Source organism: Mycoplasma iguanae (assembly GCF_024722375.1).
Lineage (GTDB): Bacteria > Bacillota_I > Bacilli_A > Mycoplasmatales > Metamycoplasmataceae > Mycoplasma_M > Mycoplasma_M iguanae.
Map to the genome: position 1 here is coordinate 346028 of NZ_CP102734.1, position 57671 is coordinate 403698.

Genomic DNA, 57671 nt, shown 5'->3' on the forward strand with positions numbered 1-57671 from the left:
TTTCTTTCACCAATAAAACAAATTCCGGTCGAATCTTTTTTATTAGCAGTAATCAAATTTTGCTCCTGAGCAATTTTTCTTACTTCTTCTTTAGTTATATCACTTAAAGGAAAAAGTACTTTAGAAAGTTGAGCTGTATTTAATTGTGATAAAAAATAAGTTTGGTCTTTATTTTGGTCTAAAGCACGATATAAATGACCATTTATTACTTTAGCATAATGGCCCATTGCAATATAATCTGCTTTTAATTGATCTAATGCATAATTTAAAAACTTATCAAATTTAATGTATTTATTACATAAAATGTCAGGATTGGGCGTATTTCCTTTTTTATATTCGCTAATAAAATGTTCAAAAACATCATTTCAGTATTCTTTAACAAAATCCACTCTTTTAATTTCGATACCAATTTTTTTAGCTACTTCTTGTGCATCTGCTCAATCTTTTTCTTGAGGACATTGATCTTGAGGAATAGGATTACCTAAAATATCATTATTTAAATAAGAATCTCAATTTCGCATAAAAAGACCAACTACTTCATGTCCTTGTTCTTTTAATAAATAAGCTGCTACTGATGAGTCAACTCCCCCTGATAAACCTACTACCACTTTCGCCATGAGATTGATTATATCAAATATTTTTTTTGTTTTATTTTTTTACATTTATATAGTGAAAGGAGGAAGAAATGGAACTCAAAAATTTTACTAAGTTAGATAAAGTTGCAAAACAGGAAATTGCAGCAGCAGGTTTTGGTCTTATTTTTGCATCAATAATTTCAGCTTTGCCAGTAATTGTTTCAGCAATTTCTAGTTTAGCAGGATCTTTTCGTATCATGAGTAGTGATTCAGGTGAGATTAAATCAAAAGATGGTACTGTACAAAAATGAGACAAAAGCAACACAAATGAAACTAGATCAAATGTTAGATCTGGTGCATCTACTGTCTTACCTACTTACTTCATTTATTAGAAGTATATAAAAACAAAATAGATTTTTACTATTTTGTTTTTATTTTAAAGCTGAAGTGGATTTTTATTAATTTCTACTTTTTTAATATGACCATTTTCAATGTAAATTACTTTATCAGCAATTTGAGCAATATGGGGATCATGTGACACCATAACAACTGTAGTTTTATATTTACGATTAATTTCTTGTAATAATTTTAAAACAATTTTTGATGTAGCTTCATCTAAAGCACCTGTGGGCTCATCGGCAAAAATGATATCTGAATTTTTAATTAAAGCACGCAAAATAGAAATTCTTTGTTGTTGTCCTCCAGACATTTGCGAAGGATATTTATCTTTAATGGCTTCAATTTCAAAATCTTTAAATAGTTGATCAATATCCAAAATTTTTGATTTATCTTTTTGAAGATATGAACCTGTTAAAACATTGTCATAACCTGTTAAATTTTGTAACAAATTGTAACTTTGGAAAATAAAACTTACATGTTTTCTTCTAAATAAAGTTAATTTACTATCAGAAAGACAGCTTAAATTATTATTAGCTACAATAATATGTCCTTTAGAAACACGATCAAGACCTGAAATCAAGTTTAAAAGGGTAGATTTACCACTACCTGATTTACCATATAAAATAGCTAATTCACCTTCTTTAATTTCAAGATTAATTTCTTTTAGAACTAAAGTTGAAACTGATCCAGAAAGATAATATTTTTTAACATCGCGCACTTCAATGATATTGCCTGGACTATTTTTCAAACTACAAACTTCTTTATTTTTAATATAGCTTTTATCTTTTTTTCTAATTTCACGAAGTTCTTTTTTAGTCATTTCTTTAGCATTAGAACTAATTACTTGTTGAGTTTGATGATTTTCTGGTTGCTTGTTTTTATTAGAAAGTTTTTTAAACATATTATTTTCCTTTTAGTAAATGAACTGCTTTAATTTTATTTAGTGAAATTCATGAAAATACCGAAGTTAATGTAAATAATGTAAATGTTGTAGCAATTGAAATAAGCACATGTCATCATTTTACAACTAGAGGAATTACAATTGCAGATGATGATATTAAGAAGCTATTAAATAATGCAATAAATCCAATAACAATTGGTATTGCAATTATCGTTGCAACAATAATAACGGGTACATAAATGGTAAAGAATAAAATAATTTTTTCTCTAGTTGTATAACCTAAAATTGCAAAAATTGCAATATTACGTTCATTTTCGGCGATGATAATTGATGAAACTAAAATTAGAATTACAATCGAAATTATAAAGAAGATAATAATCAATGCAGTAGATATTGAGTTAATTGTTGTGGAAATATTTTGAATAAATCCAATTTCAATATCTTTTGAAGCGATGTCAGTAGAAATAGGAACATAGTTGTTAGTTCCATAAACTTCCATGAATTTATCTAAAGCATTTCTAATGATTGTGGCATTATTAATTGCGTAATTAGGATCTTGCATTGTCTCTGAACTTAAATCAATGTTTTGTGATTGCTCACCTATAAATGATTTAATTTGATCGATGGTTAAACCACTTTGCATTAATAAGCCATTTTCACCGTAAATCTCTTTGAAGTATTGAAGATTTTGTGCTGCCGTATTTAGTGATGAATCAAAAGTTTCACTTACCATTCAGTTCCCGGAAGGTGAATAAATTCCAATACTATCTAGCAATTGAGTAGGAACTATATCATTTGAAAGAATACCATTAAATTGTTGGCTGGTTGCAAATTCATTTAGACCTGTAATTTTATTAATTACTTCTTGAGTTGAACTAAATTCCTCATTTAGGTAGGATGCATTAATTGCTAGAACTTTAAAGGTTACTCAATATTCTTTTTTAGGACTTGTAAATTGATCAATGAAACGATTTACATTATTTGTAACTTTAAATTTAACAATTGAATCTTTACCTAAATTATGACGTTTAGCAGCAACACTATTAATAATTAATGGATAAACATCATCATTGATTTCATATGAATTTAATATATGAGATAAATTATTATCTGATTCATCATATAAGCTGACAAATTTACTTTCTTTGCTATATCCATTAATAATAATCTTTTGATTATTTAAATCACCTGAAGCATATGAATATTTTTCATTTGTTTCACTATTAAATAGTAATCCACCAAAAGAAATATAAAAATCATTTTTTTCAATTTTATTATATGCATCAATTATAAATTTTCTGTATTCATCACGGTGATTTGAAGTAGTAATTAATTCTCTTGCATATTGATCAGTTTGTAAATCATATCTCATGTAGACAAAACGATCATTTGCTTCTTCAAATTTAAAATAATCAATTTTTTTACCATTGTCTTCAACGAATTCTTGACCATTTTCAATTTTAATATTTTGAGTTTTCTCAATTAAATTTGTTAACTCATTAGCCTTTTCTAAAACCCGTGCTTTTTGAGAATCAGGCATTGAATTTAAAACAAGTTCTCATGGATCTACTGAAATTCCACCTTTATTAATCAAAATACTTAATGAAGGTTTTGTAATTACTACTGGATTTAGTGTTCCATTTGCTAATGTTTTTGGCACATTTGCAGTTTGTACAATTGCAGCACCTGGTTTAAAGTAATTATATCTGTATGTCTGAGATTCAAACGTTTCACCTAAAGGAACATACAAACTATCTACTAAATCAGCTTTATTATAAATTGAATAAGCACCACCTTCTTTGGTTGGTGAATATAAATTCATTTTATATTTATAGTTTCTATGAGCATAAGTTTTATTCACTGCTCTTTCTAATACACCATTTGATGAAGTACTAAAAATCATTGCAAATGATGTTAAAGTTGTTGAAATTAACAATGAAAATAATTTTCAGAATGAGTTAATTCCTAAAGCAGCAATAAATTTAGTTTTAATTCCACTTTTTTTGAATGGACGAGCCATAGCTCTAGAAATATTCCCGACATTAACATCAACAATACCAGACATTAAATTAATTGGTTTTTGACGTAGTGCAAATAATGTGGTTCCAATAATAACTAGAGACATTAATATAAAAGGAACCAAAATTGTTAATAACATTACCCATCAAACAAAAGGAGAAGGACTGATCGGTAAAGTTCAGTACGTGCTAAATGCATTTATTAAAAAGCTTTGAACTAAAATACCAGAAATATATCCAATTGAGGAACCTATTATAGTTGGGATGATAGAAAAGATTGTAAATGATAAAGCAATTTCTGATGATTTATAACCCTGTGCTCTTAAAATGCCTAAAACTTTGTTTCTTGTAGAAATGTATCTTTGAATAACAAATAATAAAGTTAATGAAACTAAAATCGCTAGCAATAATACAATTCAGAAGTTGAATTTATTAATCGAATAAATAAATCCATCCATTACAGAAACACGTAGTGATCTTTCTGGATTAAGCGGATCTAGTTGATTAACTGTAAAGGCTTTTTTCACTTGAGTTGATGAAAAATTTTCTGAAATATATTCATTTATTTCATCAACAAATTGTTCTGATTTTTCAGAATCTTGCATTTTTACAAGCGCATATTCTTTGACTGCACTAGATCTAAATGATGATTTTATTCTGTCAAACCCTTGTTTGTTAACAAAAACCATTGCTTGATCAGCTGTATTTACTTGTATATTAATTTCATCAATAACAGGATAAATATAATCGATTACAGAGTCAAATCCAACAATTAAATATTTTACTCCTGCAACATTTAAAACATATTTTTCATCTAATGTTTCAATTAAATTTTCTGTAGCAATTGAATGTGATGGAATTTCTCCTGTGTAAATTTCTTTACCATTTTGTGTTGCATAGGCTTCAGAAATTTTTGCTACATAAGCACGATTATCGTTAATGACTACTAATCTTGTTTGATAAGCTTTAGTTAAGATTGAATAAATACCACCAAAAATAAGTGCATTTAAATCTAAATCAAATACTGTAACATTAGAATTATCTTCATTTTTTAAGTAAAGATTTTCAATTCACTTTAATCAACTTACATTGAACACTAAATCTTGTTCTTCATTATCATTGAATTGATTAACTTTATCAAAATATTGGCGATTATCATTTTTTTCTAAAATATCGACAATATCATTTAAAGGAATTTTAGAGAAATTGTATATTCTATCTCTGATGATATAAGCTAAATTACCTGAACCTTCAATAGTTTTATTATTAGGGTTTGTTGTTATTCATAAAGCAACTTCGGGGAAAGCTCCTGTTAAATAAGTTGAAGCTAAAATTTTGGGCAATCCTAAAATTTCTAAGAATGTAGTTGAACTGGCAGCAGATTTGGCCATGTTATAAAGAATTTCTAACTCTTTATCATTAAAAGATGTTTGTGCATTTGTTGTAAATGCAAGTTCTCATACTGCTTTAGTGGTTTCTCTAAATCCATTATTATTTTTTACACCAGATGCAATTAAAGATAATAAATAAGTTAATTCTTCTTTATTATTAATTATTCATGTCTTAATATTATCATCTAATGCATTATTATTAAATAATGCATTTATTTGGGCTAACTTAAATTGTTGTTCATTATTAATAATTTGTGCTTCCCAAACTTTTTCAGCTGTTTCCTTTGCAAATACTTGACCAACTGTAACCTGTAAATCTTCAATTGATGAATTATCTAATAGATTTTGAGTATACATTTTGGTTAGCAAATTTTTGTTATTCAAAATGTTAAATATTTCAGTATTATCATTGACTAAATTCAACAATTCATTAAATATGATATTCAATCTTTGTCTTGATAAATGTCTATTTTCATATGCCATTTTTCATAAAATAGCGTATATTCCGATTGCTTCTGAAGTGGGTTTATCAACCGAATTACTATTTTGCAATAATGAACTAGAAACTTTCTTAACAATATTTAAAATGGAATTTTCACCATTACCAATTGATCTATTATTAAATTCTAATAATAGATCTCCTATTGTTTTATTTCTGCCTTCGTTAATGTTTAATGAAAGTGTTCATTGTGAAGGATCTGGATTTAAATTATTTAAATATGCAAAGGGATTAATTTTCTGATATAGTGTTTCAAAATTATTAATAAAATCTTGAATATATGTCCTGTTATTTAATTCTTCATTAGTAATTGATGGTAAATAACTTTTAATAAATTCTAAATCTTCTATAGTTAAAATTTCTTCATCTTCAAATCTTTGTTTTAAAGATGCAAAACGTAACATAAAATGAACCGGATGACCTTTAGATAAAGAATTGAATAGATTTAAAGCGTTAATATCGATTTTTTCATTATCATTTGCAGGAGAAATAAGAATAAAGTTGTTAATAACTTTTCCAGATAAATTAAATGTAGTAATTAATGTTTCTTTAATTTCGTTTAATCTTTCAGGGTTATCACCACCTGTAACAGCTTTAATTAAAATAGCTAAATATTTACTTTCTTTAATTAAATTTGCTGTAAAAGTAACACTTTTTGTTAGTCCTGATTCAAATGTTTTTAAATTTTCAAATTGGTATGATTCAACACTATTTTGCAGATTTTTAGCGAAATAATTAAAATCTAACAAGTCAACTATTTTTTTTAATCCCTCAGGAATGTTAGAATAAGGAACTGAGTTATTTGGGCTATTTAATTTTCTGAAAAAATCTTTTAGATTTTGTTTAATAGCTTCACTTTGGCCTTCACTTAACGAATTATATAAAGAAACAGGATTTGCAGGATTTAACATTGCATTAAAGTCAATTGAATCAATGATAGTTTTTATTCCGTTTTTAAAAGTGTCATAGTTAATACTGTTAAAAAACTGAATTAAGATATCAGAAGTTGAAATATAATAGTAATTTCCTTTTTCGTCTTGTAAATTTCACTTAGTTTGATATCAATCATTAATATTTTTAAAGAAATTAAATGCATTGAATGATTCTAATATTTCAATTAATCCATCAAGGGTTTTCCCTGGGTTACTAAAATATTCTACTAAATTATCACTTGAAAAAGTCTCACCTAAAATATTTGCTAAATCAAAATTAAAAATATTTTTAATTAATTTGAAAACTGTTCTTAATTGTTCAGAAAAATAAGCTTTTTTTTCATCTTCTGTTCTTAGATTATTTTCTTCGTCATATTCGATTTTCTTTTTAATATTAGCTAATAATTTTGTAAAAATATTTTTCACAAAATCTTGCCCATATTCAATATTAGCTAAATTTAAGCCTTCAAAAATAATTTTTTGAATTGTTGAAGGAATAAATTTACCTTGATTGAAAACTGCCTGAAAATTATTATTTTCCATTGCAATTCTAATAGAATCTAGTAATTTTGTAATGTCTTCTTCTGAGAAAAAATTTTCTTTAACAATTGATGAATTTACAAAGAAATTTTTTACATTTTTAAATAATTCTTCTAAAGAGTTATTTTCTTCAACATCACGAATAATTGAAGCTTTAGGAAGATAATACTCTAGAGGTAAATAAAAGATATTTTGATTATTTGAATCTTGTTCTAATCAACTTTCTTGAATTTTGCCATCCAAAGTAATGTTATTTTTAATTATTCAATCATTTAATTCTTCTAAAGTTATTCATTCCTTACCATTTAAATCATAAAATTCTCAATTATCAATAACTGAATTATCTGGTCTTTTTAAAAGTCTAAATTTATTTTCTTTCCCTGTAACTGCAAAATTATTAAATTGTGAAATAATAGATTTTAAAACAACAATTTGCGAATTTTTAATGGTTTGGGGAATTTTTGTTTGGCTGGTGTAATATGTGTAATCAACATATCTTATATTAGCTTTTAAGTAATTTTCATCAGAAATAAATCCTCTTGAAAACATTTCAATAATTTTCGAAACATAAATTGGCTCTATAATATTGAAATTAATGTCATTATTTTCAATAAATAACCTAGAATTTGCAGTTTTATTATTTGTTTCTTCGAATAATTTACCAACTTTTTGTTCAACACCATTAATTTGTTGTTTTTCATCACCAGCATTAATAAAATGAAAAATTTGTGATTTTCCTGTTTCACGATCAATTGATTGAGCAGTTAAGGTTTGACGAATACCAATATTTTCTACACCATATTTTGGTTTTAATATTTCATTAACAACTTCATCTTTAGCAATTTCTGCAGCTGCGGCACGAATTTTTAAAAATGTATCATCTTTAATGTTGGGGTTACTTATGTCTTTTAATCTTTCTTGCTGTTCAAAAGGATTATTACTAATATTTTCTACAAGTGCAATAGATGTTTGATTTCCATTTTCTAAAGCAATAGGTTCTTTTAAATCTTCGATAGTTAAAATACGTCTTGTTTTAGTTGTAAAATTTCTATTATTTTTTGATTCTTCAATTTTTTCTCAAAATGAAATATTTTGGATTTTTTTAAATTCTGCAGGATTATCTTTCTGTAAATTTTCAATATATTGTTTGAAAGCTCCTGTTCAGTTATTTTGATCAGCATCAAAATTTAATTTATATTCTGTTCTTACATAATATGTAGAAACTGTTTCTCTGATTGATCAAGATTCTGGAAATAAATATCTGATATTTCTCTGGAATGTAAATTGTGAATCTGCTTCTTTATTGATGATTGAACCAAAATCAATATTTGAAATTGATGAACTAATTGTTTGGGCATTTTCATTAAAAATAATTTTATTATATGAACTTAAACTTCAAATAGAATTGGGATCTGTTGCAGTATTTGTAGAAATAACAAAAAGTTTATTATCTACTGCTTTTTCATTTTTAAAATAAAATCTTCCTGGAATTTCTTTATTTTCTTCAACATTTAAAAACTGAGCAACTTTTTTAGAATCTAAAGTTAATAAAAGACCATTAGCAGCTCAATATTCACTTTTTGTAACATCAAAAGTGGCTTCTTTAGTTTTAACATTTATAAATAAAGATGAAATATTAGTTAAATAATCATCTGTAATTTGTGATCCTAATCTTTGATCACCACGATTAATATTAGCAATTTCTTTTAAAGAGTATGCTCGATCTAAAGTTACTGTTTCATTTCTTATAAAAATATAATTTTGTTTAATTGGTGCATATTGACCTGAAATATTTTTAGTATAAATAGGAAAACTAATACCTTCCAAAACACGAGGTATAAAAAAATTATTTTCTAAGTCAAAAACAGTAGATGTAGAACTTGCAATTCCTAATCTTAAAAAACGATTATACTCATTTAATAAATCTGCAGATTTAATAAATGTATTAGCACTAGTTGAATTAAAAATTCCCAATTCAAATAAAGAAACATATTCTTTTGATTGAGGAATAAGAAATTTTTGAACTATTTTTGTTGCATCATTAGCCGGATAATATGTTCTTTTTGCTAAATCTTCTTCATCTTGAATATCGTATCCATTATTGTTAGCTTTACCTAAAAAATTTAAACTTAAATCAACAGTTGCATCTTGTAAAACAGACACATTTTTATAATTCTCATATTGTGTACTGTAGTTTTGATTAACTGTAGATAAAAGGGTAAAAATACCTGACGAAAGAAAAGTTAAAATTGCTAATCCAATCATAACAACTTTATTCTTCGAAAGAGATTTAAAGACTTCTTTTAATAAACGTAGCATATTAAAATTCCTATCTAAATATTTTAGTAATTATGGATTATAGATATAAAAAAACTTATATTCTTAAATCTTTAATCAAAAAAAATAAAATTCTTTACAATTATAAACTAAAAAATAAAATCAAAAAATTATTAAATTTTTAAGCATTTTATTATTTTTAATGCATATAAAGGTTGAAAAACATTTCTAAGTTAAGTTAAAATAATGGCAAATAGTTGACTAATTTTGCTATATGGTAAAATTAATTTTTAATGACTAAACTCAAAACATTAAGTACAGTAAAAAAATTTTTTCCTGAAAATAAACAAAAATGACTAATTTATATGAAATATTCTCTTCCTGTCATTTTTTCTGCGTTGCTTTTTTCATTAAATGGCTTTGTAGATAATTTTATGGTCACACACATAGCAAATGGTGTGACTTCTTTATCTTATGCAAATGCATGGAGTGGTATCATAGCTGGAATAGTTGGAGGAATTAATTTTGTTGGTTATGTAATTACAGGTCAATATATTGGAGCCAATAAAATTAATCGAGTTAAAGAAATCGTCCGTTTAAGATTTTTAATTAGTTTCGCTTCCACTTTAATTTTTGTTTTTTTTGGTATTTTTATGTCTAGACAACTAGTAATGCTTTTTGCCGCTGAACCTGAGACAGGAAATTTAACAGGAATTGCTTTAGAACAAATTCAAAATGAGTTCAAACAAACTATTGACAATTCTGTTAAATATTTAAGATTAATTACAATTGCATGAATTATTCTTTCGTGAACTTCACCATTGAGTTCACTTTTAAATGAAACAGGTAATGGGAAATGAGGAATGTACTCTTCAATAGTTTCATTATTAACTAACATATTTTTAAATATCATATTAATGCGTGTTTTAAACATGGGAGTTGAAGGCGCTGCATATGCTTCAATTGCTGCTCGAATAGTTGCTGTTTTTGGTGATACTTACTTTGTTTATAAAAGAATCCCTAATTTTTTAATTAATCCTTTGACATCGTACAAAATTAGTAGAAAAATTTGAAAACACTTCTTAAAAAGATCATATGCATCACTAATGGTTTCATCTTTAACTATTATGATTATTTTTAGAGCTAAATTTTTTAATACAGCTTATCCACAAGGATCTATGGGTGATCCTCAATGAGCCTTAAGTGCTGCGTTAGTTTTAGGTTTAACAAGCTCAATTAGTGAAATATTTACTACAACTTTTTTTGCTATTGGTTCTAATGTTACTCTTTTTGTTGGTCAACTATTAGGTAAAAGAGAATTTGATCAAGCTAAAAAGAATGCAAATGAATTAAAAGGATTTCACACAATGGTTGCTTTTTTATTTTCATTACTATTAATAATCCTTATTTTTATCATCCCTCATATTTCAGGAATTGATCAGGCTGTTGGTGAACATTTAAAAATCACAGAACAACTAAAAGCTAAAGCATTTTATAGGTTTGAATTACAGATGACTTTAGTAACTATTGTTATTTTAAATCCTTTTTGAATGTGATTTGTAACTTCCTCACGTCTAATTTCTTCTGGAGGAAAAGCTAATTTATCTTCAACAATGGAAATAATCTGTGAAATTATTGTTATTTGTTGAGCTGCAATTGTCTGTTTATTAATAGTTCCAGCAACAAATATACCTTTATATCAAGCTTATTTTTTATTCTTTTTAGGTGATTTTGTAAAATTAATTATTTATGAATCAGTTTACTTCAGAGTTGATTGAGCTCGCCACATTGATGATTATAAATATAATCGTAGTAAAATGAAACCTGAATAATAAAAAAACTAGCAAATGCCATGCTAGTTTTATAAATTAAGTTCTAATTTATTGGTTTTTTTAGATTATTTATATTAAATATAAGAAATTAAACAATTTTAACAAGTTCTTGTTTACTTTGGTGAATACCATCTGTTTTATTTCTTTTGAAATGAATAATTTCGATTTGTTCGTTATCTCTTGTGTGTTCTTGATATTTGCGACCACGTTTAAATCGAACGATTTTTTTCTCGATTTCTTCGACTGAATGACCTTCAGCTATTACTTCTTTAGTTGATTTTAACATAGCTTTGTATTGATACATATAAGGCCTCCTTAAATTTAAGTTCTTATACTTAAATTATATAACTTTTTAATTTAAATAAAAAAATGATTTTAGGATATAAAATCATTTTTTTACTGTTTTTAATCAGAAATTAAATTTCTATTTGAACTTTAGAAGCTTTTACTTGCCTCATTTTAATATTAGATTTATTAAAAAGATATTTACTGATTTTGTTATCTTCTGTTTCTGCATAAAAATCATCTTGATAAACAACTTCTTTAATTCCTGATTGAATAATTATTTTTGCACAGTTTGAACAAGGGAATAAAGATGTATAAATAACAGCATTTTTAATTTGCTGTGTAGTGTTTAAGATTGCGTTTATTTCTGCATGTACAACATAAGGATATTTAGTGTCACTTTCATTTTCTGCTTCGCGATTTCATGGAAAATCTTGATCATTACCTAATGGCATTCCGTTGTAGCCTAAAGCAATAACTCTTTTTTCTTGATTAACAATACATGCACCAACTTGTGTATTTGGATCCTTGCTTCTTAAAGCACTAATTTTTGATAAAGTTATAAAGTATTGGTCTCAATTTAAAATAACTTTTTTAGACATTTTATTGCTCCAATTTTACTAATTTTTTTAATCAATAAATTTCTTTGGCATTTAATTTTCTGTATTGTCCTCTGGAAAGTTTTCCTACATGAGTTAGGCCTGCAAATTCAATTCTGGTTAAATTTTTTACATCTTTGTTAACTAATTCAAAAAGCTTTTTAACATGATGATAACTACCCACTTTTAAACTTATTACATAAGTTTTATTTTCAATTTTTTCAACAGTTTGGATACTTTGATGATTATCTAAAAAAACTTTTGAACTGTTTAAAAAAGCTAATTCTTCATTTGATAAAACTTCATTTAAACGAGCACGGTAAACACGAATAATTTCATAGGAAGGATGCGTTAAACGATTTGCTAATTCTCCATCATTTGTTAATAAAAGAGTTCCTGTAGTGTTGTAATCTAATCTTCCTACTGGGAAAATCATTCTCGGTTCATCAATATAATCAACAATTAGAGTTCTATTCTGTGGATCTTTTAAAGAACATATCGTTTTTTCAGGTTTGTTAATAATATAATAAACTTTTTCTGCTTTTTGAATAGCTTGATTATTAACAGTTATTAAATCATTAAAAGTTGCTTTATCACCAAGCTTTGCAATTCTATTATTAACTTTTACTATTCCTTTTTCAATCATTTTTTCAGCTTCTCTTCTGGAAGAAATTCCTGCTTGAGATAAAATTTTTTGAAGTCTTTCTTCTTTAACATTATTCATAAAATAATATTGTAACTTATTTATTCTTTATAAACAAATAAGCTACAAATTTTTAAAATAAAAATTTAATGAATAAATGCTTTTTATTAAAAAATACACTTAAACGAAATAAGTGTATTTTTTAAATTTATACAATATTGATAATTATTTTTAAATTACCTTTTAAGATAAATTCATTATTTTTAGAAGTTATAATTAAACTATCATATTTTTTTAATGATTGATCATCAATTGATCCTTCGCCTTCTAAAACGAAAAATTCAATTCAATTTTCATTTAAAAAATTATATTTTTTTTCACCTTCATGATTAATTATATTTAAGTTAAAAAGATGATTTTTTACTAAATTATTATTTGGTTGTTTTTTAATAAAATAATTTTCAGGTTCATTCAAAACATCTAATGATTCTTTAATATGCAAAAGTCTTTTTTCACCATTTAAATCTAATCGATCATAGTCATATAATCGATAAGTTATATCACTGGATTGTTGCATTTCAAAAACAGTAGCATGTGCAGGAATTGCATGAATTTGTCCCACAGGAACATATAAAAAATCACCTTGATTAACTTCTTGTTTTTTTAAAAGTTGATCTCACTTTTTATTTAAAATTAATTCTTTTGCTTCTTGCGAGTTTTTAGCATTATATCCTAGTATAAAAGGATGATCATAATTTACTCTTAAAACATATCAGCATTCTTCTTTACCTAATGAATTAAATTTTTGAGCATATTCATTATCTGGATGAACTTGAACACTCAACGGAAAATCAGTGTCAATAATTTTTGATAAATTAGGATATGTTTTTTTAAAATTAAATAAATGAGGATTTTTTTGAAAAATTTCTCTTAAATTTTTATTTTTAAAATTATCACTTATGCAAATAGATTCATTATTTTCGATCGCAGAAAGTAGTCATGCTTCTCCGATGTTATTTTTAGTTTTAAAAACTTCTTTTAAATTTTTTCCAGCTCAAATAGTTTCTTTTAAAAAAGGTTTAAAAAAAATAATTTTGTGATTTTGCATAAATTTATTTTGATTTTTTAATTGAGTAACCTAAAAAGGATGATGCAATAGCTAATAATAATCCTAGAACCAAAAATACATAACCATAAATTGTAAATCCAGGGATACCTGTTTCAATTTCTTTGCTATTATTATGTGCTTCTATAAATAGATTATAGTCGGCTTGACCTTTAACAATAAATGCAATTGCAATTAATAAAAATATTAATGAAACTATAATTAAAATAAGTAGTAAAAATTTTTGTTGAATAGGCTGCAGCTTAAATTTAATTTTTTTCATTTTTATAGTCCTTCACTTTTTGATAATTTTACTTCTTTTTTATTATCTTTTCAATACTTTTTTAATAAACCATAAGTTATAGTAGTTACAGCTGTACCAATAATTATTGCTAAAAAGAAGAAGGCTATTCCAAGTCCGATTCCAAATTTATCTGAACCAACAGCTCCTAATAACGCAACAATTGGTCCACCATGCGCTGCATGGTTAGTTACTGACAATCCAGCTGCTATAGCTCCCGCTACTGCAGAACCTAAAACGTTAGAAATAATAGCTCTTTTAGGGTCGGCTACAGCAAAAGGAATTGCTCCTTCACTTATTCCAATAAATCCCATAATTAAAGCACTAATTCCAGTAGATTTTTCTGTTAAAGTAAAATATTTTCTGAAAACTAAGGTTGCAAATCCCATTCCTAAGGGCGCAACAGGAATGGCTGCTGCCATGATTCCCATAGGAGCATAAACTTGTTGACTAATTAGGGCACTTGCACTTAAAAAAGCAACCTTATTAATAGGACCTCCCATATCAAATCCAGCCATACCGCCAATTAAAGCACCTAGCAATATAGAAACTATTAATAAGTTTTCATTTTCAAAAGAACTTTTTAGTCCATTTATGAATTTATCCATTACTCATGAAATTGGAGCACCGATGAAGAAAATGGTAATTAATGCATAGAATAAAGTTACACCTAAAGGTATAACAAAAATCGGGATAATTGCACTAACTGATCGCCCAACTTTTCATGTATTAATCCATTTAACAGTATAACCAATTAAAATACCAAATACAATAGAACCGATAAATCCCATCGGTGTTACTGGTACTATTCCTCCTATCGGATAAAGAATATTGGCCGTATTGGCAATTGTAGACACAATAAAGGCTGGTGCAATACCTGCACGCCCTGCTATTCCATAAGCAATGAAAGCACCTAATGCACCAATCATTAATCCAAAAGCAATTTCTCCTGTTTTAAGTAAATATCATAGAAAATCGCCTTCTGGAGCGGAAGAATTATTTCCATAAATAATTTTTCCAATTCCCAATGATAGAGCAATCATGATTCCACCAAAAATAACATAAGGAATCATGTATGAAATTCCTGTTAAAATATGTTTAATAATTCCTGTTTTTTTGTTAGAACTATTTGGATCTTGAACACTTTCATCTTTAAGTGCTGCCACAGTATACACTTTTGCTTCATTCAAAGCTTTTTCCACAATTTCTTCAGAATGATGAATTGCATTTTTTGTAGAAGTAAAATAAACTTTTTTACCTTCAAATTTATCAAGTGGAACTTCAATATCTGCTGCAACGATAATAACTTCAGCTTTATCAATTTCCTCTTTAGTTAAATTATTTTGAATACCTGCAGATCCGTTCGTTTGAATTTTTGCAGAAAACCCTTTTTCTTTAATTGCAGAAGTTAATTTTTCTGCAGATAAATAAGTGTGAGCAATTCCCACTGGGCAAGCTGTTAGTCCCAAAATCAATTTTTCATTACCTAAAGCTTTTTCTAAATTATCATTTTTGCTAGAAACATTAGAAATTTTGTTATTAATTAAATTAAATAATTGAACTTTTGAATTTGTTTCTTTTATCTCTGAAGTAAATTTTTGATCCATTAAAGCAACAGAAATTTTAGATAAAGTTTCTAAGTGCAAATTATTTGCATTATTTTTAGGAATTAAAATTGCAAAAATAAATTGAGTTAATTGACCATCAAGTGAATTTCAGTCTAAACCCTTTTCCAATTTTAAAAAAAATAGTGTGGGATGTTTTACTGTATCACTTTGAGCGTGAGGTATAGCAAAACCATTTTCAAACCCAGTAGAAAATTCTTTTTCTCTTTTTTCTAAGTCAATTAATAACTGTGTTTTACTTGATGCAATCTTTAGTTCTTTAGCTTTTTGAGCTATATATTCTAAAACATGTTTTTTATCAGCTAAATTTTTAGGTTTAAAAACATATTCTGATTTAAAGATATCCATATAATCCTTTCTTAAGTTATTGATTAATTTGCATTAAGATGCATTAAAATTATAAAACATAAAAAATATTTAAATAATAAAAAGCTCAATAAAATAAACTTAAAAATTCTAATTTATTTACAAAAAATTGAATAAAAAGAAGATTTTAAATTTACTTGTGTTTATTATAAAAAAGAAAAAACATAAAGCAATCAAAAGCTTTATGTTTTACATTTTTCTTAATATTCCTGCAAAAGAAATTTTATCTAAATTCTCATGTTCAGACAAGTTATATGTTTCTCTTGAAAAATTATTTTTAAAAGCGTCTAAAACTTTTTCTCTATCATATCTTCGATCAAAATTGTAGAAATAAACATAATGTTCATCAAGGAATTTAGTAATGGTTTTCTTCTTAAAATTATTAGAATTAATTTCTAAGCCAATTATTCTATTTTTGTGCTGTTTAAATAATCTATACTTTTCTTCCAGATCTGAATTTAACTCTGGAAGTTTAAATAAGAAATCAGAAATGATTATAATATCTGAATAAGTAAAATTTTCATCAGCTGTAGTTTTTCTTAAAACAGTTTCTAAAGGATTGGTTAAATCAGTACCACCATAAAATGAATAGTTTAAAAACTGATGCACTTTTTGCATGATAGTTGTAAATGATTGATTATAGCTAATTTCCATAAAAAGATCATCCATACCAAAATTAGTTAATAATAGATTTCTTTTTTTGAGCCATTAATGTTTCTGTAATTAAAATAGCAATGTATTTTGCTATGATTTCTGAAGTTCCAAGCATAGAACCAGATGTATCAATCATAACAATTAGTGCACCTTTATGTCTTTCATCATCATTTGGATTTAGAATATTAGGAATCTGAATGAAATCGTCTTTTTTTAATAAATAAGTGATAAGGTTTTTATCAATTACTTTTTTTAAGAAAATGATTTCTAATTCTTTTTCTGTTAAATTTATTAATTCTAAATAAAAAATATTTCTTAAATCATCTGATTGAATCAAAGAAAAAAACTCTTCTGGAACATTTAAAAGATTAGAAATCTCAAATTCAAAATTAGTGTCTCCTTTATTTTGAATTTGTAAAGTCCCTCCTAGAGAATTGATAAAATCTAAAATAGTTTTATCTTTTTTTAGAGTCTCTAAAAATAATTGATAATTTTTTAAATTGTAATTAGATTTAACTTGTTCTTCATTAACTAAGTCTCAAAGGATATTATTTCCTAGTTTCTTAGTAGGAATTAGTTTTTCCTCTTTTATTAAATTTCTAAGAGCACTTAAAGCGTATTTTTTTTCACCTGAAATAGTTAAATTATCACTTGTTTCAAGTAATTTTTCAGTTTTAAATAATTCTAATACAGGAAAAAATTGATAATATTTTTTTAATTTTCCTAATTTTATATTAGTTAAAATCTTAAGACGATAATTTTTAACAGTGTTTGCAAAATGCACAACAGATATCTGTTTATTTTCTAATTTGTTATATATCTTGATTACAATAGCGTCGTTATTTTTAACAATTTCTGTGATTATATTAATAACTGTTTGTTTAGATACTTGCATTTTTTATTCCTTTTTATCTAAAGAAAATAAAGTATCTATATTAGTTAATGTAAAACCAAATTTTAGTCTATTTTTTTCTTCATCAAATGCATTAACTTTGGTTTTTAGTTCTCTCAATTTATCTTGTGCTTTTGTTGCTGAATTTAATTCATCTTCAATAATTGAACGGTCTCAAAAAATATTAACCTCTTCAGCTTCAACTGTTTTTTTGTATTTTTCAATTTGCTTGATCTCTTTTTCAATTGATGTCAGAAATTTATTCTTATCAATTTCCCATTCTTCAAGTGCTAAATCAGAAATTCTGATTAATTCATACTCATTGTATTTCTCTTTCACAAATTCTGTTATGATTTCGATCATTCGTTCTGATTCATCATTGTTTTCATAAATATAAAAACTTGAATTGCTATATTTTACTAAAAATTTCTTAGTTGGAATTTTTGATAAATTAAATTCTTCTTCTGTAACATATGAAATTAGTCAGTCAATTTTTAAATCTGCTTTTGTAGATATTGAATCCATATCTTCTTTTAAAAGATAGTAAATATTTTTATTTTCATCAACAAATCTATTGAATTGTAAACCTTTTTCATTTTCAACAGCTTTAATTACAACTCTTTCTTTTTCGGTTACTCTAGTGGTAAATTTAATTAATTTTTCTCGTAACTGACTAAGCTCTGCAAATTTAGTATCAAAGATTTTTTTATATTTAAATTCATACAATTTATTTCCGATGAATTTTTTATAAAAATCAAATTGTTCTAAATTATTTCATAATGTGTAATAAATAATATTTAAATCGGTTAGATTTACACTTTCTCTTTCGTTTAAATAAGCAGATGCTTTTAATAAATTAACATTTTTCTTTCATTTTCTATCTGAAACATAAAATTGGTCAAATCCATCAGCAAAAGGATTTTGTTTTAAAACTTTATCATTTTGTTTTTTAATCTCTTTTTTAGTTTCCAAAATAAAATTTAAAACATCTTCATCCACTTTAATGGTTTTTAATTCGTTATATACTTCGTTTACAATTTTAAAATCAATGATATCTTTATCACTTATTGTTTTATGAGCTAAAACATCTTCTTGATTTGTGATCATATTAACAAAATTTTTCTCATCTTGAATTGGTTCAATATTAAATTTCATTAAAAATCTATCTCACAAGGCTTCCAAATTTTGCTTTCTTTCTGGAAGTTCGTTAGATGCAGCTATTAAGAAATATAAATCGACTTTTTCTATTTCACCATCATTAACAAAGATTTTTTCATTAATAATTGTTAACAAAGTATTTTGAATTGAAGAAGAAGCTTTTCAAATTTCATCTAAAAAAGCAATGTTAGCATCTGGTAAATAGCCATCAATTTTTCTTTTAAAACGCCCTTCTTTAAGAGCCAGAATATCAATTGGACCAAAAATTTCATCAGTTAAGGTAAATTTATTCATTAAAACTTCAAATTGCTTTGAATTTTTAAAAACAGATGAAATTTTTCTTGAAATTAATGATTTAGCAATCCCGGGTGGTCCTAGTAAAAATACTGATTCTTTTGAAAAAATTCCTAAAATACACAATTTAACAATTGCATCTCTTTCAACAATAACTTGAGAAATTGAATTACTAATTTGGTTAATTTTATTTTTTAATTTATGTTTCATAATTCGTTCCTTTTTAATTTACTTATTTTTTTTACTTTCAATTCTTTTTAATAAAAATTGGATTTGTTGATCTACATAATTTTTAGTTGCAGCATCACTTAAAATTTTAGGATCTGCTAAATTAGTGATTTTTTTATAATTTGCATCAATAAATACAGAATTAGGTGTTTTTTCATCAATATTATATTGTTTTTCAAAAACTTCAATTTCTTGGACCATTGAACTTACATCATTAAAATTTTCTAACATAAAAATATTGATTAAATCTGTTAATTTTAAGAATGTTTTTTCATTAACTTCTAAAGCTTTTTTAGCATTAGGAACATCAATTCCTAAAGCAATCATTTTGTTAATTTTATTTTTTAAATCTAATAATCTACGATGTTCCTCAATGAATGCATATTTGATTGATTCAGGATCAATTTCAGATAAATTTTCTAAACTATTTTTTATATTAGCATTAATTTCTGCTCAAGTTATAGTAAAGATATTGGGACTAACAAGAACTTCATTCTGTAATCTTGTAATTCTTTTTTCTTCTTTTTCTTTATAATCAAAAACTGCCTTTGCAGCAATTTCATAAATATATCTAAATTTTTCATCATTTTTAGAATTTAATAATTTTAATAATGATTTTCGATAAATGCTTATTTCATTTTTTGAAGGATTATCAACTGTTTTATTAATCATATGATAAATATCAGTAATAACTTCATCACTATCTTGAATAACATTTTTAACTAAATTTACATTTTTTTCATCATAATGCTCATTAACAAAATCTGCTTTGGTTTTTTGTTTTTTTAAAATTGAAAATGCCATTTTATCGTTTCCTTGCTATATTAAAGTAAATGTAAAATATACTTAATTTCTTCTATATTTTTGTTTTTAGTAATTAAAAAAAGATAAAAAATCTTATAGTAAGATTAAATATTAAATCAATTAAGTATACCAAAATTACCCTGAATTAATTATATAAAAAATTAATAATATAATGAATTATTTAAAGGTTAATTGTTTTTTAAAAATTAATAGTTATTTTATAAAAATAAAAAAAATAGCATAATGCTATTTTTAAAATTATATAAATTATTCAGCTTTTTTTTCTTTATCTTTTTTAGCTGGATATTTTCTTCTAAAAGTTGGTTTAGCATTAGGATCAGATTTTAGAAAACGACATTTAGGAAATCCTGAACAAGCAATAAATCTCTGACCATTTTTTTTATTATGACGGTAAACTAATTCTGAACCATCTTCTGGACAAATTTCTCCAACACTTTCTAAAGGGATAACTTTTTTTTCTATTTTATCTAAACTATCTTCAATTGATTTATTAAATTTATCTCAAAAATTATCCATCACATTTTTATAGTTAATTTCACCCTCTGAAATTTGGTCTAATTCACTTTCTAATTGTGATGTATATTTTTCATTAATAATTGTAGGGAAATTTGTAATTAGTATGTCAAGTACTAATCTTCCAAATTCTGTAGGTTTTAGTGCTCTACCTTCTAGTTCGGCATAAGCACGATCTTTAATAATTTTTACTGTCGAAGAAAAAGTTGAAGGTCTACCAACTTTAATCTCATCTAAAGCTTCAATTAAAGACCCATCATTATATCTAGCTGGTGGTTTTGTCTCATGTCCTTCTGAAACATATTGTTTAACAGTAATTTCATCCCCAACTTTATGTACTGGTAATTCTTCATTTTTACTGTCATTTCCTGTAAAAATATAATACCCATCAAAAATAACTTTTGAGTAGTGCATTCTAAATTCATGGCCATTATTATTTAATTTATAATGCAAAAATTCTTTGACAGGAGGTTCCATTACAGCTTGTATTGTATTATTATAAATTAATGTATAAACTTTTAATTCTGTTGCTGACATTGGAAAATGCTTTGCAGCATCTTCAGGTGTCAGAGTAATATCTGTAGGGCGAATTGCCTCATGAGCATTTTGATCACCAGCAAATCCTTTGATTGACTTTGAGACATATTCTTCACCAAATTTTTTGGCAACATAAGCTTTAGCTTGTGCAATAAAAGTTTCGGAAAGTCTTGTTGAATCTGTTCTTGGATATGAAATTAATCCACCATCATCATAACCTTCATAAAGTTTTTGCATTGCAGATTGAACTGTTGAAGAAGAAAGAGCTGCTCTTTTATATAAAACAGATTGTTTAAATGGAGTTGCACGCATTTCTGTTCTTTTACTTTTTTTAATTTCATTAATTATTAAATTACCTTGAAGTTCTTTCATGATTTCTTCAGCTTCTGCTTGTGAAACTCAAGTATTTTCTCAGTCTTTTTTATCATTTTTTTTATAAAGAGTTGCAGAGGTTGAAGCATTAATTTTAGCTTCAATTATAAAATAATTAATAGGTACAAATGCTTCAATTTCTTTCTCGCGATCAACAATCAATTTTAGAGCAATTGATTGCACTCTTCCAGCACTTGGATTGATTGGTGAATTAACAATTTTCGAACTAATTAATTTTGATAAACGAAATCCTATAATTCTATCTAACATACGACGAGATTTTTGTGCTTTTACAAGATTTTCATCAATTAATAGAGGATTTTTAATTGCATTCAAAATTGCTTCTTTAGTAATTTCATTATATTTAATTCTTTTATATTTTTCATTAATAGCTAAAAATGAAACTAAATTATCCCCAATTGCTTCACCCTCACGGTCGGGGTCAGTTGCAATTAAAACTTGTGAAGCTTTTTTTGCAGCTCTTTTTAAATTCTTGACTATTTCTTTTTTAGTCGGGTCAATTGAATATTGTGGCTCTCAAGTTTCAAAATTAATACCTAATCCCATTTTTCCAGTAGTTTTCATTTTTGCAATATGACCTACTGAAGACATGACTTCATATTTATCACCTAAATATTTTTGAATCGTTTTTTCTTTACTTGGAGACTCCACTATCACTAAAATATTATTCATATAAAATACTAATATACTATAAAAGCAAAAAATATTTTAAAAAAAGGGGATTTTTGCACTTATTTATAATATATTAAAAACTTTCGTTATAAAAATGGCTTAAAATTTCATTTTTAACACAAAAAAACAAAATTATATAAATGCAAAAATATAAAAAATAATAATGTTTAATAATATATAATTAGCATATTAAATACTAACTTGTAATTGATAATTTTAAATGCTTTAAAAATTTAAAAAATTATTTAAAATTAAATAGATTAATCAATCAAGAAATTTCAAGTTTTAAATTGAAAGGAATTTATGAAAAAAATAGCAATTAATGGTTTTGGTAGAATCGGAAGACTAGTTTTCAGAGTTTTATCTAAATCATCAGATGTTGAAGTTGTTGCGATTAACGACTTAACAAACCCAAAAACACTAGCACATTTATTAAAATACGACACAGCACATGGACGTTTTGAAGGGACTGTTGAAACTTCAGAAGATGGTCTGATTGTTAATGGAAAAACAATTAAAATCTTTGCTGAAAGAGACCCACAAAACTTACCTTGAAAAGAATTAGGTGTAGATGTAGTTGTTGAATCAACAGGATTCTTCACTTCAAAAGACGGAGCTGCAAAACACATTGAAGCCGGTGCTAAAAAAGTTCTTATTTCTGCACCAGCAACAGGTGGTGTTAAAACAGTTGTTTACAATGTTAACCATGAAAAATTATCAGCAGAAGACACAATCGTTTCAGCTGCTTCATGTACAACTAATGCTTTAGCACCTGTTGTTCACTTTCTAGATAAAGAATACAAAATTGTTAAAGGATACATGTCAACAATTCATGCTTATACAGCTGATCAAAGATTGCAAGATGCACCTCACTCAGATCTAAGAAGAGCTAGAGCTGCTGGTGCAAACATTGTGCCTTCATCAACAGGAGCTGCAAAAGCAATTGGTTTAGTTGTACCTTCATTAGAAGGAAAAATGGATGGAATCGCTGTTAGAGTTCCGGTTATTACAGGTTCATTTGTTGACTTAGTTGTCGAATTAGAAAAAACACCATCAGTTGAAGAAATTAATGCTTTAATGAAGAAAAATGCTTCAGATTCATTCGCTTACTGCGATGAACCAATCGTTTCAAGTGATATTGTTAGAGAAACACATGGTTCAATTTTCGATGCTACTTTAACAAAATCAATGACAGTAGATGGTAAAACAATTTATAAATTGTATACATGATACGACAACGAATCTTCATATGTTAACCAATATGTAAGAGTTCTAAAACACTTAGCAAAATTATCATAATTTAATTCCGGTAAATATTTTTAAATTCCCAGAGTTATTTATTTAAAATAAAAAATTATAATAATGCACTAATCTCTCTTAGAGCAAGAGAGATTTTTTTATTTTAAAATTAATTTAAGTGGGCTTTTTGAAATAATATATAAAAAAATCACATCAATAAAAAATGTGATTTTTTTATATATTATTCTTCTAAAACTGAAAGGTTTATATTATGAAAAACTTCTTGAACATCTTCATCGTCTTCCATTTTTTCTATATGATTTAGTAATTTTTCAGTAGATTCTTTTGATAAATCAACTTCCATTTCTGGAATATAAGTTACTTCAGCTGTTATGTATTCTAAACTAAATTCTTTATCTAAAGCTTCTTTTAATGTCATAAAATCTGAGGGGTTTGAATAAATTTCATAATTTTCTACATCTTCTGAAATAAAATCCTCAGCACCATTATCTAATGCAAACATCATTAAGGTTTCTTCATCAACTGCGTCTTTTTTTATTTCAATTAATCCTCTTTGTTTAAAAACATAAGGAATTGTCCCTTGTTTTCCAATTTGTCCACCAGCTTTTTTAAAATATGCTTGTATATTTGAAGTTATCCGGTTTGTATTATCTGTTAAACCTAAAACTAGCACTTGTACTCCGCCCGGTAACGATCCTGAATAAATGATTTCTTTAAAATCTATTCCTTCTTTAGAAGAACCTGTAGCTTTGGCGATTGCTTTTTCAATATTTGCTTTAGGCATTGATTTTGTTCTTGCTTTTGAAACAATTAAACGCAAGGCCGCATTACTTTCAATATCGCCACCGCCACGTGCTGCAGCTACCATAATCTCTTTTGAAAATTTGGCAAATATTTTTCCCCTTAAAGCGTCTTGTGCACCTTTTCGGTGTTTAATATTAGCTCATTTTGAATGTCCAGCCATTTTTTTATTACCTCGATATAAATGTTTTTATTTTAAAAATTTTTCCGGTTGAGGAATTGATTTTCTTTTATGTTCTGTAATTTGATGTTGTAGTTCAATTTTTTTTATAGTTTCTCTATCTAAACTAGATTTATTATAAACATAATTATCAAAATCTTCATAACTAAATCCTAGTTCTTGTTCATCTTCTTGATTTTCTCATAAACCTGCTGAAGGTTTCTTTTCAATAATTTGTTGAGGAATACCTATTAATTTTGCCAGCTCAAAAACCTCCATTTTAGTTAAATGTACAATAGGCAAAAGATCAACTCCACCATCACCGTATTTAGTGAAATAACCTAAAAACATTTCCGCCATATTGTCAGTTCCTAAAACTAAATATTTTTTTTCTTGAGCAAAAGCATATAAAGTAGTCATTCTTAGTCTTGGCTTGATATTGGCAATTGCTAATTTATTTACTACAGGTAAATGTGAAGTCATTACTTTAAAAGTTTCATTTAAATCAACAATTTCAAATGATAAATCTAATTTTTGTACCACAGAAATGGCATCTTTTAAATCTTGATCACTGGATTCAATTGGCATAATTAAACCTAGTGAATTGTTAGGAAAAGCATCTTTGGCAATTGCTGCTACAACTGAAGAATCAATCCCTCCAGAAAGCCCTACAATTACTCCATCGCACTTAGCATTTTTGACTGATTCTTGAACTCATTTAACAAGATAATTATAATAATCGAGTAATTTCATAATTTATAATTTTTTATGTTCATAAAACTAGATAATTTTATATTTTAATAAAATTTGTTTTTCATAAAAAAATTGACATTTTTAAGTCAATTTTCTTTGTTGAAAATTAAAATTTTATCAGTTATTTTTTTATTTAACTTATTTTAAAATGTGCTAAAATTTTTCTATTAGCCATCATAGCTCAGTAGGCAGAGCACATCCATGGTAAGGATGGGGTCGCAGGTTCGATTCCTGTTGTTGGCACCATATCACGAAAGTGTCTAGAAATGTAACAAACAATGTTACATTTTTTATTTAGTTTAAATAAAAAATGCTTCTAATTTAAATATCAGTTTTATAAAACCTGTATTATTTAGCAGTTTTAACAACTGGTCTTCTAAGTTCTTTAAGTCTTGCTGATTTACCTTTACGATCACGCATGTAGTAAAGTTTTGCACGACGAATTTTGTTTGATCTAACAACTTCAATTGTAGAAATTAGTGGTGAGTTAACAGGAAAAGTTCTTTCAACACCTACACCATATGAAATTTTTCTAACTGTAAAAGTTTCTTTGGTTCCTTGATGTTTTTTAGCAATAACTAATCCTTCAAAAATCTGAATTCTTTCTTTACTACCTTCTTTAATTCTTACATGAACTTTTAGGTTATCTCCAACTCTAAAATCAGGTAAATCATTTCTAATTTGTGAATTTTCAACTAAATCAATTAATCTATTTTGCATTTTTAATCCTTTCAATAATATCAGGCCTATTTTTTTGCGTTTTTTTTCATTGTTGTTCTTTTCTTCAGACTTCAATTTCTTTGTGATTACCATTGAAAAGAACTTCAGGAACTTTCATTCCGTTAAAATCTCTAGGTCTTGTATACTGAGGGTAATCGAGTAAGCCTTCGTTTTGAAAAGAATCAAATTGATATGATTCTTTTTTAATTACACCTTCTACTAAACGAATAATGGCATCAGCTACAACCATAGCGGGTAATTCTCCGCCAGTTAATACATAATCACCTATAGAAATTTCTTCGTCTATCAAATGATCAATAATTCTTTCATCAAAACCTTCATAGCGTCCAGCTATTAAAGTAATTTCTGCTTCTTTTGATAAACGATTTGCATCACTTTGTGTAAAAGTTTTTCCTTGCGGTGATAAAACAATTTTTTTTCCTTGAAGCTTTTTTAAAGCTAAAAAAATTGGTTCAATTGTCATCAAAAGTCCATGACCACCACCATAAATTTCATCATCAACTTTTCTGTGTTTATTTTGACTAAAATCACGAATATTTATAACATTTATTTCAATTATTTTTTTTTCAATTGCTTTAGCAATAATTGATTCATTTTTAAAAGCTTCAAAATAATTTGGAAATAATGTTAAAAAATTAATTTTCATCATTAGGAATTAAAAATTTAAAATTGTTTTTGATTATTTAGTTCTAACAAATGTTTCAATTAATGATTCTTTTCTTAAAAGTTTTTTAGCTGAATCGGTTGGAACTGCACCATCTCCAAGTCATTTTAGAATTAATTCTTTTTCAAGTTTTAATTCTTTACTTTTAGGATTGTAATATCCTAGCATTTCAATAAATCTTCCGTCTCTAGGTGAACGGGCATCTGCAGCTACTAATTTATAAAATGGATTATATTTACTTCCAAGACGTTTTAATCTAATTTTGACCATTAAAATTTCTCCTTAAAATAATTGATAAATTGATAATAAAATTTAAAGTATAAAAATTTTATCAAAAAAACTAAATTATTTAAGTAATTTATCAATAAATTCCATATATTCAATTTCACTTAGTGTTTTTATGCTTAATTCATTAGCTTTAGCTAGTTTTGATCCTGGATTTAGTCCATAAATTAGATAATTTGTATTTTTAGAAATTGTAGAACTAATTTTAGCTCCATGAGATTCTAAAAACTCTTGAATTGTTTTACGAGTTTGTTGCAAAGTTCCTGTAATTACAAAAGTAATACCAGTTAATTTTTGAGAATTATTTTTGATATATTCTTCAAAATTTCAATCAATTTCTTGTATTTTTAGTCATATTTTTTTATTTACTTCATTTGTAAAAAAATCTTTTAATCCTGTAATAGTTTTAGGACCAATATCTTTTTCATTGATTAAATTATTAAAGTCAAAAGTTAAATAATCAGCTAATTTTGGGATTTTATTTGCCAGAAATTTTGCTGTTCTAGCACCAATATATTTAATTCCTAAAGCAGATAATAATGAAGATAATTTTGTTGTTTTAGCTTTTTGAATTGCCTCTAAAATATTATTAACCGATTTTTTTTGAAATCCTTCTAATTTTAAAATATCTTTTTTGTATTTTTCTAAATTAAAAATATCTATTGGATTTTGTAAAAAATTATGTTTAAAAAATAATCTAACTTGTTTTTCACCGATACCTTCAATATTTAGCCCTGATTTTGAAATAAAATGAATGATTTTTTTGATATTTACTTCAGGGCATTCTGAATTAGTACAAAATTGATCGATGTGTGTTTCACTTAAAATTAATTGAGAATTACAAGAAGGACAAAAATCAATTCTTTGGTATGTTGTTTGATCTCGTGATGCTAATGAAGCGACAACTTTAGGAATGATTTCACCTGCTTTTTTAATTTTTACAATATCATTAATAGAAATTTTTAATTTTTCAATGTAAGTATAATTATGCAAAGTCGCAGCCGATACAATTGTTCCATTAATAAATACTGGTTCTAATTTTGCATTATATGTAATAATTCCTGTTCGACCCACAGTTGGAAAAATATTTAGCAATTTTGTTTGTGCAATTTCATCGTCATATTTAAAAGCAATTGCACTATGAGGAAATTTACTTGTAAAACCTAACTCATCATAGTAGTTAAACTGTTCTAACTTTACAACTATTCCATCAACATCATAATTCCAAGTATTTTTTTGAGTTTCTATATTTTTAATAAACTGATAACATTCATGAATTGTTTGAAATTGTTTTCCTTCATTATTGACAGGAAAATTATTATTTTTTAAAAAAAATATTGCATCAGAATAAGTTAGTAAATTATGTTTTAAAGGTTCAACAACATAATAAATAAAAGCATTCAAATTTCTTTCATAAACAATTTCAGAATTTAATTGGCGCATTGTTCCTGATGCTAAATTTCTAGCATTTGCATATGTTTGTTTACATTCTTTTAAAAGTTTTGCATTGATTTTTTCAAATTCCTTTTTTGATAAGTAAATTTCACCGCGAACTTCTAGTTCTTCTTGATACTTAATTTTTTGAGGAATATCCTTAATTTGTAAAACATTATGCGTTACATCTTCACCTTCAACTCCATTACCTCGTGTTAAAGCTAAAACGAGCTTTCCTTTTTTATAATGTAGTGAAATTGATAAACCATCAATTTTAGGTTCACAATAAAAATTAAAATTATTAAATTGCTTAGCAATTCTTTCTGAGAATTTTTCTAAATCTTGCAAAGAATAAGCTTTATTTAAGGAAAGCATTGGTACTTTATGAATATGTTTTGAAAAACGATTATCAATGTTTGCACCAATATTTTGTGAAGGTGAATTCGCTAGTTCTTCATCATTTAAATTTAATATATTCAATTCTTTTTCTAGCTTTTCTAGTAAATATAAATTAGCATCATAAACTTGATCAGACACAGAAGGTTTTTGTAAATCAAAATATTCATGATTTCACTGCTGAATCTTTTTTCTTAATTCTTTTATTTTGTTAAGTGATTCAACTTTTTTCATTTTTTCACCCGTTTTAATGTTATTTAAAAATTAAAAAATCAGTTAAACTGATTTTTCTAAATATTACTAAATTTTAATATTAGTATACTGGAATCATGCAGGTAAATGTTCCATCATACCCGCAACATTTGTTTCAAATAGTGCGATAAATATAATAATTCCAATTGCAGTTAAAGCTACTAAAAGATCTGATCATTTTCATTTTAATGATCGATATTTGGTTCTTTTTGCATAAGGATCATACCCTCTTACTTCCATAGCGTTAGCCAAATCATTAGCACGACCAAAGGCGATAACAAATAAAGGAACAGTTAAAGTCACCATTGATTTAACTTTTTCTGAAACTTTACCGTTTTTAAAATCTACCCCTCTTGAGGCTTGAGCTTTCATAATTCTGTTTGCTTCATCTAATAAGGTAGGAATAAATCTTAAAGCAATTGAAATAATCATAGCAATGATATTTACAGGAATTTTGATTAATTTAAAAGGAAAAAGTAAATCTTCAATTGCTTTAGTGAATAAAACAGGCTTAGTTGATAAGGTTAGGATTGTTGTTACCAAAATCATTGAATAAATTCTAAAAGCAATTAAAAAAGATTTTAGAACAATTGCATAACTAATATTTCAACTTTGTGTTTGATTAATATTTCATGTTTTTCAAATGGTTGTAAAAAAATCTCGCACTTCAGGATTTAAATAAGGTATAGATTCTACTGATCTACGAATTTCTGGTTCTTTAATAACGAAAGTATTTATAAGTAAAATTACTATAAAAACAATAAAAGGCATTTTAATCATTTTTATTAAATTTCAAGGTTTTTTTGAAGCTATAATAAACCCAACTACAGCAATAGCAAATAAAAACATTAAAGTAATAAAATGGCTTACAATAAAAAACAAAATGATGTAAGCTAAATTGATTAAAATCTTTAACCTTGGATCCATTTTGTGTAAAAATGTATCCATAGGGATATATTTACCGATTACTATATTCATTAGATTCCTTATTTTTTATTTTTAATTTTTGTTTTTAAATATCCTGTAATTTTGTTTGCCATTTCACTAATAGATTTAACCTTTCCAAGATCTATTCCTTTTTGTTTTAAGGTATCTCTAAAAGCTAAAATTTTTGGCGGCTTCATATTATTTTTTGCTAGAAAATCTACGTCTTCTAAAACATCATATGTTGGACCATCTTTAATAATTTTACCCTTTTTAAAAACAATTACTCTTTTTGTTCATTCTAAAACATTATCTAAATCATGGGTTACCATAATAATGGTTTTTCCTAACTTGTGAATTTTATCAAAAGTTTCTAATGTTTGATGAATCCCAAAAGGATCTAAACCAGCAGTGGGTTCGTCAAAAATCAGGATGTCAGGTTCCATTGATAAAATACCGGCGATAGCCACTCTTCTTTTTTGTCCACCTGACAAATTTAAAGGATTTTTCTTTAAAAAATCTTCACTTAAGCCAACTAATTCAATGTATTTTTTAGCTCGTTCTTGAGCTTCTTCTTTTGATACTCCCATTGACAAAGGACCAAACATAATATCCTTTTCAACAGTTGATTCAAAAAGTTGATATTCAGCAAATTGAAAAACAATTCCTACACGGCGACGAATTTCTTTGATTTTTTTTATTTTTTGAAAAAATTTCTTTTTGACAATTTTATATACATTAATTTCTTCTTTAGTTTTTTTATCTAAATCACGATAAAAATATTCCACTTGTCCTTTATCAGGAACTAATAGTGAATTTAAATGTTCAATAAAAGTAGTTTTTCCACTACCAGTTTGACCGATGATTGCAATAAATTCGCCTTGTTTAATTTCAGCAGTAACATCATCAATAGCATTGAATTCAGTTTTTAAACCTTTATCATAAACTTTTACAATATTTTTAGTATTTATTTGCATATTTGTGCCACCAGTTCATCTTCATTATAAGTGGGATCAATTCCGTTAATTTGTTCAGAAAGTTTATAAATAAAAGGCGAATCAATTTTTGCAATGTCGATAATTTTTTTATCTTTTAAAATATCTTTTGGTGAACCAAAAGCTACTAATTTCCCATTTGCTAAAACAAGTACTTGATCAGCTAGAATGGCTTCATCCATATCATGAGTAATAGAAATTAATGTTTTATCTCTTTTTTGTTGTATTTCTTTAATAATAGAAATAACATCAGCTTTACCTTGAGGATCTAACATCGAAGTTACTTCATCGAAAATTATAATTTTAGGATCTAAAGCTAAAGTAGACGCGATTGCAATTCGCTGTTTTTGACCACCAGAAAGGTTATAAGGTTCACGATCTAAGTGTTCGAGCATTCCAACTTTTTTTGCAAGTTGTTGAACTTTTTCATGCATTTCTGCTTGACTCATATTTTTATTTTCTAGACCAAAAGCAATGTCATCTTCAACTGTTGATCCTACGAATTGATTATCAGGATTTTGAAAAATAATTCCAATTCTTTTCCGAATTTCAATCATATTCTTTTGATTCATAATAATTCCGTCAATTTCAATCTCACCTTCGGTAGGCGTTAAAATGCCTACAAGTAGTTTTGATAATGTACTTTTACCTGAACCATTATGTCCCAAAATTGCAATGTATGAAGAAGGCTTAAAATGAATATTTAAATTATCTAATGCTTTATAATCAGATTCGCCGGAATATTTAAATGTAAGATTTTTAACTTTGATCATAATGGTTTTTATTATACTTTATTTTATTTAGTTTAATATTAAAACTTAAACAAATAAAAAATAGCCATTACAAAATTTAAGATATTTTGTTTGCTATTTTTTATTTTAAATAATTCGAAAATTAGTATTTTAAACCTAAGGCATTTAGTGCTGATGTAATAATAAAATTAAATGGTTTATTGTAGTGTGGTAAGAAATAATAATCCATTAAAGCTAAATCAGGAAGGGTCAATTTTTGTTGAATTGCCAATGATAAAGCATACATTACTTCAGTGTGGCTTACGCCTTCTGAACCGATTTGAGCCCCTAAAATTCTTAATGTGTTTTTATCATAAGTTAATTTGAATCATACACGATATTTTTCCTGCATAAATTCATTTCTATCTCAGTCTTCTACATATGAAGCAGCTTCTACATTTTGAAGTTCTGGGTTTTGTTGACAACCATGAACTGAAAAACCAGTTGAAGCATAATTAAATCCGAATACGTGGATGGCGTTTGTTCCTTGGACTCCTGGAAATGGTAATTCTTTTCCTGAAACATGAAATGCAGTAACAATACCTGTTTTAACAGCATTGGTTGCAAGTGCAACGTGTGCGTAATCTTCAATTGAGTTATGTCTTAAAGCTGCTGAATCACCGATTGCATAAACATCTTTATCAGTTAGTGTTCTTTGAAATTGATCAACTTTAACAGCTCCGTTTTTTAGTTTGTCAAATCCTTCTAATAATTCTGTATTTGGTTTAAAGCCAATTGCTAAAATTACTAATTGTGCTTTGTATTCGCCTTTATCAGTTACAACAGAAGAAACGTGTTCACCATCTTCAGAATTAAATTTAACAACTTTTTCTCCTAGCTGTAATTTAATTCCTTCTTGAACCATTTTTTGTTCTACTTTTGTTGTGAATTCTTCATCAAAATAATTAGGAATAATTCTTTCTTGCATATCCACTAAAGTTACTTTTTTGTTGTATTTATGAAAAGCTTCAACTAATTCAATTCCGATATATCCAGCTCCAATAACAACAACTTCTTTCACTTCTGGGTTTAATGCTTGCTTTTTAATTTCTTTTGCATGTGTAAAAGTTTTTGAAAGTAAAATATTTTTTAATTGTACACCTTCAAATGGTGGCACAATTGGTCATGTTCCACCTGCAAAAACTAGTTTGTCATATTTATCTTGAAATTCTTCACCAGTTACAAGATTTTTTACTACAACAGTTTTATTTTTATGGTCTAATGAAATTACTTTGTGTTGTAATTTAACATCAATACCTAGTGATTTTAATTCTTCAACATTTGAGTAGAATAAGCCTGATGGCTCTTCGAATTCTCCACCTACTCATAAAGCAATACCACATCCTAAAAATGAAATGTCTGTATTGCTATCATATGCAACAATTTCATGTTCTTTCGATAACTTTGAAAGTGTCCTCAGAAATGAAGTACCAGCATGGTTTGCACCAATTGAAATAATTCTCATATTTTTCCTTTGTTAAAATTAAATTATTAATTTGCATTAATATTTGTTTTATTTTTGAAATAAGCAAAATTGCTTAAAATATAAATCATCATAATTTTACTATTTTTTAAATAAAAAATGTTTTTTTCATTAAAATAAAAATATTTAAATTACTTGATACTTTATGTTTTAAAAAAAGTTTTTTTAGAAAGATAAATTTATTAAAAAAGAGGCAAAAATGAAAATTTATTTAAGTAAAACACACACACCATATTTTAATTTAGTTTTAGAAGAAATTATTCTAAAGGATCCAGATTTAGATGAAGATGTTATTATGCTTTACCAACATTCAAATGCAGTAATTATTGGAAGAAATCAAAATACTCATCAAGAAGTAAAAATAGATGCAGTTAAAAGAGACAATGTAGAAATTGCAAGACGTCTTTCAGGTGGCGGAGCAGTTTATCATGATTTAGGAAACATTAATTTTTCATTTATTACCAACAAAAATGACCATGGATATGAAAAATTTTTAGGACCTATAATTGAATTTTTAAAAACTTTAGGGTTAGATGCAAGATTCAAAGGAAGAAATGACTTAGAAGTTAACGGAGCTAAAGTTTCAGGAAATGCACAGTATATTTACAAAAATCGAATGTTTCATCATGGCACAATTTTGTTTAATGCTAATTTAGCAAAATTGGGTGAATATTTAGTTCCCTCAAAGCTAAAAATTGTATCAAAGGGAATTGAAAGTATTCGCCAAAGAGTAACTAATATTATTGATGAATTAGAAACTAAAATTACTAGTGAAGAATTTTTAAATAAATTAGTCGATTTTTTAATACAGAAATATAATGCTCAATATTTAGAAATTAAAGATGATTATTTAAAACAAATTCCTATAATTGCTGAACTGCGCCAAAGTGAAGCATGAATTTATGGATCTAATCCACCTTTTAACTTTAGTAATATTGCAAAATTTGATAAAGGCATTTTACAAGTAAAAGTTGAAGTAGAAAAAAATGTGATTAAAAATATCAATTTTGAAGGAGATTTCTTATCAAGAAAAGATACTTCAGAAATTGTTGATTTATTTATAGGTGTAGCATATGATAAAGATAAAATTAGTTCTATTTTGGACAAAATTAATTTAGATGATTATTTTGGCGGAATTGACAAAGAAGAAATTTTAAAATTATTATTTGAGTAGGATAAGTATGATAAATCAAAAAATAGATATTCTAGGCGAAAAAATAAATTATATTTTTGAAGATAACAAAAGACCGAAAATTTTATTTTTACATGGCTTTTTCTCAAATTACAAATTTGCTAATGAAATTTATAATAATGTAAATAGAAATTTTGATATTGTAGCTTTTGACTTTCCAGGTTGCGGCTCAAGTAGTTATAACAATGATTTAACAATTGATTTTTATCAAAAAATTGCTTTAGCTTTTGTTGAACATTTTCAATTAAAAAATTTTTATATAGTAGCTCACTCTTTAGGAGCAGCTAGTGCTGTTTATGTAGCTTCAAAAGTTTCTGTAAAAAAAATATTTTTAGGAGCACCAATCAATTATAACTTGATTAATCACAGTGCAGAGCATGCGGCAAATATTAAAAAATGGTTATTACCAACAAACATTGAAGAAGCTATTGAAAGCACAAAAAAATTAGTTAAAAATAAAAATAATTTTTTTGAACAAAATATTGCAAATACAGCAAAACATTTCCTAAAATTAGTTAATTTAAGGAGAAATATCTTTCAAAAAATGTTAGATAAAGAAATTATCTCACAAGAATACTTAGAAAAAAATTTAAAGCCTTTGTATGAAAAAGTAATTGATAAATGTATTTTTGCTAATGGTTTAGAAGATAATTTTGTCCAATTTGATGCAGTTTATAGTATTGCTAAAGAATTTAATGCTCCACTTTATCCAATAGAAAATTGTGGTCACGCAATTTTCTATGAACAAAATGAAAAAATATACAATCTAATACAAAAAATGGTTGATGAAAAAATTTAAATCAAAAAAAATAATATTAAATTTTGTATAATTAGGCATTAAAAATATTAAATTTAAATAGAGGATTTTGATTTAAAAATAATTTAAAAAATTAAAAGAAAGGCAAAAATGATCACACTTCTAACGGCCATAATGGTGTTTCTTGCAGTTATTATTATCATTATTTCTTTTTTGATGGCTCCTGACTCAAACAGTTTTTCAGGTGCTTTAGTAGGATCTAGTGATTTAGATTTATTCAAAGTTTCAAAAGAACAAGGGTATAAAAAAGTTTTAAAAATTTTAATGTTTACAGCAGGAATTTTTCTTTTTGTGTTTGCTATAGTTATTAGATTATTTTATTAATTTAAATGTCAAAAAATTTTAATCAAGATGAAGTTATTAAATATATTTCTTCAAAATCAGAAAAACCTTCTAGTTTTATAGATATTGTAAAATTCTTGAAAATACTACCTCAAAATAACCGTGATTTTAGCTTATTTTTGAGTAATTTAGTTTCACAGGGTTTATTAATTAAAACAAAAGAAGGGGAATATATAGTTCCTAAAATCCTTGCATCTGTGGAAGGAATTTTGTCCGTTAACTTAAAAGGTTTTGGTTTTGTCAAAAGCAGTGAAGATAGTGAAAAAAACATTTTTATTCCAAAATCAGGAATTAATGGTGCATTTAATGGCGATTTAGTCAAAATTAATGTTATTGAAAACTTTAAAAATAATGAAGAATTTAACTACGGAATTGTTACAAAAATTTTACAAAGAAATACTAAATATCTTGTAGGAACAATTATTAAAAATGGTGCTTTTTTAGATTTTGAACCTATTAATGAAATTTATAAAGCAAGATATCATTTTGTAGAAAATACTAAAATTGAAGAAAATGATGTGGTGAAAGTTGAAATTCAAAAACATGAAAATAATATAATTTTTATTAAATTACTTAAAATTCTTGGAAAATACAATGAAGCTTTCATTGATATTCAGGCTGAAATTGAAATATCAAATTTACCTTATGAATTCAAAGCCGAAACTATCGCTGAAGCTTATAATATTCCTAAAACTATCGATAATGATCCCTCTATTCATTATAGAATTGATTTAAGAAAAAAAATTATTTACACAATTGATGGCGATGATACAAAAGATTTTGATGATGCTATTAGTGTAGAAAAATTGAAAAATGGTAATTATTTATTAGGTGTACATATTGCTGATGTTACTCATTACGTTAAAGAAGGTTCTGCTCTAGATCTGGAAGCTGCTGAACGTGGAACTTCAATTTATTTACCTAATACAGTTATTCCCATGTTACCTGAATCATTATCAAATGGAATTTGTTCTCTAAATCCTCAGGTGGATCGTTTTACATTAACAATGGAAAGTGAAATTAATTCTTCTGGTGAAAATGTAAATGTAAAAATTTATCCTTCTATTATTAATTCTTATCAAAGACTAACTTATAAAGATGTTAATAAATTTTTTCAAAAAGAATTGAATTTTGATGACAAATTATCACAATCATTAAACTTAGCTGATGAATTGGCTCAAATTTTAAGAAAATATAAAAGCAAAGAAGGTTATATTGATTTTGAAATTGAAGAATCTAAAATAATTTTAGATGAAAATGGTAAAACAATTGATATTAAACCTACTCAACGCGGTAAATCAGAAATTTTAATAGAAGATTTTATGGTTCGTGCTAATGAGATTATTTCTAAATTTATGACTGAAAAAGGTTATCCCTTTATTTACAGAATCCACGATGCACCAGAAATTGAAAAATTAGAACAACTTCAAGCAATTCTGAAAATGATTGATGTAGATATTACAATCCCTTTATCAAAAGATCCTAAAGATTTTGCAAATGCAATTGCTAAAGTAAAGAAAATTCGCTTTGATGAATTTATTAAAATTCTTTTATTAAGAACAATGCAAAAAGCTATTTATTCTCCGCAAAACATTGGGCATTTTGGATTGGCTTCAAAATTTTACTCACATTTTACTTCTCCGATTAGAAGATATCCCGATTTAATTGCACATAGAATGATTAGAAGATTTTTGTTTGAAAAACACGATGAAGAAATTGAACACTTTAAACAAATTCTACCTTCAATTGCAAAATTAAATAGTGAATCTGAACAAAGAGCAGTTGAATTAGAAAGAAAAGTTTCTGGAATAAAAAAAGCTGAATTTTATGAATCTAAAATTGGTCATACTTTAAACGGACAAATTATGTCAATTTCAAAATTCGGAATTTTTGTAGAATTTGCAGATAAGGTTGATGCTTTAATAAGTAAATTTAATATTTTTGCAAATTCTTATGTTCCTTCTAATGAAGGATTAAAGGTTCAAGTGGATGACCATATTTACAAAATGGGTGATGTAGTTGAAGTTATAATTATAGGAATAAATAAAGCACAAGCTAGAATTGATGCAATCTTTTCTAAAGATCTAAAACGATTTGAAAAACATCAGATAGAAGTTCAAAAAGAACGTGAATTGAGGAAAAATAATGTACAAAAAAATAGAATTGAAAGATCAAGCAGTTCAAAAAGCGATTAATAATGAATTATTACGTCAAGAAGAACATATTGAATTAATTGCATCAGAAAATTATGTTTCTGAAGATGTTTTAAAGGCAACTGGTAGTATTTTAACTAATAAATATGGTGAAGGTTATCCGGGGAAAAGATATTATGATGGTTGTGAAAATGTTGATATTATTGAAAATTTAGCAATTGATAGATTAAAAAAAATGTTCAATGTTAAATATGTTAACGTACAACCTTATTCAGGTTCTGTTGCTAATGCTGCAGCTTTTGCAACAGTTTTAAAACCAGGGGAACGAGTTTTAGGAATGTCTCTTTCTTCAGGGGGGCATTTAACTCATGGATATAAAATTAGTTTTTCTGGAACTTTTTATGAATCTCACTCATACGATGTAAATGAAAAAGGATTTATTGACTATGATCAAGTTTTAAAAATTGCCAAAGAAATAAAACCTAAATTAATTATTTGTGGCTACTCAGCTTATTCCCAAGAAGTAGATTTTAAAAAATTCCGCGAAATTGCTGATGAAGTTGGTGCTTATTTAATGGCCGATATTGCTCATATTGCAGGATTAATTGTTGGTGGACAACATCAATCACCTGTAGGTTATGCACACATTATCACTTCAACTACGCACAAAACATTACGCGGTGCTCGTGGTGCAATTATCATGACAGATGATGAAGAAATCGCTAAGAAAATGAATCGTTGAGTTTTCCCAGGTTATCAAGGTGGTCCACTATTTCATGCAATTGCAGGAAAAGCCGTTGCTTTTAATGAAGCTTTAAGTTCTCAATTCAAAGAATACACAAAACAAATTGTTTTAAATTCTAAAGCTTTTGCCAATGAATTTATCAAGTTAGGGTCACAAGTTATTTCTGGTGGAACTGTAAATCACTTGTTTATAATTAACGTAAAATTTAAATATGGACTAACCGGAAAAGCTGCAGCGGAAATTTTATCAAAAATCAATATCACATGTAATAAAAATACTATTCCCCATGATTCAGAATCACCAATGGTGACTTCAGGAATTCGTTTAGGGACTGCTGCTATGACTTCTAGAAATTTTAAAGAAGAACAATTTATTCAACTAGCAAAAATAATCGACAAAGCTTTATTAGGTTATCAAAATGAAAACTTAATTAAACAATTAAAATCGGAAGTTCTAGAATTAACTAAAAAATTTCCAATTCAAAGGAACTATATTTAGTTTATGTCAAAAACTATCATTATTATTAAAAATAATATCCGGATTTTTGTTTCAGATTTCACAGAAATTGCACAAAAAGCAATTAATATTCATTCTAAAAATTATTTACCATCTTTGATTTTGGCAAAAGCAATTGCCGTATTTGGTGTACTTTCATTTATGACTCAGAAAAAAAATGGAAAAACAATTGCCAGTATAACATCTGATGGACCAATCAAAAATATTATTGTAGAATCAAATAATCAGGGCAATATCCGTGCTTTAATCGGTAATGATAATATCGAAACAGAAAAAGATGATGAGATAAATGCTCAAATTCCTTTAATTCTAGGAATAGGACAAACAGGAAAACTAAAAGTTGTACATCTATATAATGGTCAACAATTTGGTAGTGAAGTAATTTTAGCTGGTGCAGATATAATTACAGATTTAGCTTATTATTTTGATTTATCTGAACAAATAAAAACCGCAATTCGTGATAGTGTACAATTTGAATCAAAAAATAAAATAAAAAGAGCTTATTCAGCTATTTTTCAACTTCTTCCAGGACACACTGATGAAGATATTTCCTACATTTATGATTTTATTAAAACTTATGATATTAATAAAATGAGTTTAGAAGAATATATTGAGGCAATTGATGGAAATGTTTTAGAAGAAAAACAAGCACAATGGAAATGTTCTTGTTCTAGAGAAAAAACATTAGAAGCTGCAAAACTTTTGCCAATGGAAGAAATCCATGAAATTATTGAAAAATATCATAATGTTTCTGTTGAATGTCATTTTTGTAAAAAAAGTTATAAATTTAATTTAGAAGATTTTAAATAATAGAATATTATTTCATATTCAATAATTTTGAACAATACTAATTTATTTTTATAATTGTTATTGAATTTTAAAAATATTTTTTGGATGGAAATTAAAATGACTAAAACAAAAACTTTTGCTTCTGTTGAATCTTTCACAGGAGGCGGATTCTCCTATAAAATTACAAGAGAACCAGGTGCATCTCAATATTTTAAAGGCTCAATAGTTACATATTCGAATGATATCAAAGAAAAAATGGGAATTAATACATCTCAAGGAGTAATAAATTCTCAAACAGCAAAAGAAATGGCGTTACAAGGTAAAAAATATTTTAATGTTGATTATTGTTTTAGCTTTACAGGAAATGCGGGTCCTACTGTTTTAGATAACGAGCCAGTTGGATTAGTTTATATCGCTATTAATGATCAAGTTTTTAAGAAACAATATAAAGGTAATAGAAAAGAAATTCAAACGAAAGCAATTAATTTTGCTTATAAAAAATTTTTAGAATTAAGTAATAAATAACTATTTTCAAAACTAAAAAAATTAATCATATTAGATTAACCTTTTTAGTTTTGAAAATTTATCTTTTATTTTTCTTTTGTCAGTATTTATATAAAACGAAAGATATAATACTAAACAAAATAAATCCAATTCCAGCACTTAAAATAGCTATTAATGTGTTGTTATTATTTTCTTTTTGTTCTTCTTTCACAATTTCTATTTGATCTAAAGTGTTAGGGGATTCTAAAACCTCAACTTTATCATTTTTAGGATTAAAATTTCTTAACGGTTTATTTTTTTCAATTTCTATAGGAACTACTTTTGGAATTTCTTTAAATTTAAAATTAAATTTTCTAGATTTTAAAATACTATTAAATTCATTATCTTTTCAAACATATTTATCATTAATTTTAATTATAAAAACTAGTTTACCATTTTCCTGTTTTACAGATATTTCATCTAAAATTTTATCTATAGAAGTTCCATCAATTTCTCAAATTAACATTTCTAATATTTCTTCTTCAGTAATATTGTTTAAAATATCATCTAATTTTTGAGACGTATAAATATTATTTGAATCAATAAAATTTTTAATTTTAACATTATTAATTTTGGGAGTTTCAGCTAATTTAACCTGATTAATTTTAATTTCCTTATAATTTTCTTCGCTATTTTCTTTTTTAATACTAATGCTTATATTTTTATCAAATGAATTTTTTCAAACAAAATTTTTAAATAAAATAGCTTCAATATTTAAAATAAAATCTGTTTTATTTTCTAAATAATTAATTTTTATTTTTTCAATTGGTTGGAGTGTTGCATCTTTAATATCTATTTTAAAATAAATGATTTGTTCTTCTAAACTGAGATCATTGAATCCTTTGATAAAAGATGTTAAATCTTTTGTATTTTTTTCGTTAATAATTTTTTCAAATTTTTGATCAATTTGAAAACTATCAACTGGATAAAGATTTCGTTCTACTTTTATATTTATAAAACTTATATTTTTATCCCATGAAAACTCAGGTTTTGTTTCAAAATTAATTGTTAAAATATTTTTTGTTATTTTAAAATTTATATCTCTAATTTTTTCTAAATCATCTTCATAATTAAACAAAAGTTTTTTACTATCTAAAGATAATTCATTTAACTCTTTAGCTATATCTTTTAAGTTTTTATTTTTTTCATTTTTACTATCTCATCCATATCATAAATATTCATCAAAGATTTCTTCATTTATTTCAGGTAATTGAATTTTTTCTTTAAATCTAAAGAAAAAATTCAAAGGTATTAATATTTCATTTTTATCTAAATTTACTATTCAACTTGGGTGAAATATAATGTTTTTAAACAATAAATTGTAATCGATTGTTTGCGATATTACAGGTTGGTTATGAAGAATTGACTGATTAATTTCTTTTGGATATTTTATTCTAAAATATTGATCTGATTGCTCTTCAACAAAATGATCTATTTGAGGATATAACAATTCCTTATTAAATTCTATAAAACCAAAAATGTCTTTGTCTTTAGAATCTTTTAAAGTACTTATAAGTTCAGGAATTTGAGAATCATCATATAGTTTTGTATCATTTTTTTCTCAATTTAAAAGATTATTAAATGAAGGTTCAATTAATTTAGGTTGTAATTTTAATGTATTAATTTTCATTAAATAATATTGCAAAATAACTTTTCCTGTTTCATCATATTCGTCTTCTAAATGTTTGAATAATTTTGATTGCTCAAGATTGTTTTTATTAAAATATGGTGGTAATTCTATTACCACATGAAATTGTCCTTCTACATTATTAGGTAATAATCTAGATAATTCTATTTTATTTTTTAAAATTCATTTTTTTAATTTTTCTTCTAAACTATTTTTTGGAACTGCTTTCAATTTCAAATTTAATGGATCAGCATTTTCACTAAATTCCACAAAAATTTTTTTATAAATTTCTTTGTCTATTATTGTTCCAAAATCATTGGAAGTGGAAGAAAAATTAAGTTTTGAATCAAATAAATTTTTTAAAAGATTGATTATTTTACCTTTTCAGATTTTTTTATTGGAAACAGAATAATCTACATATTGATGAGCTAATTTTTGCTCTTCTATTTTTTCTATAGAAGCTGGCAATGTTATTATATTTTCTTTATTTAAATTATTTTTTTGTGATAATTTTTCAATATTTATCTTTAATAGACTATTAGAGTTTTCGAATGAAGTATTTCAATATAAAATATCATTTTTCATTAAAAAATTGTTTGTTTTTCCCTGATTTTTACTTGAATTTTCATACAATTTATTAATTGATAATTTAATATTCATACTATCATTTGTCATTTCAGCAGAACTATATTTATTTCCTAAAATTTTATTTTTATTATCTATAGAAAAATTTCTTAAAATAATTTGACTATTAAAATCTATAAAACTACTGTTTTTTTGTGGATTATTAATTTTGGAACTTACATACATAAATTTTTTAGTATTTCCATCATATAGTTTTACTTTTTCAAATATTCCAGAATTACCATTTTTGATAACTTCTACATAAATATCTTGAGATAAAACTACAGGTGTAATAAAATTAAAATATAAATTGTAAATATTTTGCTTAGAAAAATCATTATGATTTGAGCCATCTATAAATTTCATTTCATTAAATTTTAAATCATAGTAAGGACTATTACTATTTCAAGTTAAAACACTTTCTAGAATGTTAAATTTGAATCCTGATTCATTCATAAGTTTAACTCATGGACTTTCCTTATTTTCCGGAATATTTATGTTTGGGACAGTAATGTTTTTATCTGATAGATTTATTTCTACTTTTTCATTATTAGATATTTTAGAAAAAATATTATTATTAATGGAATTATAATTATTTTTAAAAGCATTAAATAAAGCTAAAATGTTTTCCATTTCTTCAATTTCATATTTTCCTTTTAAGCCATTTAAAAGAAATTTATTAAAAAATGAAACATAATTTTGATATGAATTGTTAAATATATTCAGTAGTTTAAAAGTTTTTTTGAATATATTTTCACTAATCAAATTATCTTGCATTGTTTTATAGTATTTAACTAAAAAAGCTTGATTAAAGAAAGATTTTATAAGTTCATTATTTACTGCTAACTTCAAATTAGCTTTTTGTGTTAAATTATCAAAGTTGGTTTCTAATTTGAAGAAATTATTTAAATTAATTTTGTTTATTTTACTAAATTTTATTTTAGTATTTTTTAAATTGTTATTAGGTTTTAATTCGTTAAAAAATTTATTTTCATTATTAATAGAGAATTGTAAGTTACTACTTTCATAATTACCGCTAAATTGTTCTAAATCCGGATATAAACCTTTAATATCATATGTGTTTCCATGATATTTAAAATCGGGAAATTTTTTCATAATATTAAGTTTATCTGCAAAAATTTTATTATTACTATATAAATATTTATAACCCGTTTCTTTCAATCTTTTTTTAGTTAATTCTAATGCTTCTTCTGTATATTCTCCATGAAAATCTTTTTTTAATTGTTCTCTTCACTTATTAAATTCATCAGAGTTGAATAATGATTTTAATTCATTTATTGTTAAATTAGTTTTGGTTTTTTTCTCTCGTATATAATCAGCAAGCATTAAAGCGTTAATTATATCATTAACGCTTTCTACATTACTATCACTATAAATGTGCAATGAAGATTCTCTTAAAGGAAGTCATGTATCTTTTTTAATTTTATTACTAGGTTCAGTTGAGTATCTAAATTCTGTAAAAAATGATCAAAGTGATTGGATTGGATAACCCAACTTAATTAGAATATCAATATTTTGTGATTGTCTAGAATTAATATTTTGAAACTGTTTACCTAATTTTTGAGTGTTATGAATAAATTGATCTAAATTTTTAGTTGTATTTTCATATTTGATGGTTAAATAATTATTATCTATATCTAATTGACCAAACTTTTTATTTTTTTTATCATTTGATACATTATTTATAAAATTACTTTTGTAATTAGGATAATGATAATCAACAAAGCCAAAATCTACATTATTATTTTTTGGTTTTCATCAAGATGATCAAGAATAATCAGAATGTTTTTTCTTGTAATAAAATTGTGCCGTTTTAGTAATTATTTTATTGTAATCAGATAAATTTAGTTTAATTGAATTATCTTCAACTGTTTTTTGAATTTCCACATCCAAATTGGGATTTTCTAAGTTGAAATTAAAATTTAAATTTTCTGGTTTATGATAATATTTTTTAACTAAAGTATTAAATTCGTTTTGAACTTTTGTTTGATTTTCACGATCTTGCTTTACATGTGATAAAGGAAAATCTTTATCTTTTAATGATTGAAAATTACCTAAAGCTGCATATACTGGAAAAATATATGCTCCTCCTGGTCATTTATATTTTGCTGACTTATCTTCATTTACATTTAATTCATTTTTTATATTTAATTTCAAAGATGGATCTAACATTTAATCTAATTCTGTTGTAGCTAGATTTTTTTTATTAGCTTCTAAAATGTTAAATATTTTATTTAAAAAATTATCTTCTGTAAAAGCAGTATTAAAACTTGTTTTGTGAACCGCAACTAATGGTTGTGTCGGATAATTGAGATGTAATGAAATACTTAATGGTATGGATAAAAGTGCAAAGGGAATCGTATATAATATATTTTTTTTAATATTCAATTTATTATTCTGATAATTTTGCTAAAACTAATTCAAAGATTTCTTTATAAACTTCTAAATTATTTTCTAGAAATAATTTTAAATTATTTTTTCCTTGAGCTATATTTTCGCCTTTATATGAAAATCAGGTGCCCTTTCTTTTAATTATGTCCATTTCTTCAGCAAATTTCCCTACTTCTGCATGTTTTGAAATACCCTGAGAAAAAACAATTTCAATCATTGCACTTTTAAAAGGTGCAGAAAGTTTATTTTTTACAACTTTTATTTTTACTAAATTACCACTAATATCATCACCAGTTCCAATTGAAGCTTGCTTTCTAACATCTAAACGAATTGAAGAATAAAATTTTAGCGCTCTTCCACCTGAAGTAACTTCAGGATTTCCAAAAATTACTCCGACTTTTTCTCTAACTTGATTTATGAAAATAATAGTTGTACGATTTTTATTTAATGAACCTGTTAGTTTTCTTAAAGCTTTTGACATTAAACGAGCTTGTGCACCTATAGATTGGTCACGCATTTCACCATTTAATTCTGATTCAGGTACTAATGCAGCAACAGAATCAACTACTATTAAATCAATTACTCCTGTTTTTGTTAAAGTGTCAACTATTTCCATTGCTTGCTCACCTGAATCGGGTTGTGACAAAATTAAATTATCGATATCAACACCTAAATTTTTTGCATATCTAGGGTCTACAGAGTGTTCAGCATCAATAAATGCAGCTATTCCACCACTTTTTTGAATTTCTGCAATTGCATGTAAAGCTAATGTAGTTTTTCCAGAAGATTCAGGTCCATATATTTCAATGATTCTTCCTCTGGGGTAGCCGTTAATTCCTAAAGCTTTATCCAAAGATAAAGATCCAGAACTAAAAACATCCACATCAACCTCGGACTTTTCACCCAATAACATAATTGCTTCTTTACCAAATTTCTTTTCAATTTGATTTAAAGCTTCTTTTAAAGTTTCTTTTTCCATATTTACCTCCACTGTATAAATGTAAAAATAACCCTTTAAAAGAAAATATTTTTTAAATTTTATTATAAAAAATATAATAATTATTAAAGTAGGGCAATTATATTAAATAATTTATTTTATGTAAAAAAAATACCCGCATAATTGCAGGTATAATAAGTAATTTATCAAACAAAATAGGAATTTATAATAACTAACTTATATTTAAATGTTTAGAACGAATTTTGATTCGAATACTTTTAAGAGCTTTATTAATAAAGAAAACACTTGTGTCTAAATTTTTTGATATTTGCACAATGGATAGGTTTTCATAAACTAAATACTCAATAATGCGTTTTTCAAATTGTGTGAATTTAACAGAATCTAAAAAAATTGATTCTTCATCATCAAAAAAATTAACTTCTAGATAATTATCATACAAAATACTTGCATGATTTAGGACTAAATGTTTTCTTGACAATCATTTTCTACAATAATTACGCATATGGTTGACTATTTTTGTCATTAAATAAATTTCAAAATTATCATGTTTTTCGGGATCAAATTTCATGTAAAATTTAATTAATTCAAAACTTGTTTCTGCATACAAATCTTCTCATGTTATAGGTAAGCTAAAATATTTACGAATTACCATTTTAGATAAATTAACTAAAAGTACATGATATTTTACAAGTAAAACTCTTGCAATTTTGTTAATTTCAGCTTGCGACATTTTAAATTCAACAAAGCTAAACTCTTTTTTATCATCCATATATTCACACCATCTCAATCTATATTTTAAATAGAATTATTCCTGCAGCTACAGAAACATTGAGTGATTGTACTGTTCCTTTTAAAGGTATATACACATCTTGATCTGACATTTTTAGAATAGATTTAGAAACACCATTTTTTTCTGAGCCAAGAACTAGTGCTAAAGGATAATTAAAATTAATTTTATTTATATCTGAAGCTTTGGCAGATAAATTTGTTACATATATTCAAAAATTTCATTTTTTTAATTTTTCAATTGAAGCTACAAGTGAATTTACCTTAATAAATTTTAAATTAATAAAACCACCAGATGACACTTTTAAAACAGTATCGTTAATAGTAACCGATCTCTCTTTGGGAAATATAATATATGTTAAGCCACTTGCATTTGCTGTTCTTAAAATAGCACCAAAATTATGCGGATCAGTTATGTGATCCAATATTAAAATTTTTTGAGGTAATTCTTTTTTAATAATATTTAAATCGTAATATTTAATATCATCAATTTCAGCAATAAAACCTTGGTGATTTTCAGAAGTCATTAAATCAAGCTGTTCTTTTGGCAAAATTAATAATTTAATTGTGTGTGGCAAAGAAAAGCTAGGTTGCTTTATTAAATAAAGGGTTTTAATGGGATATTTATTTTTAATTGCATCTAGCACTGAATTTTTACCACATATTAATCTTATCATTTAAACCCCTTCAAAATAATTAAGTTAGAAAATTATTAAATTTTTTTTAAGAATTTCTCGAAATTGGTCAGCTTTTAAAAAATTTTTTAAATTTCTACTTTTTTTTCAATTTTTATAAATTTCGTGTATATGTAATGGAATTTCTGAATTCATAAATAAAAAACCAAGTTTTTTTCACAAAGTAAAAATTTTAATTTTTGCTTTATCATTTTTTAACGCTTCATTAAACAGTGACATTATTTTTAAATTAGCTTGAGCAAATTTAACATTTGCAACTAGCTCCATTATTTCCAAAATTTCTTTATCTTCAATCATTTGAAATTTTCATTTAGGATTTTCTGCTTGAAAATTATTATGCAATGTTTTAAAACGATTTAGTAATTTTAAATTATTAGAAATTAGTTCATCATTTAAATTTATAACTGAATTAAATGATGAATTTAAAATAATTAAACGAAATAAATCAGCTGGATATTGTTTTAAAAAATCTTTAGCTAATAAAAAATTATTTAAAGATTTAGACATTTTTTGTTCATTAATATTAATTAAACCTGTTCACATTCACTTTTTAGTGATACTTTTATTATAAATTGCTAAATGTTGTGCATTTTCATTTTCATGATGGGGAAATTTTAAATCAATTCCTCCACCATGAATATCAACTCCTTTAGCACCAAAGTGTTTATCAATTAATGCAGCACATTCTGTATGTCATCCAGGACGGCCCTTACCAAAAGAAGAATCAAATTTTATTCCTTTAGAAGTTTTTTTTCACAACACAAAATCTTGTGATTGTTTTTTATTTATATTTATTGTCTCTTGAGAAATTAACATATCCAGTTTCTGATTTGAAACTTCTCCATATTTTTTTAAATTAGCGATGTTAAATAAAATGTCTTCATTACTCTTGTAAGTAAAGTTATTTGCTTGAACTTTCTGGATATAGGAATCAATTACTTCTAAATTATCTGTTACTTTTTCTAAATGAGTAGGAGTTTGAATATTAAATTCTTTTAATAAATTTATATATTCTAAAAAATACTTTTCAGATATATTTTTTTCACTTTGATTTTCATGAATTGCTTTTTCTATAATTTTGTCATCAATATCTGTAATATTATGAACAAAATTAATTATGACTCCTAAAGCACTATGTGCTCTAAGCAAAATATCAAAAAAAACTATCGGTCGCATGTTGCCGATATGGGGTGAATTATAAACTGTTGGACCACATAGGTAAGTGTTTAATCTTTTCATTTTATTTGTTATAATTTTAGCAAATAAAATGAAAAGATTAAGGAGTATTTAAAATAATGAAAAAATTATTAGTTCTAGTTTTAGAAGATTTCCAAGATATTGAATTAACAACAGTATTGTCTACATTAGACATGTCAAAAACTTTTTCTGCTATTGATTTTTATAATCCTAATGGTTTAAAAGAAGTATCAGGGCAACACAAAGTTACTTGAGTAAAAATCAATGTAGAGGAACCTAATTTAGATGAATATGAAGGAATTTTTATTCCTGGTGGAAAAGCTGCAATACATCTAAGAGATGATAAAAAAGCTTTGGAATTAGTTAAAAAATTCCAAGACAGAAACCAAAAAATATACAGTATTTGTGACGCACCAAATGCATTACATGAAAAAGGCATTATTACAGATGAAGCTTATGTTGGTTACCCAATTAGTAACCATATTAAAGGTGAAAACTTTAAAGATACAAATAGTGTAAAACATGAAAATTTATTCACTTCACGTTGTCCATTTACTAGTTTTGATTTAGCATTTGACATCATCGAACATTACCAAGGTAAAGCACAAAAAGAACTAATTGAAAAAATAGTAAAAGGGATTGCAAATTAATCCCTTTTTTCTTTTTAAACAAAAAGAAAAAATCTCTTGTTTTTAAGAGATTTTTTTAATAAATAAAAATTATTTAAAAGTAAAAGTATTATCTGTCGTTTAAAGCTAAATAACCTTCTACTTTTCTGTTTTTATAGAAACCACAGAATTTACATACACGGTGTTGCAAAATTAATTGTGAGCAATTTTTACAAGCAACTAAATTTTGTACAGGCAGAGCGTCATGTGTTCTTCTTTTATTTCTACGTTGTTTAGAAGTTTTACGCTTAGGAACAATCGCCATTTTATCTCCCTTCTAATTAATTGAACTTTAATCAAACCTATAAATATTTTTATGTTTTATATCAGATATAACAAAGTATTGTTAATTATATCAATTTTTTCAAATTTTGCTACAAAAAAAAATCTTTAATTTTTTTGGTTTTTTTAAAGATTAAATAACAAAGTTTTTTGTTTATTTTTTTAAAGTAATTAATCGAGGATTTTGAGAATATTCACGACCTACTTTTGCTAATTTGCTACCATTAATCATTGTTGCATCTGCAGAAAAAGTATTATGAATTTGTAAAATAAATTCACCCACACCATAAGCATCAACTGGTGTATTTTCAGCTTCAAAGTAAGCAATTTTTTCGGGATTAAATCCTGAAGAAACAATAATTTTGACATGACTTCCACCATTTTCATCTAAAACTTGTCTTAATCTTTTTACCTGGTTTGGAGTCACACCATACTCATTTTCATTGGATGTAAACATTTTGTCTTTAATAGCTTGTGAAGTGTCAATTCTCACACCTTTTAATTCCTTGCCAAAATGTTTTAAAACTTTTAATGAATCAGAAATTACATCATTGTGAAAGTCAACTAATGCTACTAAATTTTGATCTTCAGGAAATAATTCTTTGTAATATTGCATTACTTTTACTAAATCACCTTCAAAATTTTGAATTAAAGCATGTGGGATCGAACCGAAAACTACCGCTTCATTACCCCGTGCTCCAGCATTAGTAGAATGAGCTTTAATACCTGCTAATTCTACAGCTTGACCATCTCTTTCCTGATTAGAATAATGATCTGAACGATCACCCATAAAAATGATTTCTTTAGTTTTTGCTGCTTGTAAACAGCGATAGGCATTTGTGGCAATTGAAGTACTTCTTGCTAAAACACCATCAATAATTCCTTCATAAACACCAAATTCCTGGTAAGGTCCTGTTAATTCTAGGACAACTTCTTTAGCGTCGATTTTGCTTCCTTCGGGTAAATATTTAATTTCATATTTAGAAATATCAGTTTCTTTTTTTAATATTTCTAAAACTTCATTCATTCCTCCTAAAATAGAATCATTGTGCCTTTGAAAAAATTGTAAAGTTACAACATTATTAGGATTATGTTGTTTAATAATTTCTTCTGCTTTAAAAAAATAATTAGCTGCATAGTATCGCATATTTTTCATAGATATCCTTTAAAAAAACACATATGAAAATGTGTTTTTTATTATTTTAATTATCGCTGTGACCTTGTTTAATATAACGCATAATTGTGTGTTTGATTGTTTCACTATTTCTATGACGATTCATATTACTTTTGTCACTTCCATCATAATAATAAATCATTCATAGTAAATCATTTTTACCATAATCATCATATGTAGGGAATACGTAACGTCATCTTCATCAATTATATTTTCCCCGATTACCGAAAATGTGGTCAGCTAAAGTAGTGCTTGTTGAGCTTTTTAAATATTCAAATAATTGGCCTTCAACAGTTGTATTAGTTATATTTCAGAAAATTAATTTATCTGAACTTTCACGAATGTATGTTTCTCATGCATATCATAAAGCTGAAGCAGCAATTCGATAAATCGCTTTATAATAAACATTATTTTTATCAAATTCATTTTTTTTATTTGATTTTGTTTTATTATATTCCTCAAATAATTTTTTGTAAATGTGTTTTAAAGATCCAGTTAAATCAACTCCGCCACCATTACCAGATCCGCCACTAGTTAATTTACCACTTAATGCATCTTTTAAAGCACTAAGTCATGTTAATTTAGTTCGTTTATTTTTATCAGGATCTTTATTAATATTATTTAATCCAAAAAATAGCGGATGATCTGTAGCAGTAGCTTGATCTATATTAGCTGGTAAAGGAGAATATTCAAATACATAATTAATTAAGTTAGCAAATCCTTTAACAGGAATTTTATTATTATCAATTAGTTTTCCTAAACCGATTACACCATCCATATTAGTTAAATCCAATGCTTCTAATGCTTTAACTAATCTATTTATACCGTCTTCAGTTGTAAATGTTTTTAATTTTAATTCTCTAAATAATTTAAAGAATTCCTTTTTAATCTTATCTCATTGTGGAATTTCTTTTAGAGATTTTTTTGCTCCTGTAAGAAGTTCATGAATTGTTGAACGGTAATCATTTGTTTTATTATTTGGAATTTTTAATTTCAGTTTAGCTATTAAAATTTCTGCTACTAAATTAGATGTTGGTTTTAATTCTAAAATTCCTTGAAAGACTGAATCTATATTATTTTCAATTGCTTTAATTTCATTTTCACTGAAAAATGTATCAATAAATTCAGTGGCATCTTTTGCTTTTGCATAATCATTATTTCTTTGGAAAATATCTTTTACAAATTTATTAATTGTATCTTTGATAAAAGTATTTTTAAATGAATAATCTAACAATGCATCAACAAATTCCCCGGTAACTTGTTCATTTGTTTCTAATGATGTTGTCATTTTAGCTACTAAAAATTCTTTAGCTTTAGCTTTCACAAATGAATTAATATTTGTATTACCTAGAAGTTGATCAACTAAATTTTTAAATATAGATTCTAATTTAGTTTTATTTTTTATAACTTTTTCAGCTTCTCCGGTAGCTTGATCGATGTATTTTGATTTTAAAATTTTTGAAATAATTTCAAATGCTCTGTTTTGATTTGCAGTAGTTTTATCTGTTGATTTGGCTGGAGATGTAGGAGTTGTTGCAATTGCTGCAGCTGCTAAACCAAAAAATTCTTCTAGTTTTGTATTTGGTAGTTTTAAAATAAAACTATTGATAAATGCATTGATTTGTCCAGCACTTAATTCATCTCATTCGATAATTTCTAATAAAGAAATTAATATTTCTTCATCAAATTTTAATAAATCTCTTAGTTTTTGTTCAAGTTCTTCTTTATTTGAAGTTCCTTCGATGATTGTTTCTAGATTTTCTTCTAAGAATTTTTGAACTTTATCAATTAATTCTTTATAGAAGCTAGTTGAACTAAATTTACTTAAAATTGTTGAAACAACCTGTTTATTTGTGCTGATTTCACTTTCTGTTAAATTTTGGGAAATATCTAGATAAATTTTTAAAGTTTTTTCTAATAAGATATAAAGTTTGTCAGAAATTCCTGAAGATTTTAAGAAGTTATCAACTATTTTTTGTAGTGAATCAAATAAATCATCTTTATTTGCATTATAAAATTTAACTAAAAATTTAGACCATGAACTAATTTCATCAGTTGAATATTGTTTTCTTTCTTTAACTAAATTTTCAATTGCTTTTTTAACAACACTTGAAATTTCTGAATCATTTAAAAGTGTTGAAGCTGCTTCACTTACAAAGTCTTTATATTCATCTTTTAGTGATTCAAATTTTGGATAAGCTTTGAATGCTCCATCTAATAATTTTGGTGAAGCATCAGTTAAGTTTTTAACAATATTTTGATATAAAGAATTTGAAGAATCAAATAATTTATCAGTCAATGCTTTGGCAATATCAATTAATTTTGTTTCTGCTTCACTGCTTAATTCTTCTTTAAATAAGGCTTGAACAATTTTTAAACTATCTGCTAATTTATTAGAATTTTTGCCTGTTTTTTCTGCAGCAGCCACTACTTGTGGTTTAATCAGTGAAACTAAATCAATTTCACCTAAAATAGCATTAAGTAAGTTTGTTCATAATTCTTTGTCAATGGCTTCTATTTCTAGAAGTTTCATTAATTTTCCATAAGACTGATAATTTGTATAATCAAATACTTCTTTAATTTTGTTTAACAGAATGTCTTTGTCACCATCAATTAAAGCTGCGACAAAACTTTCTTCTTTTAATGAATCTAATAATTTGTTTAGAAGTTCATTATATAGTGAAAAGGAATTAATATTTCCAATAAATTTATCAATAAATTTATTAACTGCTTCTTTATTTTCTGTATTTACATCTTCATATTTTTTTGAAGGACTTAATTGTTTAAAAATAATTTTTGAAATTTGTTCTTTTACTTTTGTTGAAGTTATAAAGAATTCAATAAATTTCTTAATTTCAGCATTTAAAGTTTCTGATTCATTTTGGAAAATTGTCGCAATTAACCCTGCTACAGATGTGAATTTTTCAACTTTTTGGTTTCTACCTAAAATTGCTTTAATTCCTGTATCTATAATTTTGTAAATTGAATCATTATCAATTAATGATTGATATAAATCTTCAATAAGTGTTTTTGTATCTTGTTCAGTAAATAGTAATGCTTTTTGTAAATCTGAACCTAATAATTTTTCAATTTGTTGCGTAATTATTGATTTAATGTTAGCTTGAGGTAATGCTTTTTGTAAAATTTGTTTTACAATTTCACGTGCTTTTACAACATTAGCATCAACTATTGCTTGACGTTGTGGTTGATCATGTGCATTAAAAGTTTTTGAAGATACAAAATGATTTAGAATAAATAAAAATTGTTGTTCAATATTTGCTTGAGAATTGCTAGTTTTTACTTCATCACTTGTCTTATCTGTTTCAGCATTTTCTGTACCAATTAGTGCTTCAATTTTTTCTATTGAAATAAATTCTGATAAAAATCCAAATGCTTTGGCAAAATCTTCTGGAGCTAAAGCTTTGATTTCAATTGTTTCAATGATAACTTTTAGAATTGTTTCAACATTAATACTGAAATCTTGGAATTTTTCTGCAAATGATTCAACTTTTTTTCAATCTCCAGCTAAAATACTTTCAATATTTTTGTCTAAGTAAGTTAATAAAGTTTCTAAAGCATCTTTAAAGTAAGTTAGTGAAGGTATATTTGGTAAAAATTTAACAATGAAGTTTTTAAAGTCATTTTTCTTTGATTCACTAGCGTTTAATGCTTCTGGTAATAATATTTTGTCAATAGCAAAACCAAATACAATTTCAGATATTACTTTATTTGATTGATCATTTTTTAAAAATTCACCAATAATATTTCCAATAGCAGTTTTTAAATTTTCAATATTATTATTTACTAAAATTTTAATAAATTGTGAGATGTCTTTGACGGTTTTATATTGTTCTTTATTTTTAATAATATCTCTTAAAAATGAAGATAATAATTGATTTAAATTATCTGATTTAAATGCTGTAAATAAAAATTCAGAAATAATGGTTTTGATATTTTTACTATTTTCAGCAATTACTGGAGAAGAAATATTTTGTTCTAAATAAATTAATGCATTAGATGAAAACTGTTCTGCAACTAATTTTAAAATAGGGTCAAAAGAATCACCTTTAGTAAAGAAGTCTAAAATAGAATTAAAAATTAGTTGAAGTTTATTATGGTCGCTTGTAGTTAATTTATCATTTAGTAAAACATCATTTAATAAAGTAATAAAATTTAATCCTGAATTAGCATTTCCTATTTCTGAAAATGTTGAAATTAAAGAAGTTAGATCTATTTTAGATAAAACAATTTTGATTAAATCTGAAATTTCTCTGTTAGAAAAATCTTTATCAAGAATAATTTCTAAGAAATCTTGAAAGTTTTCTTTTTTATTAATATCAATAAAATTTAGTAAATTAAAACTGGCATTAGTTTCATTTTGGAAGTTATTTAAAATTATTCGATTTGTATCTTGATCTATAAATTTATCAATAATTTGATTTTTAATGTTTTTGTAAATTGAAAGATTTGGTAGTTTTACTAATATTTTACTAATAAAACTACTAATTTTTTCACGACTGTAAAGATCATGGTTGGTTATTTTTAATTTATTAAAAATAAGTAATTCTAAAGCTTTCTGTAAGGCATTAACATTAGTTTGTGATTTTAAAAATTCATTTAAAATTTCATCCACACTTGCAGAAATAGTAGATTTATTTAAACTAACAAACTCACTCAACATTTTTTCTAATGAAGGTTGACTTGTGTAGTGTTCTTTTCTAATAAATAAGTCTTCTACTAAATTAGAAATAAATGCTTTTAGGGCAACATTTTCTTTTAAACTACTTGTAATAGTATCAAAACTTTGAGTTAAGATTTGATGCTCTGCAATATTAAAGGAACTACTTGTTAAAGGTAAAAATTGCGAAATAATTAATTTGTCATTAATAAATTCTCGCACAATATCTTTAATAAATTGTTTGGCTTCAGTTGGATTTGTAGAAAATAATTCTGAATTTAAAATTTCTTTTACTAAAATGAAAACATTTTCATTGTTAAAAATATTTTTTCTCACAACACTTGCAAGAGTATGTGAACTAATTTCATTTTGATTTAAGTTATCTAAATCTTTTTCAATTCCTTTAAATACTTTATCAATATATAAAGAACTAGCAAATGAACGAGCAATTTTAAAGAAATTGCTTACACCATCTGCATCTTTTTTTTGTAGGAAATTATATATTTTGCTATCTTTATCAAAATTTCATGATTCTAAGATAGACATCATTGGTTTTATTAATGAGTTTATATTATTTTTATTAGCTTCAATAAAGTTAATCATAATTTTTGAAACACTAGAATTTTTAATTGATTCTAAAATTTCTGGTTTACTTTCTAGATCTGAATCTTCTCAAAGCTTTAAAGCATTTGAACTACCAATAACTTTTTGAACTAATTCTTTATTATTTACACCATTAAACTCAATTTGATGTTGAAAAGAATCTTTGTCTTTAACAAAGTAATTATAATCTCAATTTTTTACTAAGGCATTAGCTGCTAAAAAATTATGCTCTGTAGCATATTTTCCACCTAAAGATATTTTTAACAAAATATCTTGAGCCATTTTTTTATACCCTTTAGCAGTTGGGTGGATATCTAAAAACATTTTAGATAACTTGCTTGAATCTTTTTCTCAATCATTTTCATCATATGTACTAATATAATTAGCATCATTATCTTGAGCTACTTTTTTGATTGTTTCATTTAAAGTTTTTAAAATAAAATTAGAAAAAGTTTGTCCTTCAACTTTAGCGAAATTTGCATCAATTATTTTCGCTAATCTTAGAAGTGGTTTTGGATAACCAATAAAATTAATATTTCCATTTGGATTTAATTTTTTTGCTAATTTTGCTAATTTATCTAAATTAATTTTTAATTCAGCAATTAAAGAATTAAATTTAGCAACAACTTCTTGTAGCTTTTCTGCTTTCAGTTTTTTGGATGAATTTTTATCAGTTGCTAAAAGATAAATTTCATGTCATGGTAATTGCATGATGATATCATTAGCACCCAAAGAAATTGTTAATAAATTAGCTTCTTTAAATTTATTTTGGAAATTTAAAAGATCATCTTTATTTTTAATACCAAATTCTTTGAATTGTTCAACAACTCTACCTTTATATATATTATTTTGATTTTTATCTAAATTTAATAGTAAATCAAAATATTGTCTTTCATTTGTCACATCATAATCAGAATTGGGTTCACCTAATAAATATAGCCAATCAACTACTCTAGTACCTGATAAGGCAAAGTTTTCAAAAGTTCCCAGTTTACCTGGTTGTACTTGCTGGATCATTTCAGCAAGAAAAGCAGGATATGATAATCCTGAAATATTGCCATCTTTATCAACTTGGCCAGGAGCTTCTGAACCTAATTCGGTATTAAAACCCGCGGCAATAGAATCACCAAGAGCAATGTAATTTACTTTATCAGTAATCAAATGTTCATTTTTCAAAACAAAAGATGTGCTTTCTGAAGTGTTTATTGACTGTAATTTTTCATTTTTATCTGAGTTTTTACTTGCTGATAGAGCGAAGTAAGTAGAAAGTGAAATCACTGATACTCCCAATGCTCCCAAGCCCATAAACATTTTCTTCATTGAATTTTTTGTTTTCATAATTTACCTTTCTGAAACTAATAAATTCTTTTAAAAATTAAATCTAATTTTACCATTTTTTAAAATAAAAGAAAAATTTTAAAAACGGGCTATAAATCAGCATTTTTTGAAGTTTTTGATTTTTAATACGATTTTAAAA

Annotated in this window: 44 protein-coding genes and 1 tRNA gene (1 of these 45 cut by a window edge); 12 read left to right on the forward strand and 33 right to left on the reverse strand. The window is 25.5% G+C overall.

What is annotated here, in order from left to right; translation table 4 throughout:
* Positions 1–617, reverse strand: partial view of a tRNA 2-thiouridine(34) synthase MnmA gene (mnmA, locus tag NV226_RS01680; protein WP_373423259.1) — the 5' portion only. 493 nt of this gene lie to the left of the window's left edge; only the first 617 of its 1110 coding nucleotides appear in the window; it begins with the start codon at positions 615–617; its stop codon lies off the left edge, out of view.
* A gap of 68 nt (positions 618–685) precedes the next feature.
* On the opposite strand from mnmA, the gene NV226_RS01685 reads away from it, so the two are divergent.
* Positions 686–967, forward strand: coding sequence for a hypothetical protein (locus NV226_RS01685; protein WP_258210601.1), 282 nt, complete (start codon positions 686–688; stop codon positions 965–967).
* 44 nt (positions 968–1011) lie between these two features.
* On the opposite strand, the gene NV226_RS01690 is transcribed toward NV226_RS01685, so the two are convergent.
* On the reverse strand, positions 1012–1875 hold the full coding sequence (locus NV226_RS01690; RefSeq protein WP_258210602.1) for an ABC transporter ATP-binding protein: 864 nt from the start codon (positions 1873–1875) through the stop codon (positions 1012–1014).
* A gap of 1 nt (position 1876) precedes the next feature.
* Positions 1877–9574 carry an ABC transporter permease gene (locus tag NV226_RS01695; protein ID WP_258210603.1) on the reverse strand — a complete coding sequence of 2566 codons (7698 nt, stop codon included), beginning with the start codon at positions 9572–9574 and terminating at the stop codon, positions 1877–1879.
* Between the two features lie 251 nt (positions 9575–9825).
* Here NV226_RS01695 and NV226_RS01700 point away from each other — a divergent pair, with 251 nt between their 5' ends.
* Entirely contained in the window at positions 9826–11364 is a 1539-nt protein-coding gene (locus NV226_RS01700; RefSeq protein ID WP_258210604.1) for an MATE family efflux transporter, read from the forward strand.
* Between the two features lie 88 nt (positions 11365–11452).
* Here the strand turns inward: NV226_RS01700 and NV226_RS01705 are convergent, their stop codons facing one another.
* The 11 genes from NV226_RS01705 to topA all read right to left on the reverse strand — a co-directional run bounded on the left by NV226_RS01705 (position 11453) and on the right by topA (position 22454).
* The gene (locus tag NV226_RS01705) at positions 11453–11668 is read right to left on the reverse strand and encodes an MAG6790 family protein (RefSeq protein ID WP_258210605.1); all 216 of its coding nucleotides are present in this window, start codon (positions 11666–11668) and stop codon (positions 11453–11455) included.
* Positions 11669–11780: 112 nt separating this feature from the next.
* Positions 11781–12251: a deoxycytidylate deaminase gene (locus tag NV226_RS01710; protein ID WP_258210606.1), complete on the reverse strand. Its 471-nt coding sequence runs from the start codon at positions 12249–12251 to the stop codon at positions 11781–11783.
* A gap of 1 nt (position 12252) precedes the next feature.
* Positions 12253–12972 (reverse strand): pseudouridine synthase, encoded by a 720-nt coding sequence (locus NV226_RS01715; RefSeq protein WP_258210607.1) that lies wholly within the window; start codon positions 12970–12972, stop codon positions 12253–12255.
* A gap of 127 nt (positions 12973–13099) precedes the next feature.
* Positions 13100–13999, reverse strand: coding sequence for a type I phosphomannose isomerase catalytic subunit (locus NV226_RS01720; protein WP_258210608.1), 900 nt, complete (start codon positions 13997–13999; stop codon positions 13100–13102).
* Between the two features lie 4 nt (positions 14000–14003).
* On the reverse strand, positions 14004–14279 hold the full coding sequence (locus NV226_RS01725) for a hypothetical protein (protein WP_258210609.1): 276 nt from the start codon (positions 14277–14279) through the stop codon (positions 14004–14006).
* 2 nt (positions 14280–14281) lie between these two features.
* On the reverse strand, positions 14282–16270 hold the full coding sequence (locus NV226_RS01730) for a PTS fructose transporter subunit IIABC (protein WP_258210610.1): 1989 nt from the start codon (positions 16268–16270) through the stop codon (positions 14282–14284).
* 207 nt (positions 16271–16477) lie between these two features.
* Positions 16478–16942: a hypothetical protein gene (locus tag NV226_RS01735; RefSeq protein ID WP_258210611.1), complete on the reverse strand. Its 465-nt coding sequence runs from the start codon at positions 16940–16942 to the stop codon at positions 16478–16480.
* A 22-nt stretch (positions 16943–16964) separates the two neighbouring features.
* Positions 16965–17837 carry a vWA domain-containing protein gene (locus NV226_RS01740; protein WP_258210612.1) on the reverse strand — a complete coding sequence of 291 codons (873 nt, stop codon included), beginning with the start codon at positions 17835–17837 and terminating at the stop codon, positions 16965–16967.
* Between the two features lie 3 nt (positions 17838–17840).
* Positions 17841–19496, reverse strand: a complete 1656-nt coding sequence (locus NV226_RS01745; protein WP_258210613.1) for an AAA family ATPase — start codon at positions 19494–19496, stop codon at positions 17841–17843.
* Between the two features lie 18 nt (positions 19497–19514).
* A complete protein-coding gene (locus tag NV226_RS01750) occupies positions 19515–20318 on the reverse strand; it encodes a hypothetical protein (protein ID WP_258210614.1) in 804 nt (267 codons plus the stop codon).
* A 267-nt stretch (positions 20319–20585) separates the two neighbouring features.
* Positions 20586–22454: a type I DNA topoisomerase gene (topA, locus tag NV226_RS01755; protein ID WP_258210615.1), complete on the reverse strand. Its 1869-nt coding sequence runs from the start codon at positions 22452–22454 to the stop codon at positions 20586–20588.
* A 303-nt stretch (positions 22455–22757) separates the two neighbouring features.
* On the opposite strand from topA, the gene gap reads away from it, so the two are divergent.
* Positions 22758–23753, forward strand: coding sequence for a type I glyceraldehyde-3-phosphate dehydrogenase (gap, locus tag NV226_RS01760; RefSeq protein WP_258210616.1), 996 nt, complete (start codon positions 22758–22760; stop codon positions 23751–23753).
* A gap of 181 nt (positions 23754–23934) precedes the next feature.
* Here gap and NV226_RS01765 read toward each other — a convergent pair whose 3' ends face one another.
* Together NV226_RS01765 and nadE are read right to left on the reverse strand one after the other, a co-directional pair.
* Positions 23935–24678, reverse strand: a complete 744-nt coding sequence (locus NV226_RS01765; protein WP_258210617.1) for a YebC/PmpR family DNA-binding transcriptional regulator — start codon at positions 24676–24678, stop codon at positions 23935–23937.
* Positions 24679–24705: 27 nt separating this feature from the next.
* Positions 24706–25428: an NAD(+) synthase gene (gene nadE, locus NV226_RS01770; protein ID WP_258210618.1), complete on the reverse strand. Its 723-nt coding sequence runs from the start codon at positions 25426–25428 to the stop codon at positions 24706–24708.
* Between the two features lie 170 nt (positions 25429–25598).
* On the opposite strand from nadE, the gene NV226_RS01775 reads away from it, so the two are divergent.
* Positions 25599–25674 (forward strand) — tRNA-Thr (locus tag NV226_RS01775).
* A gap of 102 nt (positions 25675–25776) precedes the next feature.
* Here NV226_RS01775 and rplS read toward each other — a convergent pair.
* The 8 genes from rplS to NV226_RS01815 all read right to left on the reverse strand — a co-directional run bounded on the left by rplS (position 25777) and on the right by NV226_RS01815 (position 33375).
* Positions 25777–26148, reverse strand: coding sequence for a 50S ribosomal protein L19 (gene rplS, locus NV226_RS01780; protein WP_258210619.1), 372 nt, complete (start codon positions 26146–26148; stop codon positions 25777–25779).
* On the reverse strand, positions 26138–26815 hold the full coding sequence (gene trmD / locus NV226_RS01785) for a tRNA (guanosine(37)-N1)-methyltransferase TrmD (RefSeq protein WP_258210620.1): 678 nt from the start codon (positions 26813–26815) through the stop codon (positions 26138–26140). The genes rplS and trmD overlap by 11 nt, the downstream gene beginning before the upstream one ends.
* 33 nt (positions 26816–26848) lie before the next feature.
* Entirely contained in the window at positions 26849–27103 is a 255-nt protein-coding gene (rpsP, locus tag NV226_RS01790) for a 30S ribosomal protein S16 (protein ID WP_308738116.1), read from the reverse strand.
* 75 nt (positions 27104–27178) lie between these two features.
* A complete protein-coding gene (gene ligA / locus NV226_RS01795; RefSeq protein ID WP_258210621.1) occupies positions 27179–29182 on the reverse strand; it encodes an NAD-dependent DNA ligase LigA in 2004 nt (667 codons plus the stop codon).
* Positions 29183–29248: 66 nt separating this feature from the next.
* Entirely contained in the window at positions 29249–30178 is a 930-nt protein-coding gene (locus NV226_RS01800; protein ID WP_258210622.1) for an energy-coupling factor transporter transmembrane component T family protein, read from the reverse strand.
* Between the two features lie 8 nt (positions 30179–30186).
* On the reverse strand, positions 30187–31101 hold the full coding sequence (locus NV226_RS01805) for an energy-coupling factor transporter ATPase (protein WP_258210623.1): 915 nt from the start codon (positions 31099–31101) through the stop codon (positions 30187–30189).
* A complete protein-coding gene (locus NV226_RS01810; protein ID WP_258210624.1) occupies positions 31092–31892 on the reverse strand; it encodes an energy-coupling factor transporter ATPase in 801 nt (266 codons plus the stop codon). The genes NV226_RS01805 and NV226_RS01810 overlap by 10 nt, the downstream gene beginning before the upstream one ends.
* A 121-nt stretch (positions 31893–32013) precedes the next feature.
* Positions 32014–33375, reverse strand: coding sequence for an FAD-dependent oxidoreductase (locus NV226_RS01815; protein ID WP_258210625.1), 1362 nt, complete (start codon positions 33373–33375; stop codon positions 32014–32016).
* A 217-nt stretch (positions 33376–33592) separates the two neighbouring features.
* Between NV226_RS01815 and lplA the strand changes: the two genes are divergently transcribed.
* The 7 genes from lplA to NV226_RS01850 all read left to right on the forward strand — a co-directional run bounded on the left by lplA (position 33593) and on the right by NV226_RS01850 (position 40472).
* On the forward strand, positions 33593–34567 hold the full coding sequence (gene lplA, locus NV226_RS01820; protein WP_258210626.1) for a lipoate--protein ligase: 975 nt from the start codon (positions 33593–33595) through the stop codon (positions 34565–34567).
* Positions 34568–34574: 7 nt separating this feature from the next.
* The gene (locus NV226_RS01825; protein ID WP_258210627.1) at positions 34575–35384 is read left to right on the forward strand and encodes an alpha/beta fold hydrolase; all 810 of its coding nucleotides are present in this window, start codon (positions 34575–34577) and stop codon (positions 35382–35384) included.
* Positions 35385–35492: 108 nt separating this feature from the next.
* Complete coding sequence (secG, locus tag NV226_RS01830) at positions 35493–35726, forward strand: preprotein translocase subunit SecG (RefSeq protein WP_258210628.1); 234 nt, start codon at positions 35493–35495, stop codon at positions 35724–35726.
* Between the two features lie 5 nt (positions 35727–35731).
* The gene (gene rnr, locus NV226_RS01835; RefSeq protein WP_258210629.1) at positions 35732–37939 is read left to right on the forward strand and encodes a ribonuclease R; all 2208 of its coding nucleotides are present in this window, start codon (positions 35732–35734) and stop codon (positions 37937–37939) included.
* Complete coding sequence (gene glyA / locus NV226_RS01840) at positions 37890–39140, forward strand: serine hydroxymethyltransferase (RefSeq protein WP_258210630.1); 1251 nt, start codon at positions 37890–37892, stop codon at positions 39138–39140. Before rnr ends, glyA begins: the two co-directional genes overlap by 50 nt.
* Before the next feature lie 3 nt (positions 39141–39143).
* Positions 39144–39968: an Hsp33 family molecular chaperone HslO gene (locus NV226_RS01845; RefSeq protein WP_258210631.1), complete on the forward strand. Its 825-nt coding sequence runs from the start codon at positions 39144–39146 to the stop codon at positions 39966–39968.
* A gap of 84 nt (positions 39969–40052) precedes the next feature.
* Positions 40053–40472 carry a CinA family protein gene (locus NV226_RS01850; RefSeq protein ID WP_258210632.1) on the forward strand — a complete coding sequence of 140 codons (420 nt, stop codon included), beginning with the start codon at positions 40053–40055 and terminating at the stop codon, positions 40470–40472.
* Between the two features lie 58 nt (positions 40473–40530).
* Here the strand turns inward: NV226_RS01850 and NV226_RS01855 are convergent, their stop codons facing one another.
* The 6 genes from NV226_RS01855 to cysS all read right to left on the reverse strand — a co-directional run bounded on the left by NV226_RS01855 (position 40531) and on the right by cysS (position 48831).
* On the reverse strand, positions 40531–44934 hold the full coding sequence (locus NV226_RS01855) for a hypothetical protein (protein WP_258210633.1): 4404 nt from the start codon (positions 44932–44934) through the stop codon (positions 40531–40533).
* On the reverse strand, positions 44935–45150 hold the full coding sequence (locus NV226_RS01860) for a hypothetical protein (RefSeq protein WP_258210634.1): 216 nt from the start codon (positions 45148–45150) through the stop codon (positions 44935–44937). It abuts the gene before it with no gap.
* Positions 45151–45154: 4 nt separating this feature from the next.
* Positions 45155–46132, reverse strand: coding sequence for a recombinase RecA (gene recA, locus NV226_RS01865; protein ID WP_258210635.1), 978 nt, complete (start codon positions 46130–46132; stop codon positions 45155–45157).
* A 190-nt stretch (positions 46133–46322) separates the two neighbouring features.
* Positions 46323–46880, reverse strand: coding sequence for a sigma-70 family RNA polymerase sigma factor (locus NV226_RS01870; protein WP_258210636.1), 558 nt, complete (start codon positions 46878–46880; stop codon positions 46323–46325).
* Positions 46881–46899: 19 nt separating this feature from the next.
* The gene (rlmB, locus tag NV226_RS01875) at positions 46900–47574 is read right to left on the reverse strand and encodes a 23S rRNA (guanosine(2251)-2'-O)-methyltransferase RlmB (protein WP_258210637.1); all 675 of its coding nucleotides are present in this window, start codon (positions 47572–47574) and stop codon (positions 46900–46902) included.
* Between the two features lie 24 nt (positions 47575–47598).
* A complete protein-coding gene (gene cysS, locus NV226_RS01880) occupies positions 47599–48831 on the reverse strand; it encodes a cysteine--tRNA ligase (protein ID WP_258210638.1) in 1233 nt (410 codons plus the stop codon).
* A 56-nt stretch (positions 48832–48887) separates the two neighbouring features.
* On the opposite strand from cysS, the gene NV226_RS01885 reads away from it, so the two are divergent.
* Complete coding sequence (locus NV226_RS01885) at positions 48888–49439, forward strand: DJ-1/PfpI family protein (protein ID WP_258210639.1); 552 nt, start codon at positions 48888–48890, stop codon at positions 49437–49439.
* 88 nt (positions 49440–49527) lie between these two features.
* On the opposite strand, the gene rpmF is transcribed toward NV226_RS01885, so the two are convergent.
* From rpmF to NV226_RS01900, 3 genes are all read right to left on the reverse strand, one after another.
* The gene (gene rpmF / locus NV226_RS01890) at positions 49528–49722 is read right to left on the reverse strand and encodes a 50S ribosomal protein L32 (RefSeq protein ID WP_258210640.1); all 195 of its coding nucleotides are present in this window, start codon (positions 49720–49722) and stop codon (positions 49528–49530) included.
* A 171-nt stretch (positions 49723–49893) separates the two neighbouring features.
* Positions 49894–50895 (reverse strand): nicotinate phosphoribosyltransferase, encoded by a 1002-nt coding sequence (locus NV226_RS01895; RefSeq protein WP_258210641.1) that lies wholly within the window; start codon positions 50893–50895, stop codon positions 49894–49896.
* 46 nt (positions 50896–50941) lie between these two features.
* Entirely contained in the window at positions 50942–57532 is a 6591-nt protein-coding gene (locus tag NV226_RS01900) for an SGNH/GDSL hydrolase family protein (protein WP_258210642.1), read from the reverse strand.
* Positions 57533–57671 lie beyond the last annotated feature (139 nt).